We start from the raw sequence: 50266 nt of genomic DNA, 5'->3' as shown, positions 1-50266 counted from the left end.
AAAATATCGAGTTCGCACATCTTGTTGTCTGGTTATTGATTTTTGGCGAAACCATTTGATCATACGACAAGATGTGTATCTACCTTAACTTGATGATTTTTATCAAAATCATTAGGGGATTCCTCAGAACGTTGCTTGCTGCACGCAAGCAAACCAAAGACTTTATGCCTATCCAAGATATGGCTACTGGCTTGTTTAAATCCACCTTGGATGGCGCCAATAATACCCTGACTGAGCGTATTAAACAGAATGAACGGCGGCATCAATTAAGGCTGAGCGAGCGTGAAGAACTGGATATTTTAGGGCTTGCCAAACGTCAATCCGGTCAGTTTGAGCAATTTACGCCGTTTTCGCGTGTGGTCGCAGAACCTTGGTTATCCTCTTTGAGCCCTGAACAACTCAATACCCTTCAATCTGATTATCAGCCATTTGTAAAAGCAGGCCTAGCCACAACCGTTAAGGGTAATGAGGATAGGTATCAGGCTTTCCCGTATGATGGCGAATACTTGTTTGCCAGCCGTATTGATCAAGAAAAAGGCCTAGATAAAGATTCAAAAAAGGCGCTGCTTGACTGTTTATCGACTATTGGCAAAGAGTCAGGCTCGCCAATGACCTACGGTGTGTTGCTTAAAGCGGATGGCGACCGCATGGGCGAGCTATTATCAAAGGCGAATCAAACAAAGGATTCAATCGCGATTTCAAAAGCGTTGCATCAATTTGCCACCGAAGTGCGCTGTGTGGTGCGTAAACAGGGCGGTCATGCCATTTATACTGGCGGTGATGATATTCTCGCTTTTGTTCCTCTTAATACCTCCTTGGTTTGTGCAAAAATGCTTGCTGAATTGTTTGCAAATAAAATGTCGGCTGTGAATGCTGAACTGAATCTAGTCGTTGAAACGCCACCCACATTATCCGTTGGTCTTGCCATTGGTCATTTCGTCCAGCCCATGCGACAACTGCGTCAACGTGCTATTCAAGCGGAAAAATTGGCGAAAGGAAATGGTCTTGCTAATCCCCGTAACGCATTAGCGATTCAGTTGGGGATTCGCTCTGGTTATGAGATTTCATGGCGCTGCCGCTGGGATGACAAACCAACGTTGGATGCTTTGCAAGCATTTGTGGCTGGCTTTAGAAAAGGCTTGCTGCCGACTCGCATAATGCAAGAGGTGTTGGCCATGTCCCAAGCCCTCAAGTGGACGAATTGTAAAGACGTTGAGAGTGAGGTTGGGGTTGGCATTCGCTTGAGTGAAATGGAGCGTATGCTCGCACGAGCCTCCTTTGCACACTCCTATTCAAAAGAGCAACTCGAACAAACTGATGAAGAGGACGAGCCGTCAGAAGGTAATAGCAAACGCACATTTAAAGACCAATTGGCATCGTTAAAGCAACAATTACGTGAGCAGGCGCAGGCTCAGTCATTAGATGAGCTCGCAAATATGCTGCGTATTGCACGTTGGCTGGCCGCGAAAACAGTGGCTGATTTAGGCAAGGAAGAAATCTCATGAACTACTTTGTATTAAGCCCTCGCGATCCATTGATTATTCGCTCTAGCCGTCCGTTTGAGGCAATCTCAGATTCCGAAGCGGCAAAATTTCCGCCTCCTTCGACTATTGCCGGGGCACTGCGGAATCTGTATGGACGCACAATTGGCATTGACTTCACGAATAACGATAAGCTGAAAGCACTACTTGAGGTGCCAGTGACTGGTCCATTAGCAGTGAAAACCCCAATTGACCAATCAACCGCTAACCTTGAACAAAAACATATTTTGGTACCGAAACCTGCGGATGCGCAGTATTTTTCGGTTGACGGTAATAATACAATTGTTGGGCTGCAACCTGCGCAGCCGAATGAAGACGAAGGGTGCGATCTACCAAATGGTTTACTCCCGCTATTTTTGTCACAAGATATTCAAGGTAAACCTGTTAGTGGCCCGAAATGGTGGGCGTTGGAAGACTTGCTGGCATGGCGAAGAGGCGAAAAAATCGTATTTTCAGATGTGAAAGCGAATGGTTGGACACCGACCGAACCCGATATTCGCACCCATATTGAGCGTGATAACATCACCTTAAATTCGCTAGAAGGGCAAATATTTCAAACCACGGGCCTCACCATGTGGCAGCAGCCAAGCGCAAATGAGGCCTTTCCTTGTGAGCAAGTGAGTATTTTGGCTGGGATTAATGGCAAGGTATCGCTCACGGCAATGAACTTAGGCGGCGAGCGCCGCTTAGCCGAGGTTTCAACGTGTGACTTATGGCCTGAACATCCACAAGACTTTGCCAAAGGCATCATCAACGCGGGCGGATTAACTCTGACATTTCTTACCCCAACGATTTTTAACGCGGGCTGGCGTCCGGCTTGGATCGATGAAAATACCCTAACGGGTACGCCGCCAGGGTGTGAAACATTGCAGTTAACACTCAAAGCTGCCGCGTTAGAACGCTGGCAACCGCAATCTGGCTGGGATCTCGCCAGTAATAAACCCCGCGCCAGCGAGCGCATGATCCCCGCAGGGGCAACCTATTGGTTTGAAATAATTCAAGAAAACGTGACAGAGCAAGATATACAACGACTGTGGATGGCGCACTTGTGCGATGACAAACAGCACAACTTAAATGGCTTTGGACTCACTCTTCCCATGGCGTACTCATGGAACGAACAATAGAATTCAGTAAGGATAATGACATGTCTTTTAAACACTATCACCTTGTGACACAAACCAATTTGCACTGTGGCTCTGGCCAATCCGTTGGGATTGTCGATCAGCCGATTATTCGCGAACGTGCGACCAACCTGCCGATAGTCCCAGGTGCGACCATTCGAGGTGTATTACGGGCGCATTTATCTACTGATGGTAAAGAGTCAGCGTTGATAAAGTCGTTATTTGGTCCAAACAGTAAGGACGGTTCGGAAAGTTTTGTAGGAGCTATGTCTATTACTGATGCGCATCTGTTACTACTGCCTGTGCGCAGTTTGTATGGCATTGTGGCCTATATTACTTGCCCCTTTATTTTACGACGCTATAAAAAAGAGCTTAAGTTACCTATTGAACTGCCTGCTACAGACACAGCAAAAGCACGTTATGCTAATGAAAACAAAAACGTCGCCTCAGATAAGGTGGTGTTTGAAGAGCTGGATATTGAGGCTGTGAAGTGTGACAAGGCGCAACAATGGGCCAAGCAGTTATCAGAAATCATCTATGACAAAGATGAAACGGCTAAAACCGATTTCCAACAACATTTTGTCATTGTGCCCGATGATGTGTTTGCCTATTTAGCTGAAACTGCCACTGAAATTCGCACCCGTATTCGTATAAACCTAGAAACCGGTGTGGTAGACGGTGGCGCATTATGGACAGAAGAAAGCCTGCCTGCCGAGAGCGTTTTGTGGGGCCGTTATAGCTTGAATGAACGTGCCCAAGGTTATTCGGTAGAACACGCCGACGAGTTCAATAAACAGGCAAATTCCGTTCTATTGCAAATGGGTGGCAATGCAGGGGTAGGAAATGGCTTAGTGCAATTGATTATGCAGGAGGCAAAAAAATGATATTAAGAAACCAAGTCATTGCCCAATCAGCCTATTCCTCAGTGGTTGCCATTAAAGGCCCAGAAAATGAGAAAAAAGAGCGAGAAGAGTTGCTTAAAAATTACGCCACCATTGCTCATAAACTGCCTACCATGATTTTGCAAAATGGCTTAGCCCAAGCTACTGGTTTTTTGTTGGCAAAGTCAGCAAAAGAGGAGTCAGTAAAAGAAAAGGCCCATACAGAAATGCTCAAGCACTTACTAGCAGCGTTTCAAGAAATTGATGGGGACTTCAAACATGTGCAAAACAACGAAAAATTTCATAAAACAATCATTGAATCTAATCTCACGCAGATTATGCGCTATACCCGTGAAGCACTGGAAATTGCAGGCTGGCTGCGCCGTTATGTTCAAGGAATCTTAAAAATAGGGCCAGATGGCAATCCTTTGGAAGAGTGTGTGAAAAAACAGGAGGTACAGCGATGACCTGTTTAGTTCGTAATGACATAAAAGTTGCTTTTAGCCAAAGGGAAAATGTAAATCCGAGTCTTTTACTGCAAAAAGGCCAGCTTGACGCTAATCAGAAGACAGCGCATTTAGAAGAAATCGTAAAACTGCCCGCTTCATCTGAGTACAAAAGCGCCTTTAACCGCTGGTTTGACCTCATCCAAGACGAAAATCGCTTTAGCCAAACCGCCATGACGCTAGAAAACCGCTTATTAATTGGCTTAACGGGCAATGCTACATTAGAAACCGGCTGTAGCTTAAGCCGTAACTACGGCATGCCGTATATTCCGGGTTCGAGTGTGAAAGGCGTTGTTAGAGCGTGGGCAAATCAACATTTGGCAGGGCATAGCGATGAATTCGAACAACTGTTTGGTACCGCCGATAGTGAGCAGCTTTATCGAGTATCGGGCTTAGTCACTTTTCATGATGCGTGGTGGATACCTGCAGAGGGGGCTAAACCTTTTGTGCTCGATGTAGTCACCACACATCATCAAGCCTATTACAACGGCAATCAGGCGGAACCATCTGATAAAGACAGCCCGATCCCGAATCATTTATTGGCCGTGAAAGGCAGTTTTTTATTTGTGCTCGAAGGTGAGCCAGAACATATCAAGCTCTGCCAGAGCATGTTGATCAAAGCATTAGAGAGCAATGGTATCGGTGCCAAGACAGCGGCGGGTTATGGGTATTGCAAAGATAACACTGAACTTTTAGAGAGGCTAATTGATGACTCATTAAAACGGCCTAATTTAAGCTCAAAGATTCGTGCTCAAAGAGAAGCACAGAAACAGAAAGCTGTTGAAGAGGAGTGGTCCAAAGGTATTAGTCAGCTGACAGAAAATCAGCTTATACAGATGTTTAGTAAGGATTTGAAGAAGACACAAGAGCGTGATGATTTGCAAGACTTAATAGAAAAGGTAAAGCAACACCATTGCGAGGTTATTGAGTCATGGAAAAATGAAACCAAGAATAGCTCTAAAAATCGTTATAAAGCCTATCAATTTTTAAAAGGGGAGCAAGAATGAGTTATTTAAAACGAACTTGGCCTTTTTGGCTAGTTGTGTTTCTTTTACCTTTAGTGGCTATTTTTATTTCTGGAAAGTATGGGAATCATATTGTCATTCAGTCGATTAATGATGGAGTTAACTATTATTTCAATGGTGAATTTATACGGACATTAGTGATTTCCATATCGACCAGTTTGATTGCGGCAGGGATTGTTTACCTCTTTATTGACAAAAAATTACGTGAATTGTTGGCACATGATGAAGTGATTACGGTTATTTTGAGGACGGATAAGGGAACAGAAAAAAAATGTCCGCCAATGAGTCGTAAAGATTTCTGTCGTCAAGAAGTTCTTGGGTATCTTGGTATGTTGGGGGGGCCAGAGCGTTTTACACTGAATTCCATGAAGAAACCAGAATTTGGTAGGCGTATCTTAGAAATCCAGCAGGGCAAGGGTAATGATGAACTCGTAATAACGTGTACTGAAGATGAGTTTAAACAGTTTACCTCTGATTATCGTGAGAGTGATGATATCACGGTCATTTTACGATCTGAGACTGGCAAAGATATAAAATGTTCGCCAATGCCAAGAAAAGATTTCAGTCGTGCCGAAGTGCTCGGTTACATTGGAATGCGCAGTGGTGCGCAACGCTTTGAAATTGCCAGTTTGAAAACACCAAAATTTGGCGAAAATATTTTGAAAACAATTAAGAGTAAAGGCTCGCAATCCTTTATTGTGGATTGTACTGATGCAGAAATGGAGCAGTTTGGCACTGAATGCGAGAACGGTTCTAACACCTAGAATCACGGAGTAGCTATGGATTCATATATTGACATACATTTGCGACCTGATGCGGAGATGAATGAAGCTGAATTGGGCAGTAAAGTGTATACGAAGTTTCACAAAGCATTGGTTAAGTTAAATACCAATAAAATTGCAATTAGCTTTCCAGAAGCAAACCTAAAGCTTGGGCAGTTGTTTCGTGTGCATGGTTCGGTAAGCTTATTGAATGATCTACAAAGTTTATGCTGGTTAGGGCCTCTCGTCGGTTATTGCCAAATCAGTGAAGTGTTAAGCGTTCCTGAGCAAGTTCAATACCGGGTGATCTCAGCTAAGCGGCGTAATTTAAGTGCTGCGAAGCTGCGCCGTTTAATTGCACGAGGGAGTATCAATAAAGAAGGTGAGCAGCGCTATAAAGAGAAGATGCTGAGCCAGAGTATTAAAGCACCTTATCTTGACTTACAGAGTGGCTCTACAGGGCAAAAGTATCGTAAATTCTTTGAGTTTGGTGAAATGCGGTCAATACCAATATCTGGAAAGTTTGATTCCTATGGATTAAGTCAGTCAGCTACCGTTCCTTGGTTTTAATGTTGTCGAGGGAAGCTTTCGTTAAATTTATTTTTACTACGTAAAAAAGGCATTTTTACCCTTTATTTTTGCTCTTTAAAAATAAGCTTTAAATACAATGAGTTACAATAGGCGCTTTTTAATAAGGTAAAAATGCAATTTTTATCCTAACTAACTGTTGTAACTTATTTTTATTGATTTATTCTATAGTTCACTGCCGCACAGGCAGCTTAGAAAATTTGACGTCCTTTTTTTGGGGGCCGATGATTGTTCACTGCCGCACAGGCAGCTTAGAAATGTCTTGGGGTCATGGGCTTCCAACGTCAAAAGTTCACTGCCGCACAGGCAGCTTAGAAACTCACGAAGCGCAGGAACGACTTCGAACCAAAGTTCACTGCCGCACAGGCAGCTTAGAAATGTTTTGGGGTCGTGGGCTTCCAACGTCAAAAGTTCACTGCCGCACAGGCAGCTTAGAAAGTGGCTATCGGCTTCGAAGTCGATATTCACGGGTTCACTGCCGCACAGGCAGCTTAGAAATAGAGCGACCGCTTCGTTAGTAAGACCTTTGAGTTCACTGCCGCACAGGCAGCTTAGAAAAACAGAACCACCGCCCGAACTAAGCCTCTCCAGTGAAGCCAGCAAAGAAAAGTAACTTCACCAGCAGAGGTAAAAATAACAATGGGGAGCATCACGCTCCCCATTCTTTTTTGCTTCTATACACCAGTTTGAAGGTATATGTTATCGATAAAAAAACACTCTTGACCTTGGTAGAGCCAACTTCATATAAGACTCGAATAGTATGACCATTCACAGACTCCAATCAGAGATAAAAAGGCTGCCTGCTTAAGTAAAGCATCATACTTTTTCCCAAAAAAATCCCGGTAAGTCATCATTTAATACAAACCATTTTTTGAATATCTACTAAGTGTTGTACTCGATTCGTCGTGGTGAAAGCGTTACAACATCACAAATAGCAAGCAGATTGGATCTTTCTGATAGTTGGGCAAGCACACTTCTGAAAGAATTAAACCGCAAATTGTTTCTTAGTCGGCGAGGCTGTACTCGGCAGTGCGGAGGTGTTGAGTTCGTGTATTCGCTTCATTCATCCCTATATCATTAGGGTAAAAGGTACTTTCCAGCCCCAATCCCATGCAAACGAGGGCAACCCACGGGAAATGAAAATTTTTTGGTGATCTAAGTCACCACCGCCAAGGTTGATGTTAGGGCATGTATTTGAATATTTGATACGATACGTGATGCGTAACGATGCATTAATTTATGGTCTATAGGGTAGTCCCACCGAGAAAATGATGAGTGCGACTAATCTGATTTAGAAAAAGGCGTAGAACGGTTCTGCATCTCAAGTCAAATACCATTAATTATGATTACACTCTTTGAATATAGGCTCTTAAAATGGCGAATATAGGTTTTTGTTCCATTGGTCCGACAAAACTATCCTCTAAGAGCAGGAGGGGTATTGAGGAAATTAGAAGTATCATTGAACAAGGTAATCTATTCGCTACTGCTTTAGCTTCTATTCCTATTTATCAGATATTTATGACGCCCTCTGTTACGAAAAGTGCCTTCGAAACGGGAGTGACCATTCGTGAGTATGATTGGGAGTTATTTGCTGACGCATTAGGTGCTGCTCCCAAACTAGTCCGTAGTCAGATTTATCGAGTGGCAGAGCCTTTAACATGGTATACGTCTGGTAAGGAGCAAGAATTTTGGAGATGTGTCAGTGATTCAGCGTTATAAATATTTCATAGTTTTATTGGTTATATTTTTGTTTGGGTGCAATTCATCAGTTCAGCAGCTAAGCCAAGACTGGGAATCAGTCTACAACCATTGTACTGACCTAGAGCTTGGTAACGAGGCAGACTTTGTGACTACATCTTGGTTTGATGAACTTGATCTTGAAACTCAAAAGCAGGTCGCTTTGTACGTTTACCAAACCAATTTTTACGCTTGCCACTCTCAGAAAACTGTTGATTTCAGATCACAGTTAGAAAAGCTTGGGGCGAAAGAAAAGTTAAAATACTATCAAGGTATAGGTGTATTTGATACACCAAACACAAGCTTGGTTCAGGGGGTGGATAAAGAGGTCTTGAATAAGTTAATTGAAGCGCAACCTCAAAACCTAAACTTACGACATATTGGGATTCAATTAGGTTTCCGTAATTAGAACGATAATAGAAAGTTAGCGATACTATTCACGCCTTTGATATTGAAGTTTGTGTTTAATCGGTCTTAAATGATCCCTCAAAAACTTACTGTATAATACCACCTTAATGCCACCCTAATTACACCCACAAAATACTCAGGTATTATAAGTGCATGTAATTTATAGTTAAAATAGCTTTTTATGGCATTTAAAACGGCGAAACCCCGATGTTGGTAGCATCGGGGTTTCTAATTTTTTAGATGATTTGGATGGTAAGGCCAAAAAATCTTATTTATGCAAAAGGGTGGATTTTATCCAATTAATTCCTTGGTAGGGAATTAGATACGGATGAAGTCCATGTGCTCAACTTTTGGCTTGAACACGTGACGCTGAACGTCTTGAGGCTTAACTTTAACTTCAGCACCATCGATAACTAGAGTAATTGCTTCGTAGAACTCTGGCTTATCCATTTGGTTGATGACGTCATCGTGTTTTAGTGCGATAGATACTGGCGCAGCTTCACCACCGTAAACGATAGCAGGAAATAGACCAGCGTGACGTAGGCGGCGGCTCGCACCTTTACCTAGTTCAGTACGCACTACTGCATTGAATTTCATAGTATTTACTCTCAAATTAGTAAAAAAATAATCAGTGTGACAGCATCAATGCGACCTTGTGCTGTCGTAGCGTTTTGTTAGCGATAAATAATCATTCCCAAAACGAGCGCGGATACTAACATTCTACGTTAGGATGAGCAATAAAAATGATGCGTTATACTCGACAATCACCTGTGTGACTAATTGCTGAGTTCATCAGCAAAAATTTTATCTCTTAGCGTCCAAAATCGGCCGTTTTTTCGTGCGATGACGAATTGTGGTGGTCGAAAACGGTGTTGATGATCGACAACTTTATTTGGCGATGCGGCTTCAAAGGTTCGATGTTTATCGGCCAGATGAGGGCGTACAAAACGCTGCTTGAAAATAGCTTTTTGTTTTGGGGTTGTGAGTGACCAAAATTCGTGCACTTGAGCGTTATTTTCACCGAGGTAAGTAACGCGAAGGTGGTTTTTTCCTTTGCTGTCTTTATGAATGCTGAATGTCATGGAGAGGCATTCAAATACTAATGCATCTTTTAAGTTTAATGCCTCTTTAAGTTTTTTATCAGGATCCACTAAAGTCGCTTGGCATTCGTGACAAATTCGCGCCGCGATATCGTTATCAGCGCCACATTCGTTACAATATTTGGCTCGGAAACGATAACCACAATGTTCACGCTCTGCGGTCTCTTTATCTTCAAAATAGCCTTGGCAGCGTCGTCCATAGTGTTCGAGAAGAAAACCGTTAGCGTCCAGTTTCCCCCAAAAGTTATTATTAAAGCCACAGGCAGGGCAAGGAATAGTAATGATTTCACTATTGGAGTCGGGTTTCGGGTCGCCGACTTCAGGCTGATACAGGTCGTACTGGTTACCTGCATAATCGAGTACCAAACATTCGGTTTTTCCCGGAGCGAGACGTAAACCTCGACCAACGATTTGCTGATATAAGCTCACCGACTCGGTGGGCCTTAAAATAGCAATTAAATCGACATGTGGGGCATCAAAGCCGGTGGTCAATACTGAAACGTTGACTAAGAATCGGATCTCTTGCTGTTTGAAACTGTGGATGATTCGATCACGCTCTTGTGATGAAGTATCGCCAATGACTAAGGCGGATTGTTGTTCAGGCAGTAAACTGAGGATCTCTTGGGCGTGACGAACGGTTGCAGCAAAAATCATCACGCCTTTCTTGTTCTCCGCTAACTGAATAATTTGTTGAACAATTTGCGGTGTCGCACGCTTTGATTGCTCGATAACCAGATCGAGTTCAGATTCTTTATATCGTCCAGTACTCGTTGGGCTTAGCTGAGAAAAATCGTAACTAAGAATGGGCGCATCAATGAGTCTTGCTGGCGTCAAGAACCCTTCATCCAATAAATAATGAATGGGTAACTCAAAGATGCAGTCTTTGAAAAAACGGGTCTCTTCACTGCGTACTAAACCACGAGTGTGGTATTGGTAGATCCATCCCATGCCCAGCCGATAAGGAGTCGCCGTTAGGCCGAGTACTTTCATATTAGGATTAAGTGCTAATAGGTGACTGATCACTTTTTGATAGCTACTGTCTTTATCATCGGGTACTCGATGGCACTCATCAATGACGAGTAATGAATATTGCTGTTGAAAAGCGGATAAATTTCGTACCACAGATTGCACTGATGCAAAAACGACAGAGTGATCGTTTTCTTTTCGTCCCAGCCCAGCAGAAAATATTCCGCCAGTCAGTCCATACCCTTCATATTTAGCGTGGTTTTGTTCTACCAGTTCTTTAACGTGAGCAAGGACCAATACTCGTCCTTTGGCTAAACGTGCTAATTCAGCAATCACTAAGCTTTTCCCAGCACCGGTAGGCAGAACAATCACCGCAGGCGTGCTGTGTTGGCGAAAATAATGGATGACCGCTTTGACGGAATCGGCTTGGTAAGGTCGTAAGGTATACATAAAGGCAAGGATTAATTATGTGAAATAGTTCAACTATTTTGAGTGAGGCTTGTATAATACCTGACTTCAAGCAGATGAGGTATTCATGCGTTTAGATAAATTTTTGTGTGATGCGCTCGGTACCACACGTAAAGAGTCGACTCAACTTTTAAAAAGTGGCGATGTAACGGTCGATGGTATCGTTCGTAAAAGTGGTTCATGTCAAGCCACGGAATTGTCGCAAGTGGAGTGGCAAGGCCGAGCGCTGACGTTAAGTGGCCCTCGTTATATTATGCTGCATAAACCACAAGGTTATGTATGCTCTCATGAAGATAGCTTCAATCAAACGGCCTTTGTGTTACTCGATGAAGCCAATCAACGTGATTTGCATTTTGCCGGCAGGCTAGATGTTGATACGACGGGATTAGTGTTAATTACCGATGATGGGCAATGGTCACATCGGGTCACTTCTCCTAAACACCATTGTGAAAAAACCTATCGTGTTTGGCTCGCGGATCCGATTACCGACGAGTATACTGAACAGTTTGCTAAGGGGATTGAGTTACGCGGTGAGCGAGCTTTAACTCGACCTGCTCAGCTTGAAGTGATTGATCAAAAACAGGTTTTATTGACTATTCACGAAGGTAAATACCATCAAGTGAAACGCATGTTTGCTGCTCTAGGCAATAAGGTGGTCGGGTTACATCGTGAACGGGTAGGGGATATTGTATTAGATCCTTCTCTTGAACCGGGAGAATCTCGCTATTTGACCGAGTCCGAAATCGCTTCTGTCTGGAACTGAACCACTTTTCTGCTCTGCATTTCTGATGAGCAAACGTGTACTCGAGACCTTCTATTTTGCTGAGTGTAGACATATGCTGCAGATCAGCAACGTCAATAGGGTGGATACAGAAACCTTATTGACAAGGATTCAATCCTATTTATTGATAAAACGAACGGAGACTTATGACTTCCAATAATGCCCCTGCTAAATATGATGCTACTAGCCTTGGCTTCTTGCTGTTTATTGTGCTGGGTGCTATCGGCGCATTAACCCCGCTGGCTATCGACATGTATTTGCCTGCGATGCCCGCTATCGCCAGAGATTTAGGGACGACTGCTGGCTCAGTACAATTAACGTTAACGGCTTATACAGCGGGTTTTGCCATCGGGCAATTATTACACGGTCCATTAGCGGACAGCTATGGACGTCGCCCCGTGATGTTGTTAGGGATATTTTTATTTGCGGTTGCGTCCGTGTTTAGTGCCACAACGCATGGAATTGAAGCATTAACTTATATTCGTGCTGCTCAAGGGTTTGCTGGTGCGGCGGCTGCAGTCGTGATTCAGGCGGTGGTGCGCGATATGTTTGATCGGGAAGATTTTGCTCGCGCGATGTCTTTTGTCACTCTGGTGGTCACACTCGCGCCATTAGTCGCCCCATTGATTGGTGGACACTTAGCCGTTTGGTTTGGTTGGCGATCCATTTTCTGGGTGTTAGCAATGTTTGCTGTGGTCGTCATGGCGATGGTTGTTTGGAAAGTGCCAGAGACACTCGCGGTAGAAAATCGTCAGCCATTGCGTTTCATGAGCACGATGAAAAACTATGCCCAACTGTGTCGTAATGGGCAGGCTATGGGGCTGATTTTTGCGGGAGCTTTTTCATTCTCTGGGATGTTTGCTTTTTTGACAGCAGGCTCTTTTGTTTATATTGATATTTTTGGTGTAACTCCAAACCAGTTTGGTTATCTGTTTGCACTCAATATTATTGCGATGATCGCGATGACCAGTATCAATGGTCGATTTGTACGACGCGTTGGTTCTCATGCCATGTTACGCTTTGGTTTGTTCATTCAGTTATTGGCCGGTGTCGGTCTATTTGTCGGCTGGACTCTCGATTGGGGTTTATGGGGAACCGTTCCTTTTGTTGTATTATTTATTGGTACTATTTCAACCATTGGTAGTAATGCAATGGGGCTATTGTTGAGTGGGTATTCTCGAATCGCGGGTACGGCTTCCTCTTTGGCGGGGACATTGCGTTTTGGCACTGGCTCATTGATTGGTGCCGTCGTTGCCTCAATGCCAAGTGATGTCACTTGGCCAATGATTTTAGTGATGGCGGCATGCTCGGTTTTGTCGGCTGGTTTTTATTGGACGTTGGGAAGAAACGCATAGTGTCGAGTTATCATTTAGAAATTCAGAAAGTTGTTAATAGTGCTTTGCAAGAATTAGCACAAGAACATGCCGCAGGAAAATTAGCGGATGCTCCAGTAGCAAACAACCACTTTTTAGTACATTGGGTCTCGAAGGCGTTAAAAAGCCAACGTTTTCAACGTTGTGTTGGCGATGACTTAACCGCTTGGCAAAAAGCCGGACGTTCGAAGGGAAATCAGTCGGGGTTATTGCTCCAATTTCGACGTATTTCCGCGTTTTATGCACGGTTCTTTAATGATCATGCTGATAACGATTTGACCGATAAGAAAATTGAAGCCTTTTTGGATGAGATGGAACAAGCAGGTTGGGAGGTCTCGACTTCTGAGCCGCTGGTTGGCTGTGGAAAAATACAAATTTTTACCGATGGTCAGAACTCTTTAGCGCTGTGTTCGGTTCAATGTGATGCCTGTTTTGACGGTGAAATGCTGGTTAAACCGATGAGCTGGTTTGTGCGTGGTTTTCATGCTGAATTTGTTGAAAAAGCTTCTGCCGCAGGGTTTATGGTTCATAAACGTACGGATTATAAATCGAATGTTAAATACCACGGAGAATATCTGATTTTTCCGGGAAATCAGGGAACACAATTAGCGGAAATTCCCCTTTCATTTCAAGTGGCCTAATTGTGCGCTTTTTAGCCTAAACGAAAGCGACGGCTAGGCCGTCGCTTTGCAAAGCATAAAATCTGCTTTAATTATCTGACACCAATCACTGCTCTATCTCGGTTCATTGAGACCAACCAGCTGCGACTTTATTGACTAAAGTGGATTCGTTCTAAACTTTCTACACGTCGTAAATCTCGTTCGGAGAATGAGTTGCGCCGCAGTTCGTCCAGTTGGGCGTGCTGTTGCTCAGGGTGAGCGGCTAGGCGCTTAACGATAGTTTTCCTCTGCTCAAGATAATATTGCCATTGCTGTTCAAACTGCTGCCTTGACTGGCCAAGGTGATTAAGACGCTGAATGGTTTCTTCATCCACTAACTCCTTCAAAGCCAGATAGTGATCTTGTGGGTCTTGTTTGTCCAGTGTAAGGACTGCGGTTAATAAACGGTGGTTATGTTCATTACGTTGAATGTAGTCCGGTTGTTGTTTTATCTGTTCATCCCATAAGCGTTGTGCTTTTTGTTGTGAATAGATTTCAAACAGTTTTTTCTTATCAATCGCAAGCTGACGGATGCGGTTTTCTTCTATAAATAAAGATTGTTGTTCGCTAGAAAAATGAACATCTTGTAGATGAACGATTTTGTCATGCAGACGCTGCCAATCGGCGGCCAATCCGTTTAATGATGAAAAGCTTAACTTATCCAGAGCCTGTTGGTAGGCGGTTAATTGATGAAATAGCGGCGCATCAATACTGATGTTTTCGTCAATATAATCGGTAAATTGCTGTTGTAATAAGTTAAGATCAACCTGCTCCATCTCCGACACCAGATAATTCAGCAAATCGCGAGGGGAGGAAAGATCGACTTCGCTTTTCAGTACCATCGGTGGTTGTTTATCCGCGGGTTTATTATTATCACGGAACAGTGATAGTGACAGCGTCACTGTCAGTGCTCCGAGTAATAAAATAAAGGTCATTCGTTTATAGCGCATGACTACAGTCCAAGTTGTTGTAAACGATTGGCATGTTGGCGATAAAGAGTAACAGGTGAAATTTCAAAAAGATGGCGAATGCCTAACAGTCCATTAACTTCATCGAGATGATTCATTTTATAGTGAGTACCAATCACTTGACCAAGATGGCTACTACAGACGGAGACGAGGCCATCATTGGGCTCATCAAAAGCGAGGCTTAGAATACCTATAGGGATGTCAGTTGGATCCAGCAAATTAGTGATCGCTGATGAGCCTGTCCAAGAAAAATAGTGGACCCCATTACTGGCGACGGCTTCACCCTGTCCACAATAGGTTGTTGGTACACCCTCTGGATAATGGCGATTAAAAGCCAGTGAGCCTTCGGTGGTTAAAGTATCGAGTGCGGCTAAGGCATCTTGTTCTAAACCTTTGCCACCGGAGAGTAAGTTGATCAACGCAACAAAGCTATCGGTTATTTTGACCGCTAAGGCTTCAGAAATGGAGTCTTCCGGCACGGTATTTCTCACGATATCAGCAACTCGTGAACCCCAATTAACGCCACCAACACTGGTGACAGAGGCAACCAGATCCGGGCGAACTGAGGCAACATAGCGAGCGGTTGGGCTGCCTTGGCTATGACCAATAAGATTGACTTTCTCTTTGCCAGTCAAGGCTAAGATGGTTTCAACTTGCGCCAGTAGTTGCTCGCCTCGTACTTCTGAGCGGTTAGCGGCAGCCACTTGCGCGGTAAATACGGTAGCGCCATCTTTGCTTAGTGCATGGGGAATACCGTAGAAATAGTCTATTTTGGCGATGCTATCAAAGCCGAAAATGCCATGGACGAGTACTAATGGGTAGCGAGTTTCGGTATAACCACTATTGGCTAATGTCGCTGGGGCATGAAGGGAAAATAGTCCAATACAGAGTATACCTATCCATCGATATATGACGTTCACATTGATATCCTTATGTTATTTGTTTTTTAGTTGGCATTGATTTTATCAATGTAAAATAGTTTCAATTTCTCACTCTGTCGAGGGTTTTCGCTGTGATTGTGACGCTGATAACTCGTCATTTTCTGAGTGGTTCTCATGAGCTTATTTGGTCGCTTTTTTAACGATCGCACGAACCATGCCTTTAAAAATAAATAGATGCGCAGGCATCATGACAAACCAATAGAGAAGACCGAGAAAACCTTGTGGATGCCACCAAGCGGTAATGGTCAATTCACGTTGCTGACCAAGATCTTTAATTGCAAACTCTAAGCGGCCTAATCCTGGTCCTTTCATACCAAACAATAAAGATAAAAAGCGTGGCGGTTGACAGCGAATGACCTTCCATGAATCAATAAAATCACCGACTTGCAACTCGGTTCCTTGTGGGGTGCGTCGAATCGGCTTTCCTCCACCAAAGAATACATCGAGCCATTCACGGGTTCGCCATAATGGATTAGCAAAAAAATAGCCTTGGTGGCGCTGCCCCATGGTTTTGACCACGGCCCATAACTGTTCTGAACTGGCATCGGTGGTTATCGTAGCGCCAGTGTGCTTCGGGTAAAATCCAAATCCCGGTTGCCAGCGCTGCATAGCGCCGGGATCAAATCCCCAGACGTTACTGCGTACAAAAGTGCCTTCTTGTTCGATGGTGGATTTCACCGCATCGTAGAAATGGATCATCGTTTGTGGATAGCGCTGCTCAATAGCCTCGTTATTCGCAATAAAATCATGGGCAAGGCCATCTAATAGGGCTCGTCCAATGCTTGAAGGCACCGAGGTGACTAAACCAAGCCAGTATGAAGCCATTCTCGGAGTGAGTAAGCTGGTAGACCAAAGCCGAAAAGGTTTATTGGCTAATTGACAAATAATCTCAAACTGTTGGCGGTAGGTGAGGGTATCGGGGCCACCAGCTTCAAATTGTTGATGCTGAGTGGGCGTTTCTTGAGCAAGAGCCAGCAGATAATGATTAAGATTGCTTAACGCAATCGGATTGGCTTTTGAATCAACCCATCGTGGTGTGATCAGAATGGGTAAGTTATAAACAAAATCACGCATGATCTCGAAAGCCGCCGATCCCGGGCCAATAATGACTCCTGCTCTTAATTCGGTAATGGGGACGTGACTTTGCCGTAAAATTTCGCCGGTTTTTTGTCGAGCGGCTAAATGGTCAGAATGGCCGGATAGGGGTTGCAAGGCACTAAGATAAATGACGTGTTTTACTTGGCTCTGTTGTAAAGCATCGCGCATATTCGTGGCCAGCGATAATTCGTAGTTAATGAAATCGTCGCCTTGAGCCATGCCGTGCACCAAAAAATAGACTAAATCTGCTTGTTTGACCCAGTGGCAAGTTTGTTGTGGGTCGGCTAAATCAAGATAAATAATGGTTAAATTGTCGTGCTTAGGAGTACGGTCAGTAAAATAATCGACCTGCCGAGCCGCCGCAGTGACCTGATAACCTTGTGCCAGCAATAAAGGGATAAGTTGGGAGCCGACATAACCTGAAGCACCTAATACTAATACTTTTTTCATTTTTATTCCTTTGGATAGGTTAAGGCTTGAGCGTATAATCCTCGACCATATTGCTAAACCTTTCTTACTCGACGTTGTAGCGATACCACTTGGTGCATTGTGTTTACTCAGACGGTGAGCCATGATGGTGATTGATACGACTGAGTTTGCCTTTTTTGATCCATGTTTGCCATTGAGGTGCTCCGTTGTCCGTTGTTTCACAAGTGATATATTACACCAAAGGTGACTTTCTTCGTCGCCTGATAGCGATTGCTTTACCGATTACTTTGCAAAGCATCATGTTTTCAAGCCGTGGCTTAGTGGATGTGTTGATGCTGGGGCAACTGGGTGAAGCAGAAATAGCGGCGGTTGGTGTAGCAGCAAGAGCGACGTTTGTGACCACGATTATGCTCGTGGGAGTCACGACAGGAGGTGCGCTGTTAACTGCTCAGTATTGGGGCGCGGCGAATAAACAAGGAGTGAGAGAAAGTACGGCTTTGACTTGGTTGGTTTCGATGCTGTTTGCGGTATTGACGGTGGGTTTATTTTTGTTTTTCCCACAGCAAATTATGGCATTGACCACCGATTCGGATTTGGTTAACCAGTTGGGCAGTCAATATCTGATTATTACCTCTTTTAGCATGTTAGCGGTTGCCTGTGTCAGTAGCATGGCCGTTGGCCTACGTGCGATGCATAAGCCTGGCATTAGTACCTTTTTCAGTGGTATTGGTATTTTGGCCAACGTATTTTTGAATTGGGTACTGATTTTCGGCAAATTAGGTTTTCCCGCTCTCGGTATTCAAGGGGCAGCGATAGCAACCTTACTCAGCGGTTTTCTTGAAGTTGGCTGTTTGTATGGTTACCTATATTGGAAAAATCATCTATTAGCTTTTGGATTACGTGATGTAAAAGCGGTCATGGTTTGGCAGACCATTGAACGATTTTTGCGTCTATCACTACCAACAACGTTTAACTTTTTGGCATGGGCCGGAGGGTTATTTGTTTATCACGCCATCATGGGTCAAAGTGGAGTGCAAGGTCTGGCTGCTTTATCGGTCATGACGCCTGTCGAATCCATCTCTTTGAGTTTTTTGATTGGGATGTCCAATGCAGCCGCGGTACTTATTGGTAACCAGTTGGGTGCGAAGCAATATTATGCGGTCTATTATCAAGCGATTGGCGTCACGGTGCTCAGTTTACTGTCAGGTATACTGGTGGCGATGGTCTTATTTATTGTGCAGATCCCTATCTTAAATGCTTTTAGTGCCTTGACCGAAGAAACTCGTCTGTTGGCAGAAAAATTCATTGTTATTTTAAGCCTTGGTATTATCTTGCGCTCCGTTCCGATGACGGTGATTGTGGGGGTGCTTCGTGCTGGTGGCGACGTCAAATTTTGCCTTGGCCAAGATGTAGTGGCGCAGTGGATTATTGGGATTCCTCTCGCGGCGATTGCCGCTATTTATTTTAACGTCAAACCTGAATGGATTTATTTGTTATTTCTAGTTGAGGAAGTGATTAAATGGGCGGGGTCATTATGGCGAATGATCAGTAAAAAATGGATGCGAAATTTGATCGGAAACTAGACACATAACAACAAGTTGGTGCAATTGTATTCATATTATGTGATCTGTAGCCAAAATACTTCCTACCTGAAGGGATTTAGTGTAGATTCTCAATCCTATTTTAAGCAACGGTGTGAGCGGTTTAATGTTACAGCTGATAGACCTGAGCAAGGGTTTTGTGGATGGTGATGAGTTCCACCCTGTGTTACAAGGTGCAGAGTTGACGTTAAATCAAGGAGATCAGTTGGCATTAATGGGTGAGAGTGGCTCTGGAAAAAGCACCTTGCTTAATTTGATCGCTGGTTTAGATAGTGTCGACTCGGGAGAGATTTGGTTTCCCGGCTTTGCTATGCATAATACATCGGAGCATAAACGTACCGCTTTTCGTCGTAATAATATTGGTCACATTTTCCAACAGTTTAATCTGTTGCCGACCTTAAATGTCGCCGACAATATTCGCTTCTGTCGTCAGCTCAAAGGGCTACCCGAAGATCAAGAGTTGCTAAGACAAATTCTCTCATCATTAGATTTAATGCCATTATTGGGGCGTTATCCTGAAGAGGTGTCGGGTGGGCAACAGCAACGTGCAGCCATTGCTCGTGCTTTGTATATGGAACCAAAAATTCTTTTAGCGGACGAGCCAACCGGTAGCCTTGATGAACGCAATGCTGAAGCGGTGATGCGTTTACTGACTTCATTAACTCGACAGTTAAAATGTACCTTATTGTTGGTCACTCACAGTGAAAAAGTAGCGCAGCACATGGAAGGTTGCATTCGCCTACAAGGAGGAAGGTTGCATGTTATTGCCCGTAGTTAAAGCGTTACTTGGGCATTATCGGCGCTATCCGTTACAAATATTCCTCGTTTGGCTGGGATTAACACTCAGCGTTTCTCTATTAGTTGGCGTTACTGCTATTAATCATCATGCAAAACAAAGTTATCAGCATGGTGAAAAGCTGTTTACTCATCCTCTTCCTTATCGCATTCGTCCTAAACACATTGCTAACAAAATTCCTCAAGGCTTTTATGTTCAGTTACGTCGGGAAGGCTTTCATCAATGTGTACCTATCGACCATTATCGCTTAACCACAGCAACCGGGACAGAATTCACTCTTTTAGGGATTGATCCGGTGGCGATGTTACCTCTTAATAATCGTCAACCATTCAATGAAATTAGTACGTTAGCCTTATTTAAACCACCACATCCGATTTTAGTCAGCGATGGTTTTGCAACGTTACAAGGTTGGAGCAATGGAGACTACATTCCATTACAGGATGGTAGTTTGCTCGGTCCGCTATTAATTGATACTAATGGCTTGATCAATGGCACACGAGTCGTTGCTGACTTGTCATTGGTGCGCAGCATCCGCCAAAGTTCCGGTTTATCGGTGATTGCATGCGGTGATATGCCGAAAGAGAAATTGCAGACATTAACCGATAGTTTGCCTAATGGCATGGCGTTGGTACGTACAACGCGCAGTGAGTTAGAGTCACTAACACGAGCTTTTCATATGAATTTAACGGCGTTAGGGATGCTCTCTTTTATCGTCGGTATGTTTATTTTTTATCAAGCCATGTCGTTATCATTGATTCAACGTCAACCACTTGTTGGCACCTTAAGGCAAACGGGAGTGTCGGGCTGGCAATTAGCACAAGCATTATCGATTGAATTGTTTGGTTTGATTTTAATCAGTTGGGCTTGTGGTAATGTCTTAGGTTTGGTACTGGCTAATCAATTATTACCTTCAGTGTCTGCTAGCTTAAGTAATCTGTATGACGCGAATGTTGGTCTTTCTGTTGGGTGGGACTGGCGCTGGAGTAGCTATAGTTTATTGATGGCGACTTGCGCCGCTTTAGCGTCTTGTGCTTGGCCGTTAATTCGTTTGCTCAAGTCTCAACCTATCCGTTTAACCACGCGTTTATCCATGGTTCGTTTTGCTGGTGCAGAATTTACTTTGCAAGGATTCGTTGCTTGTGGCTTGCTTGTTTCAGCGATTGCGATTTATCAGGCGCCGAAAAGTCAAACCTCTGGGTTTGTGATCATCACTTTAATGCTATTGAGTGCCGCGTTGTTAACGCCTTATTTTATTTGGAAACTATTTATCAGCTTTTCTTATACTTTACGGGGAGTAAAAGCACGCTGGTTTTTTGCTGATGCAGCAGCGAGTATGAGTTATCGAGGGGTGGCGACGATGGCGTTCATGCTAGCGATGACGGCGAATATTGGTGTAGAAACCATGGTGGGTAGTTTTAGAGATACCACGGATAAGTGGTTGAATCAGCGATTAGCTGCAGACATTTATCTCTATCCAACTAATAGTGCTGCGGTACGAATGACACAGTGGTTAACTCAGCAACCGGAAGTGCAAGAGGTGTGGCATCGTTGGGAAAAAGATCTCGCCAGTGATAAAGGCATGCTGCAAATTGTTAGTACAGGTGCTTCTGAGGGGGAGCGGCAATCATTAACGATTAAAGTAGGGGTTCCGGATTATTGGTATCTTCTTCATCAATCTCGCAGTGTAATGATCAGTGAATCGATGGCGTTACGGCTTGGCATTCGGCCGGGTGATTATCTCGATTTATCGATGCCTTTAGGGCAACATTGGCTAGTGGTCGGCGTGTATTACGATTATGGTAATCCTTACCATCAAGTCATGATGTCTCACCAAAGTTGGTTGCACGGCTTCATGAGCAGTGGCAACGTCTCTTTGGCGGTGACGCTACACTCTGAAAAGGCGACGGAAGGCGAGGCATTACTAAAGCGTTTAAACAATGTCTTTCGTCTTAATTCTGAACGTGTGTTTGATAACAGCTCTATTCATCATCAAGCCATGAAGGTGTTTGATCGTACTTTTGCCATTGCCGATAGTTTGAGTAGTATTACGCTGTTTATTGCGGTGTGCGGGATTTTCTTTGCAACCTTAGCGGGTGAAGTTTCCCGTCAGCGGCATATCTCCCTTCTGCGTTGTTTAGGCGTATCCGGAAAAGAATTAGTGGTGATTGGTGCATTACAGCTATTGGTGTTTGGAATAATAGCGTTGTTGATCGCTTTACCGCTCGGTTTAGCATTGGCAACCTTAGTGATTGATGTGGTGATCCGTTACTCATTTGGATGGAGTATTGAACTGCAAATGATGCCAGCGGCTTATGCAAAAACGGCTATGTTATCGATGTTGGCGTTGATTATTTCTGGAGCGCTTCCCGTGATGCGTTTGGTTCGTCAGTCTGCGATTAAATCATTAAGAGACGCATTATGAGTAATACTATGAATCACAAGCGATGGCTGATAGTGGTTGTTTTGGTCGCACTTGGTTCATTGATTGGATTCCTTGTCAGTCATTTTTTGACCTCATCGACTGACCGTTTGTCATCAGTGACTCATTTCATCGATGAGCAACAGGCTTTTGCTTTTCCCTCTGCCGATAATCCCGTGCGTTTGCCACAAGATTTCGCTTTGCATCCCCAGTATCAACATGAATGGTGGCATGTTTTTGCTAATGTACAAGATGAACAGGGACAAGAGTACGGGATAGTATGGAATTTCTTTAAGTTGGCGAACGATTCCGAGCAAGGAGTAGGGTGGCAAAATTCACAGCTATTTTTATCGCACGTTGTGGTGGCTAATGCTTATCAAGTTTGGAAGGAGCAGCGTATTGCTCGTGGAGGTATTGGTCAAGCTGATGTAACGACTCCGCCATTCCGTATGTGGATCGATAATTGGCACTGGCGATCACTCAGTGCTGGACCATTACCGAGTCAGTTAGATATTGCAACCGATACCTTCGAGTTATCCATGCATATGGCACCGAAAGGCCCTTATATTCTACCAGGTCAACAAGGGTATCAGCGCCGACAGAATCATGATTCAGCACTCGCTTCTTACTCGGTGTATGCTCCATTTGTGTCGATTCAAGGGACATTACGCTTAACACCGAATACACAATCGATCGCTGTTCGTGGTCAGGCTTGGATCAGTAAAGAGTGGGGTAGCCGGTTAATAGACCAAGAGCAACAAGGTTTAGACTGGTTTGTACTGTATCTTGATCCGCAGCGTACCTTAAGTATCACTCGACATCGTTATCCGAATCAAAGACCTCACATTTATGGCACCTTGGCGACGAAAGAAGGAAAAGTGACTCATTTAACCGAACAAGAGATCAAGATGATACCACTTCCTTCACGTAAGCTTGCTAATGGAAAAACGTTACCTTTACAGTGGCAGGTTGTGATTGATCAAGAAAATATTGATATCACCGTGAGCCCACTGAACGCGAATCTTTGGTTGGATTTTACTCAGCCTTATTGGCAAGGCGCTATCCATTCTCAAGGCTCACATTCGGCTCGTGGATTTATGCAGTTAACCGGATATTAGCTTGGTTATCAGTGGCGCATTGTTATTGACAGCTTGATGAGTTATTTCATGCCCAGAGTGTCATCCTTTGGTTAGCCAGTCTTCTAGTTCTTTCTCCATCTTCTAGTTTTGCCTTGTATTGGTCGCTATAAGGCTATCTGTTCATTTCATGGCGCCTTGACTTTTACGATATTCGGAAATTCTTGGTTTTATGTTAATTCTGTTATTTCAATTTCATGATAAATAAGTGTTTTTATTTTATAGCTAATGGATTGTTTCTTATTAAACATATTTTATTACACTCTTTATGAATGAATTAACAACGGAAATTACGTTACTTTTGTCTTTATAGATCGGATTTTCCGATGTGTAATTTCACTAGAAGCGATTTTTCAACCGAGCAGTGAGTGGGTAGACTCAATCTTATCTTCTTGTACCTGATTTAGTTGGTTTAGTGTCACTAGGTGCATTTCATCGTTGATTCTTATCATCACAAAGGACGATATCCCCATGATACGCATGATTCGTAGTTTCTTTAAAACAGAAGCCGCGGGTGGAGTGTTATTAGTTATGGCTGCGATTGCGGCTATGTTGATCGCCAATTCACCTGTTAATGAGCTTTATCAGCATGCTTTGCATGCTTATGTCTTCGGTATGTCTCTCTCTCATTGGGTCAATGATGGGCTCATGGCGATTTTCTTTTTATTAATTGGCCTGGAAGTAAAACGCGAATTAATTGAAGGATCGCTAAAATCAAAAGAGCAGGCTTTATTCCCAGCCATTGCTGCTCTAGGAGGAATGTTAGCTCCAGCTCTGGTTTATACTTGGTTTAACTCTGCCGATCCTACTGCAAGCCAAGGTTGGGCGATTCCCGCGGCAACTGATATTGCTTTTGCTTTGGGGATCATGGCGTTACTGGGTAATCGAGTGCCTGTCAGCTTGAAAGCTTTTTTATTAGCGTTAGCGATTATTGATGACTTAGGGGTGATTATTATCATTGCCCTGTTCTATACCAGCGAATTGTCGAGTTTAGCATTAGGATTGGGCCTACTGACGGCGGGAGGTTTATACTTGCTCAATCGTTACAACGTCACCTCATTGCCGCCATACTTGATACTGGGTGCGATATTATGGTTCGCCGTTCTACAATCGGGTATTCATGCGACTCTTGCTGGGGTAATGATTGGTTTTGCGATTCCTTTACGGGGTAAACAAGCCGGATCTTCATCACCATTAAAGCACTTGGAACATCGATTACATCCATGGTCAACGTTCGCTATTTTGCCATTGTTTGCTTTTGTAAATGCGGGGATTTCGCTAGAAGGAATATCGTTAGCGGGATTAACATCAACGCTGCCTGTTGGTGTGGCGTTAGGGCTTTTCGTCGGTAAACCGCTGGGCATCTTTACCTTTAGCTGGATCTCCGTCAAATTAGGGATGACAAAGTTACCCGAAGGCATTGATACTCGCCATATTTTTGCTGTCTCGGTGTTATGTGGTATTGGCTTTACGATGTCGATCTTTATCTCATCGTTAGCGTTCGGTCACGCTCATCTTATTTTGGATAATTATGCCCGTTTAGGTATCTTGATTGGCTCAACGGCGGCGGCACTGGCTGGGTATATTATGTTACGTGCTACGCTTCCGAAAAAAGTATTGCTTGATGAGCCTATTTTGATTGAGGAGATAAAAGCGAAGTACTAATCACTGAGCTTTTTGCCAGTCTAATCGATGGATTAAACATAGTGTGATTGGATAGTGACTTAATGTTTCAAGAGATTGCTATCCTATGGTATTCGAGCCTTATTTAAGGAGATACTAGGGCTTGTTGATGATTCAATCGTAGTTATCGGTGAGAGCAGTAACGTTAGCTCTAGCTGCTGATCGGTCTCGATTCATCGGCTCTATTTTGCTTTGTGTCTGCACTTGATGATTGACATAAAAACCGTTTGAAACGGTCAATATACACTCAGAAAGCATAAAACTTTGTTTTTATGCTTTCTTGTTTTAGGGAGAGTAAGCTACTCTTCATGTAAGTTATTTATATTAAAGTATTAACCTTGTAGGGGAATACATAATGCTGTTCGCCATCGCCGTTCAGCTTTATTTTTAGTGTGGTTGTCATTTAATCACTTGCATTAGGGAAACGAACCCTTGTTGTCTACAGCAGGATTTCGACGTTTGGAGGTCATTAGATGCTATTAGCATTAATGTCAGGTTTTATTGTTGCTTTTTTTGTACCTTGGCTGTACCGCCAATTAGGTGATCGTGCAGTATGGTGGGTTGCTCTGCTTCCTGCTTTACTGTTTGTGTATTTCTTAGGCTTTGTCCCACAGGTCACGGCTGGGCATAGTTTATTATTCTATTACGATTGGATTCCGTCATTAGGCATTTCACTGGATATTCGGCTTGATGGACTGAGTTTATTATTCGCGTTACTGATCAGCGGTATCGGTACTTTAGTCGTCGTTTACGCGGGTAGTTACCTGTCAGGTCACGCGGATCAACGTAAACTGGTGATGTATCTTTGTGCATTCATGGGGGCGATGCTTGGTGTCGTGTTAGCTAATAACATCATGGCGATGTTTGTTTTCTGGGAACTAACCAGCATCACGTCATATATGTTGATTGGTTTTCATCATGATCAAGAGAAATCACGTAAATCTGCACTACAAGGGCTATTTGTTACCGTGGGCGGTGGCCTTGCATTAATGGCGGGAGTGATACTACTCGGTCAGATTGCTGGTACTTATCAGTTGGATCAAATTGTCCGTCAAGGGGCGGAAATCCAGCAACATAGCCTATTTCTACCGATGATGTTACTGGTGCTGGCGGGCGCATTCACGAAATCTGCCCAGGTGCCGTTTCATTTTTGGTTACCAAACGCTATGGCGGCTCCTACACCTGTAAGCTCGTTTTTGCATTCCGCAACGATGGTAAAAGCTGGTATCTATTTGATGGCTCGTTTACAGCCCGTCATGGCCGGAGACAGTACATGGATGATGTTGCTTGTTAGCGTCGGTGGATTGACGATGTTAGTTGGCTCTGTGATGGCGGTAACGAGTACCGATCTCAAACGTATTTTAGCTTATACCACGGTTGCTTCTTTAGGCACCTTAACCTTGTTAATCGGGATTGGTACGGAAGCGGCGTTAATTGCCGCCATGGTGTTTTTATTGGCCCATGCACTGTACAAGGGCGCTTTGTTTATGGCCGCAGGTACGGTTGACCATGAGACAGGAACTAAAGACATTCGTCAGTTGAGTGGTTTACGGCGCAGCATGCCACAGACGGCGATTTTTATGTCGCTGGCGGCGTTAGCTTTAGCGGGTATTCCACCGGTTTTCGGTTTTATTGCTAAAGAAGCGATGTTAGAAGGATTACTAACCAGTCCATGGCAAAGCGCACTACTGTTTGTGGGGGTAGTCTCTTCTATCTGTTTAGCGGCTTGTGCTGGATTAGTGGCGATTAAACCGTTTTGGGGACCAGTGATCACAACCCCTAAAGAGGCTCATGAAGCTCCTTTTGCCATGCGGGTCGGTTTTTCACTCCTCGCCAGTTTGGGTTTAATCTTTGGTTTGATTCCATCATTAGTATCACCACTCATTACGGTTGCGGCCTCGGCAGTCTCAGGGCAGGGGATTGACCCTATTTCTCTCGCATTATGGCATGGATTTAATTTGCCTTTATTGCTCAGTGCCGTCGCATTAGCAGGAGGCTATTTACTCTTTAAATGTTGGAGCCGTTTAGCGCCTACAGCCGGTTTAGCTAAGCCTTTACTTAACTATGGCCCAGAAAAAGGCTACGAACTCTTTATGCAAGGGTTGGTTATTTTTTCTAAGTGGTTAACGGGACGTGTGCAAAATGGTTATCTCTCCAATTACATTTTAACCATCTTTATTACCACCATTGTATTAGTTGGCTACACCATTGCCACGCGCGTTGGTTGGTACGGGACGTTAGATTTTTCTGGGGTGGAGATTTATGAAATTCTGATCTCGGGCATTATTATTGCGGTGGTCAGTTATGCCTGTATCACTTCACAACGTTTAGGTGCCGTTGCAGCGATTGGTGCATTAGGTTTTAGTATGGCGTTGATCTACGTCTTCTTTAGTGCGCCTGATTTGGCGATCACTCAGATACTGATTGAAACGCTAACGGTCATCATGTTGGTCTTTGTATTGTTCAAATTGCCGCGTTTTCAACGTTTATCAAGTTCCGATGTACGTTGGCGTGATGCGCTTGTCGCGATCGTCTTTGGCGGCATGATGACATTGTTAGTGATGACCGTGACTCAATTTGCCGAACCCGATAGGATCAGTGATTACCTAATTGAAAACAGTTATGTGATCGCAAAAGGACGCAATATTGTTAACGTGATACTGGTTGATTTCCGAGCGCTAGATACCTTGGGTGAACTGTTTGTCCTTGCCTTAGCTGCTATAGGGGTAACGGCGATGATCAAGTTGGAGAAAAATAAACCATGAAAACGGATAGCGCGTTAATTCTACAAGTCGCGGCACGGTTTCTATTACCCATGCTGTTGCTGTTTTCGATCTTTTTATTGCTGCGTGGGCATAATGAACCCGGTGGGGGATTTATCGCTGGTCTCGTTGCATCCAGTGCTTTTGCTTTGCATCTGTTTGCTTTTACTCCAGTCCAGACTCGACGTCTGATCGGTGTTGATAGTTCACAACTGATGGGCGTTGGACTAATGATTGCCATGTTTAGTGGCGTGATTGGTGTGATTTTATCTGGCAGTGAATTTTTAACCAGCGTCTGGTGGACGGTTTATCTACCAGGTGTCGGTGAATTGAAACTGAGTACGCCATTGTTATTTGATATTGGGGTTTATCTGGTCGTGATTGGTATGGTGACGACGTTATTACTGACCCTTGCTGAAGTGGAGGATTAATTCATATGACCACTTTATTTGCTTTCGTCATTGGTGGCCTTTATGCAGCGGCACTATTTATGATGTTACGTCGCAGTATTGTTAAGCTCGTGATTGGTTTAATGATTTTATCTAACGCCGCTAATTTACTGATTTTTACTGGCGGCGGATTAGTACGGGGAGCTCCTCCGTTGATCCCAACGGGGATGACGGTTCCGTTTGCTGACATTGCCGATCCACTGCCACAAGCTTTGATCTTAACGGCAATTGTGATCAGTTTTGGCGTACTGGCTTTTGCTGTAGTACTGATACATCGTGCCTATAAAGTTATTGGTGCGGATGACATGAACAAAATGAAGACGACAGATACTCAATTATGATGTTATTAATGCCTATTCTTATTCCTATGTTTGCAGCGGCATTATCGATGGTCATTTGGCGTCATCGAAAGCTGCAACGTTGGGTTAGTGTGCTTTCCAACTCCACACTGTTGATTGCTACGTTGATTTTATTCCATGACGTTTACGTCAATGGAATTCAAGTCACGTATTTGGGGGGATGGCAAGCACCGTTTGGTATCTCCATGGTCGCCGATTTACTGGCGGTGACGCTGGTGACCTCTTCTGCTTTTGTTGCGTTATGCGTTTCCATTTATGCTTTGGCAACGATGAGCGAAGAGCACGAAGCGTTTGGTTTTTATCCTCTATTGCATTTGATGTTAGCGGGGGTTATCGGGGCTTTCTTAACTGGCGATATTTTTAACCTCTATGTTTGGTTCGAGATCATGCTGGTTGCGTCATTTGGTTTGTTGATCCTTGGTGGTGAGCGAGCTCAAATGGAAGGGGCACTGAAGTATGTAACCTTAAACTTATTGTCATCTGCGTTATTTTTATCGGCTATCGGTTTGTTGTACGCTTATGCGGGTACATTAAATATGGCCGATTTAGCGCAGAAGCTAGCGGCTTCAGAGAACCCACAGATTGTTACGTTAATCTCGCTGCTCTTTTTGGTGGCGTTCGGGATTAAAGCGGCAGCGTTTCCATTGTTTTTCTGGTTGCCAGCGTCTTATCACACACCACCAGTAGCGATTTCTGCGATTTTTGCTGGCTTATTAACTAAAGTCGGTGTCTATTCGCTCTATCGTGTTTTTAGCTTAATTTTTATCTCCGATGTGGAATTTACTCACCAGACGATTTTGTTATGGATGGGGATCTTCTCCATGGTGGTTGGTGTGTTAGGAGCGGCGGCGCAATTTGAGGTTCGACGTATCCTCGCTTTTCACAGTGTGAGTCAGATTGGCTATATGCTGTTGGGGTTAGCGTTATTCACGCCGTTAGCTATCGCAGGTGGTATTTTGTACGTTGTCCATCATATGATCGTGAAAACCAATTTATTTTTGATCAGTGGTGTGATGTATCGTCGTCATGGTAGTTATCAACTGGATAAGCTAGGTGGGTTGTACCGTAGTGCGCCTTTATTAGCTTTCTTGTTTGCTATCAGCGCGGCATCGTTAGCTGGGCTTCCACCATTCTCTGGTTTTATTGCTAAATATGTGGTGATAACTGGAGGGATTGGCATTAACCATTGGATTGCGGTAGGTTCTGCATTAGCGGTTGGCCTTCTAACACTTTATTCAATGATTAAAATTTGGGCAGAGGCTTTTTGGAAGACGTTGCCTGATGATGCGCAAACGAATTCACCGATGAGCGATAGCGAACGTTTTTGTATGTATGTTCCAATCATCCTTATGGTGTTAATGAGTGTGAGCATCGGTTTATGTGCAGAATGGTTCATTCAGCTGATGAATGCTACCGCTGAGCAGGTGATGAATCCACAAGTTTATATTGATGCGGTACTTGGAGGTCAGTCATGAAAGCCTTTGGATGGAATATGCTACTTGCCTTGGTATGGCTCATTTTATCGGGTACCTATACCATCTCTAACTTATTTGCTGGAATGCTAATGAGTTATGTGATTTTGGCTTATTTGCTACGAGATAGCCCCACTTTTAAAGCCTATTTTAAAAAATTACCGAAAGTGATCAGTTTTGGACTGTTTTTCATTTGGGACTTAATTAAGGCTAATGGGCGAGTGGCTTATGATGTATTAACGCCAACGCATTTAATGAAACCAGCAGTGATTGCGATTCCTCTCGATTTGCGAGACGAAGGAGCGATCACCATGTTTGCGACATTAATTACCGTAACACCGGGATCTTTGGCATTGGATGTGGCTACTGATAGAAGCGTGCTGTATGTCCATTTAATGTACTTCGAGAATGAAGCTCGTCAGATTGAAGAGTTCAAGCGTCTTGAAGCTCGTGTGATTGATTTACTGGGGTAACAGACTATGTTGAATATTGTTTATACCTTTTGCTTTGCCATGCTGGCTATTAGCTTGGTTTTGGCAACGGTACGTTTATTAAAAGGCCCGTCCTTGCCTGATAGGGTGGTGGCTTTAGAGTTAATGGCATCCTTAACAGTAGGTTTAGTCGTGCTTTATAGCATTCGCTATCAACAACCTTATTTTATTGATGTGGCGATTGTACTGGCCTTAACGTCGTTTATGGCTGCAGTCGGTTTTTCCCGTTATTTAGAAAAACGAGGACACAGAGACGATGACTGATTTAATTATTGCGATACTCATTCTTACCGGCTCATTTTTAATGTTGCTTGCAGGGATCGGTATTAACCGTATGCCCGATTTATTGACTCGTATGCATGCAACGACTAAAGCTGGGGCATTGGGTGTTGGCTTGATGGTGGTTGCGTTTGCTGTGGTTAACTGGGGAGACATGGCCTTTGTGGTCCGAGCCCTCGCTGTAGTGGTATTTGTTATCTTGACGGCACCGATTGCTGCTCATGTTTTAGCTCGCGCGAGTTATTTTGTTGGCGTACCACAGTGGGATGGGGTTGTGAAGGACGTAATTAAAGAGCGTTACGATCTTGAAACTCACGAACTGGCCAGTCGTCATTTACCTATCAAAGAAACCGTGTCTGCAGAGCAAGACAAAGACGATAAACGTCAAGAGTAACGGATTCCGTCCATTCTTTATCCCTCTTAATAATCAACCTCTAGCGTACTGATGATGCGTTAGAGGTTTTTTATAACCCATAACTCGATTGTATCCACTATGTTGTGACTATTTGGCGGAATAATGGAATAAAAACCATTGCGAACGCGGTCAATTTTATGTTACCGTCCGCCTCAATCTCGGACTGTGTTTTCTGGGGGATACGCGTGGTGAACATTCAAGCTGATTGCGGCACCACGTAGGGTAGGTATCAGTAAGCCTTTTGCTGATAGACGGGATACTCTTGCTGTGGAAACAGCATGTGAATGGGAAACCCAACATTGAACTCACTTAACTTACACACATTAATCATCAGCTTTGTGCTTCCTCTATGCCCTGTTTATCAAGACAGTAGCATAACCGAACCTTGATTCTCTGTTTTAGTGATTTGCCATTTACGTTAATGGTCCGTATTCCGAATGTGTCTTACGACAGCATCGGAAATTTTGCTATTTGTCATTTTTCCTCGTACGACGATGAACAATGGACAGAATTTTAACCATTTCAAGGGGACGAAGATGAGTACAGCCTTTGAAGTCGATAACACTATCGCAACCTGTTTTTCCAACCAAGTACCTATACTAGATGGTCTTTATGATCTGACGCCTGATCAAGTGTTGCTTGATCAAGCCGAACATGAATCTGCAGTACGTTCTTATCCACGTCGCTTACCGATTGCGATTAAACAAGCTTTTGGCTGTTTAGTGGAAGATACTCGTGGACAGCTTTTCCTCGATTGTTTAGCTGGCGCAGGAACCCTTGCGTTAGGTTATAACCATCCTGAAATCAATCAAGCGTTGAAAGACCAGCTAGACTCTGGCTTGCCTTATCAAACCTTGGATATAGCGACTACGGCAAAAACCCATTTTATTAAAACAGTGAAAGGATTTTTACCGGCGGAACTTGCTGAACAATGTGTTATTCAATTTTGTGGTCCTTCTGGTGCAGATGCCGTCGAAGCCGCGATTAAATTGGCTAAGCAAACGACTGGCCGCAATACCATGTTTGCGTTTCGTGGCGCTTACCACGGCATGACCAATGGTACGATGGGCATGATGGGTAATCTCAATACCAAAGCACGTCGTACTGGTTTAATGTCCGATGTGCATTTTATGCCTTTCCCATACAGTTTACGTTGTCCGTTTGGTCTCGGTGGTGATGAAGGTGCCAAAGCCAGTATTCGTTACATCGAGCGACTATTAAATGACGATGAAGCTGGGATCATGAAACCCGCTGCGATCATTGTGGAGCCAGTACAAGGCGAAGGTGGGGTTATCCCTGCGCCAGCGTTTTGGCTACGTGAATTGCGCCGTATCTGTGATGAACATGGTATTTTACTGATTTTTGATGAGATTCAGTGTGGCGTAGGTAAATCGGGTTATCACTTCGCGTTTGAAGAATCAGGCATTATTCCTGATGTACTTTGTTTATCAAAAGCGATTGGTGGTGGTTTACCCATGTCGATTTTGGTCATCAATAAACAGCACGATACATGGCGTCCAGGTGAACATACGGGTACTTTCCGTGGCAACCAATTAGCGATGATTTCCGGTGCTAAAGCATTAGAAATTATTGCCCGCGATAATTTGGTTGAACATGCCAATATTGCTGGCCAATACCTACGTATGGGATTGGAAAATATTCAACGCCGTGTGAATTGCATTGCCGAAGTGCGTGGTAAAGGCCTCATGCTGGGCTTAGAGATTCAAGACCCAAGTGGTGAGCTGAACAAATTTGGTGAGCCTAAATCGGCACCACAATTAACTTTAGCCATTCAACGTGCGGCATTAGAACGCGGATTAATTGTTGAGAAAGGTGGACGTGATGGTTCGGTCATTCGCTTCTTGCCACCGTTGATCATCTCTTTCGAGCAAATTGATTTTGCTCTGCGAGTCCTAGAAGAGGCGATTTTGGCGGCTGGTGGTTGCTTGAAAGATCCTGAAGCTGCGAATGACCAGTGGAAAAAGCACTTTATCCATACTGGACATTTAGGTAGTCAAGAATTTGCTCAAGTAATGAATCACACCACAGCGGCAATGAAAGCGGTGTTTGAGCAAGTTAATGCACCTTATTCAGGTTTAGAGCCAAAACTGCTTGAAAATGCGATTAACGCGGTTGATCTGGATAATAAAAATGCCTCTTTGCGCGATGTTATTTCGGACACCGCAGAGCTGATCGCTAAAAACTCGATCATTGTTCAACATCCAGACTGTATTGCTCACTTGCATACTCCGCCGTTAATGCCATCGGTGGTGGCTGAGGCGATCATCGCGTCACTCAATCAATCAATGGATTCTTGGGATCAGTCCTCGGCGGCAACATTTGTTGAGCAGAAAGTCGTTGATTGGATGTGTGAAAAATACCAGTTAGGCGCTCAAGCGGACGGTATTTTCACCAGTGGCGGCACGCAAAGCAACCAAATGGGCTTGATGTTAGCTCGTGATTGGATTGCCGATAAATTAAGTGGCCATTCAATTCAAAAGCTTGGCCTACCTGACTATGCCGATAAGCTGCGGATTGTGTGTTCGAAAAAATCACATTTCACGGTGCAAAAGTCCGCTTCTTGGATGGGTCTTGGCGAAAAAGCTATTCTTGCTGTGGATGCACTGCCGAATGGTACGATGGACGTCACGCAGCTAGACACTGTGATTAATCAAGCGAAAGCGGAAGGTTTAATACCTTTTGCTATTGTCGGCACCGCTGGCACAACTGATCATGGTGCGATTGATGATTTAGTGGCGATTGCTGATGCAGCTCAACAACATGATATGTGGCTGCATGTTGATAGTGCTTATGGCGGTGCGCTGATTTTGAGCAGCCATAAACAGCGTTTAAGTGGTATCGAACGCGCTCACTCTATTAGTGTCGATTTCCATAAGCTGTTTTTCCAAACCATTAGCTGTGGTGCTTTGCTACTGAAAGACAAGCATAACTTTAAGTATCTGCTTCATCATGCGGATTATTTAAACCGTGAACATGATACTTTACCGAATTTGGTCGACAAATCGATAGCAACAACCAAGCGTTTTGATGCTTTAAAAGTATTTATGACCATGCAAAACGTGGGACCACAGCAAATGGGTGCCATGTATGATCATTTACTTGAGCAAACTCAACAAGTGGCTCAGTTAGTTCGTCAGCATGACGCTTTTGAACTGTTAGCTGAACCTTGTTTATCTACCGTGTTATTCCGCGCGGTAAACACACAAGCGTCTGATTTAGATGAACTGAATAAAACCGTTCGTCTGCAGGCCTTGGTACGCGGTGTCGCTGTACTTGGCGAAACCATAGTGGATGGCAAAACGGCTTTGAAATTCACAATCTTGAACCCATGCTTAAAGATTTCAGATTTTGAATCTTTACTGGCTAAAATTGAAACTCTAGCGGTTGAGCTAGCGAAATAAAGGTAACGGATACTATGTCAATTCTACAGATTGGTGCGGGCGGTGTTGGTTGGGTAGTTGCTCATAAAGCAGCACAAAACAATGACGTACTGGGTGATATTACCATTGCTTCTCGTTCTATCGGGAAGTGTGAGAAGATCATTGAATCCATTAAAGGTAAAAATAACCTTAAAGATTCGACTAAGAAGCTAGAAGCTCGCGCAGTGGATGCTGATGATGTTGCAGCTTTGGTCGCCTTGATCAATGAGGTGAAGCCAGATTTAGTCATTAACGCTGGTCCTCCTTGGGTTAACGTCACAATTATGGAAGCTTGCTACCAAGCGAAAGTCTCTTATTTGGATACTTCAGTGGCTGTTGACTTATGCACCGAAGGGCAGCAAGTACCAGAAGCTTATGATCCACAATGGGCGTTTCGTGAGAAGTTTAAACAAGCAGGCATTACCGGTATTTTGAGTGCTGGTTTTGATCCAGGTGTGGTTAGTGTGTTTGCGGCTTATGCTGCTAAACATTTATTCGATGAAATTGATACCATCGACGTGTTAGATATTAACGCAGGCGATCACGGTAAAAAATTCGCGACTAACTTTGACCCAGAAACTAACTTGCTGGAAATTCAGGGCGACTCTTTCTATTGGGAAGATGGCCAGTGGAAAAGCGTTCCTTGCCATACTCGTATGCTGGAGTTCGATTTTCCTAATTGCGGTAACTTTAAAGTCTATTCAATGTCACATGATGAGATCCGTTCGCTGCAAGAATTTATTCCAGCAAAACGGATTGAATTCTGGATGGGCTTTGGCGACCGTTATCTGAATTACTTTAACGTAATGAAAGATATTGGTTTATTGAACCCAGAGCCACTAACTTTGCATGATGGGACCGTAGTGAAACCACTGCAAGTATTGAAAGCCATGTTACCCGATCCAACGTCACTCGCACCGGGCTACACGGGATTAACTTGCATTGGTACTTGGGTACAAGGCAAAAAAGACGGTAAAGAGCGCAGTGTCTTTATCTATAATAACGCTGATCACCAAGTGGCTTACAAGGATGTTGAGCATCAAGCGATTGCTTACACGACGGGTGTACCTGCGATTACCGCTGCGCTACAGTTTTTCCGTGGTGAGTGGGCACAAGCTGGTGTGTTCAATATGGAGCAGCTAAACCCAGATCCGTTCTTAGAAACCATGCCATCGATTGGTTTGGATTGGGATGTGATAGAGCTAGAACCGGGTCAACCAGAGATTAAAATTCTCAAGTAATTAGCACGATAGTTTTGGGATTATTGGGTAAATCACCCAGTTCCAAGACTGGATAACACGATGCTCAGTTCAGAGATGTAAACATGCAGTGTGTTTAAAACAGCGGTTACTTGGTAGCGGCTGTTTTTTCCTTTTTAGGATATTTCCAGTGGTTTAAGCCATTGGATATGAACAGGAATAAAATCAAATGCAAAAGAGTGAATTAAACACCCCTTACTTCATGATCGATGAAGCGAAGTTGATCGCTAATTTGGAAATCGCTAAGCGTTTAAAAGAGCGCTCAGGGGTTAAATTGGTGCTGGCATTGAAATGCTTCTCGACTTGGGGTGTGTTTGACATTATTAAGCCTTATCTTGATGGCACTACCAGCTCAGGGCCATTTGAAGTCAAGCTAGGTTATGAGAAGTTTGGCGGTGAAACACACGCTTACAGTGTTGGTTACAGTGAGCAGGATGTAAAAGAAGTCGCTGATATTTGCGATAAGATGATCTTTAACTCTCAATCTCAGCTGGCCGCTTATCGCCATTTGGTAGAAGGTAAGGCATCGCTAGGTTTACGGTTGAATCCGGGAGTGAGTTATGCGGGGCAAGACTTAGCCAACCCTGCTCGTAAATTTTCTCGTCTCGGTGTGCAGTTTGATAAGCTAGATAGCAGCGTTTTCGACACTATCAATGGTGTGATGTTTCACATGAACTGTGAGAACAAGGATGTAGACGCATTTATTGCGTTGCTTGATGCTATTTCTGAAAAGTTTGGTGTTTATCTTGATAAACTCGACTGGGTAAGTCTTGGTGGTGGCGTATTCTTTACTTGGCCGGGCTATGATGTGGATAAACTCGCCGATGCGCTGAAAGCGTTTGCTGATAAGCACAAGGTGCAGTTGTACCTTGAACCGGGCGAAGCGATCATTACCCAAACGACCGATTTAGTCGTTACCGTTGTTGATATCGTGGATAATGAGATGCAAACCGCGATTGTTGATTCGGCGACAGAAGCGCATCGTCTTGATACTTTGATTTATCGCGAACCAGCATCGGTGCTTGAAGCCAATGAACAGGGTGAACATGAGTATGTGATTGGTTCTTGCTCTTGTCTTGCTGGTGATCAGTTCTGTGTTGCCAAGTTTGCTGAGCCATTACAGATAGGTCAAAAGCTGCATATTATGGATAGCGCCGGTTATACCATGGTGAAGCTGAACTGGTTTAATGGCCTAAAAATGCCATCAGTGTATTGCGAGCGTCGTGATGGACAAATCATTAAGTTAAATGAGTTTGGTTATCAAGACTTTAAACGTTCTTTATCTCAGTGGTCGGTTTAATCGCTGATTACTTAGTACTAAAAATGAGCATTGAAAAAGTAGGGAGGCTTCTGGCCCCCCTCTATTCTCTGTGTGATTTTTAAGATTCTAACATTACCCGAGTATCTTCACTGAGTGCTTCCAGCTCTTTGATGACATCTTCAATTCTAATTTCGGCCGGTAAGCGGATAGCCATGGTTGAACTAAATAGGCTTGAGCTCACGCCACCGCCGGTTGCTAAAAACACTCGCTGACAATCCATATCAAGAATATTGATCCCTTGCCCATCAAGTAAATGGGTGATTTCATTGACGATCCCAAACCGATCATTCGCATCTAAGCGGACATGATAAATTTGCTCTTCTTGGTTTGTTTGTGCTTCACAATCAATAATTTGTACCAGCAATTCAGAGTGAGACTGAAAGGCGGACTTCACTATGTCCGCGTTGTTTTGCGGTACTTCAATTTTAATTACTGCAGCAACTTGATTGTCAATAAAGTTAACTTTACTGATTAACCATTTACCTTCATTTTCATGAGTGATCGCCGCTAATTGTTTGATCGTTGCGGCGGTGGCTGTGCCAACAAAGTTTACGATAAAAGTACTGTTCATTATGACCTCCTAGCATAGCCTGAGCGCTTATGATTAGTGTAGGAGGTTCTGATGAATAAAAATTGAGGTGGGTCAATATTTGCAAAAAGGACATCGATCAAGGTCTGATAATTCTATTTATTACTGCACAGTTATTCGGTCAGGTGGCCTTTAGCGAAAAAATCACCCGGAACATTACCTTAAAAAGAAATTTTAAAATCAACACCATAGAACTGACGGTCGTATTTCGCACCGGAATCGAGAGCAAATTTAGCGGCATTGCTGTCGCCAAACCAAGGTGTACTTTGGAAAGTCACTTCAGCGCTACCTCCCCAAGCATCGCTAACCCAGCTGTGAATATGCCCTACAGGATTTAATAGGAAGAGGCTGACGCTACCTAAACGTTGAGAGCCAAATACTTCACCACCATTGGCGACAATATCTTGCTCTTTTTCAAACATCAGTTCGCCGACCACGGCTCCAAAGAAGGGGGTAATAAACAGATCTTGCCAAGAGGGCACTTCCGCAAAGGCTTCAACGCCATATTCCCAAAAGAAGCTCGACATCGTGGCCGAATACAGAAAAGACTCAAATTCATTAAATCCAGCATGTCTTGCTGCGGTATAGTAAACACCACCAAAATAAGGGTGCATAATATAATTCAGAAAATGCTCATCGCGATCCCATGTTGGCCCAGAAGTGACATTGTCTTTCCACTTTCGGCCTAAACCACTCAGATTACGATCCTCTTCATCCCATTTAGTGATTGATTCAGGAAGCAGAGTCATCAATCCTACCGTCGCAACGCTGAGTCCTAATATGGTGTATGTTTGACCTCTTAAATATGCCCAGTCTCGAGTATCTGAAATCGTTAAATAACGAGGCAAAGAAGGATCTTCAGCTTTGAGTGTCGGTTGTTGCTGTAATGGTGTAACAAAAGTGAGTTGCGAAGGAACTACGGCTTCTGGCTGATGACAAACGACTTGTAGACAGTCGACATTATAAGATAACTCTATATGTTGGGGCATTTGATAGTACGCCGCATTGGCATAAGAAGTGCAAGATAATAGCAATGCAAGACTATATTTTTTAGGCACAAAACGCTCCAATCATTAAATAACTAATTGTTGATAGGGTAAAGCGGTTAAGTTTTCAGCTCGCTCAACACACTCAATGGCTATAAAAAGGTAATTATCCATGAAAATGCTCGTGATGAAAATGATCAATAGGTTTATTCATCGAACGACTAATGATTTGCGTGCATTTTCAGCGTTCAAGTATAGCTTGGTTCGGATTAAAGCATCTAACCAAGTATATCTAATGCTATCGGTTGGTTATACTGATAGCCATAATGAAAAATAAGTACTCAAATAAGGTCAAACTATGCTCAAGATAGCAATGTTAAGTACTGGAGAAGAGGTATTGCATGGTGACATCGTCGATACCAATGCAGCTTGGTTATCACAGCTATTTTTTGAAAATGGTTTTAGTCTCACTAAGCGTTCGACGGTAGGGGATAGCCAGTCTGCTTTAGTCGAAGAGTTATTGATGCTGAGCTTCAATAATCAGATCGTTATTGTGAATGGTGGGTTAGGTCCAACCAGCGATGATCTCAGTGCAGCGGCAGCAGCGCAAGCCGCAGAACAAAGCTTAGTCCTATTTCCAGAATGGGTTGAAGTCTTACAACGTTTTTTTGCTCAGCGCAAAAAAACTATGCCAGACAGTAATCTTAAACAGGCGATGCTGCCAGAGAAAGCGATTCTGATTGATAATCCAATTGGTACCGCTTGTGGATTTAAATTGTCTATCAATGATTGTTGGTTTTACTTTACTCCCGGAGTGCCAAGCGAATTTAAGTTAATGGTGCAGCAAAAGATTTTGCCTGACTTAAAACAGCAATTTCCGCAACACATCGGTTTTGAGTGCAGCAAACTGTATACTTTTGGTAGCTCGGAGTCTGGGCTTTCCGATAAGCTTGAAAAGTTACAACTTCCACAAGGCTATCAACTTGGCTATCGCTCGTATCTGCCATTTATTGAAATTAAACTTTTTGGTCCAGCGAATGATTTAGCAACCCGCGTTAGAGTATTACAACTGATTCATTCACATATTGAAGCTTATGTGGTGAGTGTTGATGAACCGATGCTTACGCATATTGGTCATCTGCTAAGAGATAAAAAACTGTCATTATCGATAGCTGAGCAAGCAACTAAAGGATGGCTTTCCTATTGGTTACTCAGTGATGAACAGATTGCTCGCTTAAGTGGCCACAGTTGGATATTGAGCTATAGAGCAGAAGCTGGATTAAGTGAACAAGAGCCTCTTGCTGCGGTATTTGCGTTGGCGGGAGCGACAAAAGAGAAGTGTGCTACAGATCTGGCGTTAGTGAGTGGCCCCCTGCAAGACGATACGTTTTGTGTGGCTTTATCGACTCCTCATGGGGAGTGGGCTCAACAATTGACATTTAATCGTACTTATTCTGCAGGCGATCAAAAACAGCTGATCGCAACCATTGCGGGGGATATGCTACGCCGCTATTTGTCGGCGAAGCCGATATTTGCTCACTATAGCAGCGTCACGAACCTGAAAGAGCTGCATTTACCAGCCAGCATGCTCAATAAATGATCTTTTCGATCAGATAAGGCTGTGATTTGCCAACTTATTACTAGAGATGTTTTAGATAAGCCGCAGTATGCTTAATTAGTCTAAATAGTAACCGTTTGATTTACTGGTCCTTGCCTATTTTGCTGAAAAAATGATCGACCCAACGAGTGAATTTGTCTGTAGACTAACAACTCGCTCGATTCATTTCGGCAGGAGGCTGGTATGTTCCATCAATCTAAAATTCTCGTTTGGTATAAAGTCGCAAGTCAAAAAGTGATCTTAGGTGAGGCGTTAATTCACCAACATCAAGATGTGGTTTCACTTTGGCTACATACCCCAATAGAAGAGCCGAATAGAGAGGATTGCTCACCTGATCACTATGGTTATCAATTGTCTCTATTTGATGATGGGGGAAGGGAGATTGCGCAAAAAACCGTATCAGGAAGTACCGTTGATCGGTTGTTATTTGGTATTAAAGCCAGCGCATAACGCTTGCTGGCTTAGGATAAGCAAGAGAAATTAAGCGCGCTTGGCTTTTGGGCGATAATTCACCCCAACCAGCTCAAGTGCGCTTTTAGCTTTGCAGATACAAGGTAGAATTTCATTACCTTGCGTATAAGCCATCGCAAAACCAACATATTCCACTTCACCAGAAACGAGGGTACAGCGGCACGCGCCACAGTGCCCGTCTCGGCAGTTATATTCAGGCTCTAACCTCGCTTGTTCCATGCTTTCTAGCAGCGTATTAGAAGAATTAGACTCAATGGTTACGGTATTGTTGATTTTGATACTGGCCATTACAGTTGGAAATCCTCAAAGTCATCAGCATTAACTTCATTGTCAATTTGACCGACTAAGTAGGAGCTTATCTCCGCTTCTTGTGGCGCCACTTGAACATTATCAGAAGATAGCCACGCATTAATCCAAGGGATCGGATTACTGGTTGCTTTTGGATAAGCGGGTTCTAAACCAACAGCTTGCATGCGGATATTAGTAATGTATTCAACATATTGGCATAATATGTCGCGGTTTAAACCAATCATTGAACCATCTTTAAACAAATACGCTGCCCACTCTTTTTCTTGTTCAGCGGCTTCTTTGAACAAATCAAAACATTGCTGCTTACATTCTTCAGCGATTTGCAAGAAGGTGAAATCATCCAATCCGTTACGCAGAAGATTAATCATATGCTGTGTACCGGTCAGGTGTAAGGCTTCATCACGAGCAATCAATTTAATGATTTTCGCATTCCCTTCCATCAGCTCACGTTCGGCAAACGCAAATGAACAGGCAAAACTAACATAAAAACGAATCGCTTCTAACGCGTTAACCGACATCAAGCAGAGATAAAGCTTTTTCTTTAGATCAATCAGGCTAACGTTAATGGTTTCACCATTAAGCTGGTGTTTGCCTTCACCAAAACGATGATAGTCATTGGTCGCTTGGATTAAGTCATCGTAGTAATGGGCGATGTCTTTTGCGCGTTTAAGGATATGCTCATTTTCAACAATATCATCAAATACAACCGCAGGATCATTGATGATATTACGGATGATGTGCGTGTAAGAGCGAGAGTGAATCGTTTCAGAAAATGACCACGTTTCAATCCATGTTTCAAGCTCAGGTAATGAAACTAACGGAAGGAGAGCAACGTTTGGGCTGCGTCCTTGAATAGAATCGAGCAGAGTTTGATATTTTAAATTAGAGATAAAAATATGTTTTTCGTGATCGGGTAATTTACCGTAGTCGATTCGGTCGCTGGATACATCGACTTCTTCTGGTCGCCAGAAAAAACTTAATTGTTTTTCGATCAGTTTTTCGAAAATTTCATATTTTTGCTGGTCATAACGAGCAACGTTGACTGGTTGACCAAGAAACATAGGTTCTTTTAATTGGTCATTTTTTTTCTGAGTAAAAGTGCTGTAAGCCATAATGGTTTCATCCGTTTAGCCTCTTACGGTGTAAGAGGCATACAAATTATCAGTGAAATAACATGCCAAAAAGTTGTTTAGATTTTGCATCCGCCGCCAGCGCAATCATCGTCTTGTGATTGTACGGCATCTTTTTGATCATCTTTAGCGCCATCACGCGTGTTATGGTAGTAAAGAGTTTTCACGCCATACTTATACGCAGTGAGCAGATCTTGGAGCAATTTTTTCATCGGCACTTTACCAGAATCGTACTGGCTTGGATCGTAATTGGTGTTTGCTGAAATCGCCTGATCAACGAACTTCTGCATAATACCGACTAAATGTAGGTAGCCATCATTAGAGCCAATATTCCATAACAACTCATAATTTTCTTTAAGCTTGGTAAACTCAGGAACGACTTGTTTAAGAATGCCATCTTTAGATGCTTTAACCGAGACATAGCCGCGTGGTGGCTCAATACCATTGGTCGCGTTGGAGATTTGCGATGATGTTTCAGATGGCATTAAAGCAGTCAGGGTTGAGTTACGTAAGCCAAACTCCATGATCTCATTGCGCAAACCATCCCAATCGTAATGCAATGGTTCATCACATAACGTATCAAGATCTTTTTTGTACGTATCAATTGGTAGCAGACCTTTAGCGTAGTTGGTCTCGTTGAAGGCAGGGCAGCGGCCTTGCTCTTTCGCTAACAATACTGAAGCCTTGAGCAAATAATATTGCATTGCTTCAAAGGTACGATGCGTTAAACCATTCGCACTGCCATCTGAATATTTCACGCCATGTTTTGCCAAGTAGTAAGCGTAGTTAATCACGCCCACCCCTAATGTACGACGGTTCATGGTCGACTTGCGAGCTGCCGGCAGTGGATAATCTTGATAATCCAACAGGGCATCCAATGCACGTACCACTAATTCAGCTAGCTCTTCGAAATCATCCAGTTTTTCTATTGCGCCGAGGTTAAAAGCTGACAACGTACAGAGCGCGATCTCACCGCTATCGTCTTCTACATTCGTCAGAGGTTTGGTCGGTAGTGCAATTTCTAAACAGAGATTCGATTGACGCACAGGGGCAACGCTGGCATCAAATGGACTGTGAGTATTGCAGTGGTCAACGTTTTGTATGTAGATACGACCAGTTGATGCTCGTTCTTGCATGAGTAGTGAGAAGATTTCTAATGCTTTCACGGTACGTTTTTTGATACTAGGATCATTTTCATAGCTAACGTACAGACGCTCAAATTCCTCTTGATCTTGGAAGAAAGCATCGTATAACCCAGGTACATCAGACGGTGAGAAGAGCGTAATATTGCCACCTTCCACTAAACGTTTGTACATCAGTTTATTAAGCTGAACGCCATAGTCCATATGACGAACACGGTTTTCCTCGACCCCACGGTTATTTTTCAGAACCAATAAGGATTCGGCTTCACCATGCCACAAAGGATAAAATACCGTTGCTGCACCACCACGAACGCCACCTTGTGAACAGCACTTCACTGCCGTTTGGAAGTATTTATAAAATGGAATACAACCCGTATGGAAGGCTTCACCACCACGAATTTCAGAACCTAATGCGCGAATGCGTCCAGCATTAATGCCGATCCCCGCGCGTTGTGATACGTAACGGACAATCGAACTTGCCGTCGCATTTATCGAGTCGAGGCTATCACCACATTCAATCAATACACATGAGCTGAATTGGCGAGTTGGAGTACGCACACCGGACATGATCGGTGTTGGGAGTGAAATTTTAAAGGTCGACGTCGCATCGTAAAAACGTTTCACAAAATCAAGACGTGTGGCTTTGGGATATTTGGCGAATAAACAAGCGGCAACGAGAAGGTACAAAAACTGTGCACTTTCGTAAATTTGTCCAGTGACTCGGTTTTGTACGAAGTATTTGCCTTCCAACTGTTTGACGGCAGCGTAAGAAAAATCTAAATCACGTCGATGGTCGATAAACGTATCCATTTGTGCAAATTCTTCGGCGCTATAATCTTCAAGTAAGTGGCTATCATACTTACCTTTTGCGACCATTGCAGAGACGTGATCATAGAGCGCAGGTGGTTCATATTGACCATAGGCTTTTTTACGTAGATGGAATACCGCGAGCCTAGCGGCAAGATACTGGTAATCTGGCGTCTCTTCAGAAATCAAATCAGCGGAAGATTTGATGATTGTTTCATGGATATCAGAGGTGGTGATCCCATCATAAAACTGGATGTGAGCGCGCAGTTCTACTTGTGAAACGGAGACATTATCCAGACCTTCGGCGGCCCATTCGATTACGCGATGAATTTTATCTAAATCGATATTTTCTTTGCGTCCATCACGCTTGGTGACAGTAAGTTGTTGGTTCATTCTGCTTTATTTCCCTAACAAAACTGATAAAAGCCGTGTTTTGGTGTAATTATTGTAAATCAAACGTTGGCTTTGTGATAAAAATCGCCCTACAGCCAGTGGTGAGAAACACTATATATAGGGGTGTATCAGTGTTCGGGTTACAAGATAGTGCTATCTAATCATTAATGCAAGTTACAGAACTTGCACATATTGTGGATAACCTGAGAAATAAAAAAATTCAGTTAGTAGCTACTTACCGACAATCAAAGGGTAGATTTAATGGTAAAAAATCTGCCTTTGCAGATTGCTTTTTTACTAACCAAGCTTAAAAAAAAATGACTTGATCTTTCAGTAATTTTTTCAGTAAAGATTGAGACCCGAGTCAAAGGTTTACTAAGGTCTCGTCAAGCACCGATTGACACGATAAATGTACTGGTCATGGTGTCAAAGATAGAGCGGTTATTTTAGAGTAGTTTGGTATGAATGATGTAATTCACATCCACATTCTTCCCTAAACGATAACTGTCATTGAGTGGGTTATAATGCAAACCGGTTATGCCTTGTTCTTGTAACGCGGTTTGATCGATCATACGTAACAGCTCGGAAGGACGAATAAATTTGCTGTGGTCGTGAGTTCCTTTCGGTACAATCTTAAGCAGTTGTTCCGCACCAACAATCGCAAATAGGTAAGATTTTATATTGCGGTTTAAGGTAGAGAAAAACACATGGCCGCCGGGTTTCACCAAACGAGCACAAGCTTTGACTACTGAGAGAGGATCGGGTACGTGTTCGAGCATTTCCATACAGGTCACCACATCATAATGGTGAGGATATTGTTGGGCGTGATCTTCGACGGTACTTTGTAGATAAGTCAACGTTGTCCCAGTTTCAAGTGCGTGTAAACGAGCAACTTCCAATGGTTCTTTGCCCATATCAAGGCCAGTTACATGCGCTCCTTCTCGAGCCATACTCTCAGCTAAGATCCCCCCACCACAGCCGACATCTAATACCGTCTTTCCAAATAAACCATTAGCGTTATCCAACACGTAGTTAAGACGCAGCGGATTAATTTGATGTAATGGCTTAAATTCGCCGTTTAAATCCCACCAACGTGATGCCATATCGGCAAATTTTTGGATTTCATTTGGATCGACATTTTGTGCTTTGGTCATACTTCTGATTGCCTATGTTTCCCACACCAATAAGTGACCATTATAACCCTATGAATCATCCACACCAGCCGTTATCTCGGATTCAGATATACTTGATGGAAAAGTAATCACTTATCAGTCGGATATGAGAGGAATGTGTGATTTCTCGGCAGTTGATACTTAACCACGGTCACAACCTGATAAAAGGGCAGGGAAAGTGATGCCGAAGTGGGCCAACTTGTGTTATATTTTTCAACCTTATAAGTATCAATATTATTCGACCAACAAAACAGTTAAACCAAGGCTCGTTGCCGAGCAAAACTGAGTGTGGTTTGAATAATCCGATCAAACTATAGAGGGATAATGGCTCTATGAGCGATCTAGCTAAAGAGATCACACCCGTAAACATTGAAGATGAGCTACGAAGTTCATACTTAGACTATGCGATGTCGGTCATCGTTGGTCGTGCTCTTCCAGATGTGCGTGATGGTCTAAAACCAGTGCATCGTCGCGTGTTGTTCGCGATGAGTGTTTTGGGTAACGATTGGAATAAACCCTACAAAAAATCGGCTCGTGTGGTAGGGGACGTTATCGGTAAATATCACCCTCATGGTGATAGTGCGGTTTACGATACGATTGTACGTATGGCGCAGCCTTTTTCTCTGCGTTATATGTTGGTCGATGGCCAAGGTAACTTTGGTTCGATTGACGGTGACTCAGCGGCAGCAATGCGATATACCGAAGTTCGGATGTCGAAAATTGCTCACGAGCTTTTGGCTGATTTAGATAAAGAAACGGTTGATTTTGTACCTAACTATGATGGTACAGAGCAAATTCCGGCAGTAATGCCGACTAAAATTCCTAACTTATTAGTCAATGGTTCGTCTGGTATTGCGGTTGGTATGGCAACCAATATCCCGCCGCATAACTTGACTGAAGTCATCAATGGCTGTTTGGCTTACATTAGTAATGAAGATATTACTATCGATGAGCTGATGGAGCACATCCCTGGTCCCGATTTCCCAACTGCTGCTTTGATCAGCGGTCGCAAAGGCATTATTGACGCCTACAAAACAGGGCGCGGCAAAGTCTACATGCGTTCAAAAGCGGAAATTGAAACTGAGAAAAACGGTAAAGAGACAATCATCGTCAGTGAAATTCCTTATCAAGTGAATAAAGCGCGTTTGATTGAGAAAATTGCCGATTTAGTAAAAGAGAAAAAAGTCGAAGGCATTAGCGCATTACGTGATGAGTCTGATAAAGACGGTATGCGTATTGTGATTGAGTGCCGTCGTGATGCTGTGGCAGAAGTGGTATTAAATAATCTTTATGCCAATACTCAATTGCAAACGACATTCGGTATTAACATGGTGGCGCTTGATAACGGTCAACCAAAACTATTCAACTTAAAAGAGATGTTGAAATGTTTTGTTAACCACCGCCGTGAAGTTGTCACTCGCCGGACCATTTTTGAATTACGTAAAGCGCGTGAAAGAGCCCATATTCTTGAAGGTTTATCACTCGCGTTGGCCAATATCGATGAGATTATTGATCTTATTCGTAAAGCTCCAACACCAGCAGAAGCTAAAATTGGCTTAATTTCTCGTGGTTGGGATTTAGGCCATGTTGCGGCTATGCTTGAACGCGCTGGTACTGATGCCGCGCGTCCGGAGTGGTTAGAGCCACAATACGGTATTCGTGATGGTCAGTATTTCTTAACTGAGCAGCAAGCTCAGGCGATTCTTGACTTGCGTCTACACCGATTAACTGGTTTAGAGCACGGCAAAATCCTCGATGAATACAAAGCATTATTGGATGAAATTGCTGAGCTAATCCATATTTTATCGAATACAGAACGCTTGATGGAAGTGATCCGTGAAGAGTTAGAAATGGCTCGCGATAACTTTGGTGATGCACGCCGTACCGAAATTACAGCAGCTAGCCATGACATCGATATGGAAGAGCTGATTGCTCGTGAAGATGTTGTTGTTACTTTGTCACATGAAGGCTATGTGAAGTATCAGTTATTAACGGATTACGAAGCACAGCGCCGTGGTGGTAAAGGTAAGAGCGCGACTCGAATGAAAGATGAAGATTATATTGAGCGTTTATTGGTAGCCAATACGCACGATAATATCTTATGTTTCTCAACTCGTGGTAAGACCTACCGTTTGAAAGTCTATCAATTACCATTGGCTAGCCGTACCGCACGTGGTAAACCGATTGTTAACTTGCTACCACTTGAAGAAAACGAGCGTATTACTGCTATCCTACCAGTAACGGAATTCAGTGAAGATAAATTTATCTTTATGGCGACCGGTGATGGTACGGTTAAGAAGACGTCATTAGATCAATTCTCTAATGTTCGCGCTAATGGTTTGATCGCTGTTAACCTGCGTGATGACGACTCATTGATTGGTGTTGAAATTACCGACGGTGAAAGCGATATCATGTTGTTCTCAAAATCAGGTAAGGTGGTTCGTTTTAACGAGAAACCGATCATTGATGATGAAGGTAACGTTAAAGGTGGTGTTCGTCCTATGGGACGTACTGCATCTGGTGTTCGTGGTATGAAGCTGGTTGAAGGCGATCAAGTCGTGTCTTTAATTGTGCCAAAAACCGATGGTGACATCTTAACCGTGACTGAAAATGGTTACGGTAAACGAACTCAGCTTTCTGAATATCCAGCGAAGAGCCGTGCAACACAAGGTGTTGTTTCGATCAAAGTTTCAGAACGCAATGGTAAAGTTGTCGGAGCCGTGCAAGCCGATGAAGGCGATGAATTCATGATGATCACCAATGCGGCTACCTTGGTTCGTACTCGCGTTGCTGAAGTGAGTCAAGTTGGCCGTAATACCCAAGGTGTTACGCTGATCCGCACTTCAGAAGGTGAGAAAGTGGTTGGCCTGCAGCGTATTGAAGAGCTTGATGAGGCGGATTTGCCACAAGATGATGAGGTTTCTTCTGAAGCTCAGCCATCGGTGGAGTCAACCTCAACGACGATCGAGACTGATTCAACGGACAGTAATACGGATCCTACAGAATAAGTTGTTATACCGACACCGCTACTAATAATAAGAAGTGGTGAATGCAACGAATAAAAGACCGAGACACAATGCTCGGTCTTTTTTATGCTTAAACAAGTAAAAAATATTAAGATCAAAATACGATCATTAAAACGATTGGATATAATTCATGGATCATTGAGTATCATGATTTTGTTCTACTTTGAAACCTGTTGATCATTTTTATTATATAAAGAGTATCTTGATCTCCTGAAGATTAAGAACTGCTATTAGCTTATATAAAATAAATAGTGTGATTATTATTGCAATTTTAAAATATCCTTGCTAGATATTAACAGGAAGTGATATTATTTTTAGAGTAAATTATAATCAAATCACCATAGGATATTCGCAGTGGACTACGCCATAATCTCGCAATTAAAAAAAGATTTTTATGCGCAAATTAGCGCGTTTCAGTCTTATGCATTACCTCAGCAAACCACAACATTATCATTGTTAACCGAAGAAGAATTAAAACAGCTAGAGCAAATTTGGGTTGAATTAGCCGTTTGGAAACGCTCGCAAAGCCATTAATTCAGAAACGGTGACACTGACGAATTCATTGCGCCTGATGCTATCAATTATTTTTTGATTGAACAGAGCATCATTTACCTGTTTTATCATTTAGCTATTCTTTCTCTGCTCATTTTTTCTTACTACTTAATTGCTGATGCTTTTTCCGCTTGATTGACGTAGTAGAGTCTGGATAAGCTCGCTGACTCTGTATGCTGCTATGTTGACCATAAGCCTCGCCATGTAAGCACTTCACTCTTTTGTTGCGATCTCAACAAATTGTTATAATATAACAATTTGGATTTATTGTGATCTTTTCGTTGAAAAATGGGGTATTAGTCTCCATAGTAAAAATCACCAGATAAGAGTAACCTTATGCATACCATAACTAGCGTGCAGCCAGAACGAATTCAAGTGAGTAAAGATATGGCGGAAGTGAGAGCCAGAGTCGACTTCAAAGTTGGCTTGAAAAGTAATATTGATGCTGAGATTCTTTCATTCCGAGGTTTACAGTCGGATAAAGAACACGTAGCCGTTATCTTTCAAGCGGCAGATAAAACACAATCTATTCCATTAGTCAGAATGCACTCTGAGTGTTTAACCGGAGATGTTTTTCATTCATCACGGTGTGATTGCGGGGAGCAGCTCGAAGAGACCATCACTAAGATGGGCGAGCATGGCGGTATTATTCTCTATTTACGCCAGGAAGGCCGAGGTATTGGCTTATATAACAAGATTGATGCCTATCGCTTACAAAGCCAAGGTATGGATACGTATCAAGCCAATAATCATCTTGGTTTTGGTGATGATTTGCGCGATTTTACTGAAGCAGCGCAAATGCTAAAAGCACTCGGAGTGACTAAAATTCGTTTAGTAA

Annotated in this window: 43 protein-coding genes and 1 CRISPR repeat array (1 of these 44 only partly in view); of the genes, 32 read left to right on the top strand and 11 right to left on the bottom strand. The window is 43.3% G+C overall.

Annotated elements, in window-relative coordinates:
• The first annotated feature begins 131 nt into the window (after positions 1-131).
• The 9 genes from cas10 (at position 132) to AACS00_RS07845 (ending at position 8569) form a co-directional block, all read left to right on the top strand.
• The gene (gene cas10 / locus AACS00_RS07885) at positions 132-1505 is read left to right on the top strand and encodes a type III-B CRISPR-associated protein Cas10/Cmr2 (RefSeq protein ID WP_219968402.1); all 1374 of its coding nucleotides are present in this window, start codon (positions 132-134) and stop codon (positions 1503-1505) included.
• Positions 1502-2665 carry a type III-B CRISPR module-associated protein Cmr3 gene (locus AACS00_RS07880; RefSeq protein ID WP_110167035.1) on the top strand — a complete coding sequence of 388 codons (1164 nt, stop codon included), beginning with the start codon at positions 1502-1504 and terminating at the stop codon, positions 2663-2665. Before cas10 ends, AACS00_RS07880 begins: the two co-directional genes overlap by 4 nt.
• A 20-nt stretch (positions 2666-2685) precedes the next feature.
• Positions 2686-3546 (top strand): type III-B CRISPR module RAMP protein Cmr4, encoded by an 861-nt coding sequence (cmr4, locus tag AACS00_RS07875; RefSeq protein ID WP_110167034.1) that lies wholly within the window; start codon positions 2686-2688, stop codon positions 3544-3546.
• Positions 3543-4010, top strand: a complete 468-nt coding sequence (gene cmr5, locus AACS00_RS07870) for a type III-B CRISPR module-associated protein Cmr5 (protein WP_110167033.1) — start codon at positions 3543-3545, stop codon at positions 4008-4010. Before cmr4 ends, cmr5 begins: the two co-directional genes overlap by 4 nt.
• Positions 4007-5056 (top strand): type III-B CRISPR module RAMP protein Cmr6, encoded by a 1050-nt coding sequence (cmr6, locus tag AACS00_RS07865; RefSeq protein ID WP_110167032.1) that lies wholly within the window; start codon positions 4007-4009, stop codon positions 5054-5056. Before cmr5 ends, cmr6 begins: the two co-directional genes overlap by 4 nt.
• On the top strand, positions 5053-5838 hold the full coding sequence (locus AACS00_RS07860; RefSeq protein ID WP_181397500.1) for a hypothetical protein: 786 nt from the start codon (positions 5053-5055) through the stop codon (positions 5836-5838). Before cmr6 ends, AACS00_RS07860 begins: the two co-directional genes overlap by 4 nt.
• Before the next feature lie 15 nt (positions 5839-5853).
• Positions 5854-6405: a type I-F CRISPR-associated endoribonuclease Cas6/Csy4 gene (gene cas6f, locus AACS00_RS07855; protein ID WP_110167031.1), complete on the top strand. Its 552-nt coding sequence runs from the start codon at positions 5854-5856 to the stop codon at positions 6403-6405.
• A gap of 188 nt (positions 6406-6593) precedes the next feature.
• Positions 6594-6981: a CRISPR direct-repeat array (repeat unit 28 nt; unit sequence GTTCACTGCCGCACAGGCAGCTTAGAAA).
• 816 nt (positions 6982-7797) lie between these two features.
• Positions 7798-8142 carry a hypothetical protein gene (locus AACS00_RS07850; RefSeq protein WP_110167030.1) on the top strand — a complete coding sequence of 115 codons (345 nt, stop codon included), beginning with the start codon at positions 7798-7800 and terminating at the stop codon, positions 8140-8142.
• The gene (locus AACS00_RS07845) at positions 8126-8569 is read left to right on the top strand and encodes a hypothetical protein (RefSeq protein ID WP_110167029.1); all 444 of its coding nucleotides are present in this window, start codon (positions 8126-8128) and stop codon (positions 8567-8569) included. The genes AACS00_RS07850 and AACS00_RS07845 overlap by 17 nt, the downstream gene beginning before the upstream one ends.
• 317 nt (positions 8570-8886) lie before the next feature.
• Here the strand turns inward: AACS00_RS07845 and rplY are convergent, their stop codons facing one another.
• Entirely contained in the window at positions 8887-9165 is a 279-nt protein-coding gene (gene rplY / locus AACS00_RS07840; RefSeq protein ID WP_072669462.1) for a 50S ribosomal protein L25, read from the bottom strand.
• Positions 9166-9344: 179 nt separating this feature from the next.
• Positions 9345-11084, bottom strand: coding sequence for a DEAD/DEAH box helicase (locus AACS00_RS07835; RefSeq protein WP_110167028.1), 1740 nt, complete (start codon positions 11082-11084; stop codon positions 9345-9347).
• An 85-nt stretch (positions 11085-11169) separates the two neighbouring features.
• Here AACS00_RS07835 and rsuA point away from each other — a divergent pair, with 85 nt between their 5' ends.
• The 3 genes from rsuA (at position 11170) to AACS00_RS07820 (ending at position 13897) form a co-directional block, all read left to right on the top strand.
• Positions 11170-11865 carry a 16S rRNA pseudouridine(516) synthase RsuA gene (rsuA, locus tag AACS00_RS07830; RefSeq protein WP_110167027.1) on the top strand — a complete coding sequence of 232 codons (696 nt, stop codon included), beginning with the start codon at positions 11170-11172 and terminating at the stop codon, positions 11863-11865.
• A gap of 164 nt (positions 11866-12029) precedes the next feature.
• Positions 12030-13238 (top strand): Bcr/CflA family multidrug efflux MFS transporter, encoded by a 1209-nt coding sequence (locus AACS00_RS07825; protein WP_110167026.1) that lies wholly within the window; start codon positions 12030-12032, stop codon positions 13236-13238.
• The gene (locus AACS00_RS07820; RefSeq protein ID WP_181397499.1) at positions 13238-13897 is read left to right on the top strand and encodes a DUF2913 family protein; all 660 of its coding nucleotides are present in this window, start codon (positions 13238-13240) and stop codon (positions 13895-13897) included. Before AACS00_RS07825 ends, AACS00_RS07820 begins: the two co-directional genes overlap by 1 nt.
• 128 nt (positions 13898-14025) lie before the next feature.
• Here AACS00_RS07820 and AACS00_RS07815 read toward each other — a convergent pair whose 3' ends face one another.
• The 3 genes from AACS00_RS07815 to AACS00_RS07805 form a co-directional block, all read right to left on the bottom strand.
• Positions 14026-14865, bottom strand: a complete 840-nt coding sequence (locus AACS00_RS07815) for a lipase secretion chaperone (RefSeq protein WP_110167024.1) — start codon at positions 14863-14865, stop codon at positions 14026-14028.
• A gap of 2 nt (positions 14866-14867) precedes the next feature.
• Complete coding sequence (locus AACS00_RS07810; protein WP_167363654.1) at positions 14868-15782, bottom strand: lipase family alpha/beta hydrolase; 915 nt, start codon at positions 15780-15782, stop codon at positions 14868-14870.
• A 162-nt stretch (positions 15783-15944) separates the two neighbouring features.
• Entirely contained in the window at positions 15945-17372 is a 1428-nt protein-coding gene (locus tag AACS00_RS07805; protein WP_110167023.1) for a DUF2867 domain-containing protein, read from the bottom strand.
• A 185-nt stretch (positions 17373-17557) separates the two neighbouring features.
• Between AACS00_RS07805 and AACS00_RS07800 the strand changes: the two genes are divergently transcribed.
• From AACS00_RS07800 to nspC, 15 genes are all read left to right on the top strand, one after another.
• Entirely contained in the window at positions 17558-18934 is a 1377-nt protein-coding gene (locus AACS00_RS07800) for an MATE family efflux transporter (RefSeq protein ID WP_110167022.1), read from the top strand.
• Positions 18935-19058: 124 nt separating this feature from the next.
• Positions 19059-19730 carry an ABC transporter ATP-binding protein gene (locus AACS00_RS07795; RefSeq protein WP_110167021.1) on the top strand — a complete coding sequence of 224 codons (672 nt, stop codon included), beginning with the start codon at positions 19059-19061 and terminating at the stop codon, positions 19728-19730.
• On the top strand, positions 19711-22170 hold the full coding sequence (locus AACS00_RS07790; RefSeq protein WP_110167020.1) for an ABC transporter permease: 2460 nt from the start codon (positions 19711-19713) through the stop codon (positions 22168-22170). The genes AACS00_RS07795 and AACS00_RS07790 overlap by 20 nt, the downstream gene beginning before the upstream one ends.
• An 8-nt stretch (positions 22171-22178) precedes the next feature.
• A complete protein-coding gene (locus AACS00_RS07785) occupies positions 22179-23285 on the top strand; it encodes a lipocalin-like domain-containing protein (protein ID WP_258306844.1) in 1107 nt (368 codons plus the stop codon).
• A 489-nt stretch (positions 23286-23774) separates the two neighbouring features.
• The gene (gene nhaA / locus AACS00_RS07780; RefSeq protein ID WP_110167018.1) at positions 23775-24968 is read left to right on the top strand and encodes a Na+/H+ antiporter NhaA; all 1194 of its coding nucleotides are present in this window, start codon (positions 23775-23777) and stop codon (positions 24966-24968) included.
• A gap of 491 nt (positions 24969-25459) precedes the next feature.
• Positions 25460-27751, top strand: coding sequence for a putative monovalent cation/H+ antiporter subunit A (locus AACS00_RS07775; protein ID WP_110167017.1), 2292 nt, complete (start codon positions 25460-25462; stop codon positions 27749-27751).
• Positions 27748-28179, top strand: coding sequence for a Na+/H+ antiporter subunit B (locus tag AACS00_RS07770; protein WP_040904350.1), 432 nt, complete (start codon positions 27748-27750; stop codon positions 28177-28179). The genes AACS00_RS07775 and AACS00_RS07770 overlap by 4 nt, the downstream gene beginning before the upstream one ends.
• A gap of 5 nt (positions 28180-28184) precedes the next feature.
• A complete protein-coding gene (locus AACS00_RS07765; RefSeq protein ID WP_072669449.1) occupies positions 28185-28538 on the top strand; it encodes a Na+/H+ antiporter subunit C in 354 nt (117 codons plus the stop codon).
• A complete protein-coding gene (locus AACS00_RS07760; protein WP_110167016.1) occupies positions 28535-30031 on the top strand; it encodes a Na+/H+ antiporter subunit D in 1497 nt (498 codons plus the stop codon). The genes AACS00_RS07765 and AACS00_RS07760 overlap by 4 nt, the downstream gene beginning before the upstream one ends.
• A complete protein-coding gene (locus AACS00_RS07755) occupies positions 30028-30501 on the top strand; it encodes a Na+/H+ antiporter subunit E (RefSeq protein WP_040904346.1) in 474 nt (157 codons plus the stop codon). The genes AACS00_RS07760 and AACS00_RS07755 overlap by 4 nt, the downstream gene beginning before the upstream one ends.
• 6 nt (positions 30502-30507) lie before the next feature.
• Positions 30508-30783, top strand: coding sequence for a monovalent cation/H+ antiporter complex subunit F (locus AACS00_RS07750; RefSeq protein ID WP_110167015.1), 276 nt, complete (start codon positions 30508-30510; stop codon positions 30781-30783).
• Positions 30776-31192 carry a monovalent cation/H(+) antiporter subunit G gene (gene mnhG / locus AACS00_RS07745; protein WP_072669446.1) on the top strand — a complete coding sequence of 139 codons (417 nt, stop codon included), beginning with the start codon at positions 30776-30778 and terminating at the stop codon, positions 31190-31192. The genes AACS00_RS07750 and mnhG overlap by 8 nt, the downstream gene beginning before the upstream one ends.
• Positions 31193-31749: 557 nt before the next feature.
• Positions 31750-34635: a pyridoxal phosphate-dependent class III aminotransferase gene (locus AACS00_RS07740; protein ID WP_110167014.1), complete on the top strand. Its 2886-nt coding sequence runs from the start codon at positions 31750-31752 to the stop codon at positions 34633-34635.
• Positions 34636-34649: 14 nt separating this feature from the next.
• Entirely contained in the window at positions 34650-35894 is a 1245-nt protein-coding gene (locus AACS00_RS07735) for a carboxynorspermidine synthase (RefSeq protein WP_110167013.1), read from the top strand.
• Between the two features lie 187 nt (positions 35895-36081).
• Positions 36082-37212, top strand: a complete 1131-nt coding sequence (gene nspC, locus AACS00_RS07730) for a carboxynorspermidine decarboxylase (RefSeq protein WP_110167012.1) — start codon at positions 36082-36084, stop codon at positions 37210-37212.
• 79 nt (positions 37213-37291) lie between these two features.
• On the opposite strand, the gene AACS00_RS07725 is transcribed toward nspC, so the two are convergent.
• Both AACS00_RS07725 and AACS00_RS07720 read right to left on the bottom strand, forming a co-directional pair.
• On the bottom strand, positions 37292-37804 hold the full coding sequence (locus AACS00_RS07725) for a glycine cleavage system protein R (RefSeq protein ID WP_004395364.1): 513 nt from the start codon (positions 37802-37804) through the stop codon (positions 37292-37294).
• 179 nt (positions 37805-37983) lie between these two features.
• Complete coding sequence (locus tag AACS00_RS07720) at positions 37984-38880, bottom strand: DUF3943 domain-containing protein (protein WP_072669442.1); 897 nt, start codon at positions 38878-38880, stop codon at positions 37984-37986.
• 286 nt (positions 38881-39166) lie between these two features.
• Between AACS00_RS07720 and AACS00_RS07715 the strand changes: the two genes are divergently transcribed.
• Together AACS00_RS07715 and AACS00_RS07710 are read left to right on the top strand one after the other, a co-directional pair.
• Positions 39167-40408 (top strand): CinA family nicotinamide mononucleotide deamidase-related protein, encoded by a 1242-nt coding sequence (locus AACS00_RS07715; protein ID WP_110167011.1) that lies wholly within the window; start codon positions 39167-39169, stop codon positions 40406-40408.
• A 201-nt stretch (positions 40409-40609) separates the two neighbouring features.
• Complete coding sequence (locus tag AACS00_RS07710) at positions 40610-40876, top strand: 30S ribosomal protein S6 modification protein (protein WP_072669440.1); 267 nt, start codon at positions 40610-40612, stop codon at positions 40874-40876.
• 30 nt (positions 40877-40906) lie between these two features.
• Here the strand turns inward: AACS00_RS07710 and yfaE are convergent, their stop codons facing one another.
• From yfaE to ubiG, 4 genes are all read right to left on the bottom strand, one after another.
• Entirely contained in the window at positions 40907-41185 is a 279-nt protein-coding gene (gene yfaE, locus AACS00_RS07705; protein WP_110167010.1) for a class I ribonucleotide reductase maintenance protein YfaE, read from the bottom strand.
• Positions 41185-42318 carry a class Ia ribonucleoside-diphosphate reductase subunit beta gene (gene nrdB, locus AACS00_RS07700; RefSeq protein ID WP_072669438.1) on the bottom strand — a complete coding sequence of 378 codons (1134 nt, stop codon included), beginning with the start codon at positions 42316-42318 and terminating at the stop codon, positions 41185-41187. Before nrdB ends, yfaE begins: the two co-directional genes overlap by 1 nt.
• Before the next feature lie 77 nt (positions 42319-42395).
• A complete protein-coding gene (gene nrdA, locus AACS00_RS07695) occupies positions 42396-44678 on the bottom strand; it encodes a class 1a ribonucleoside-diphosphate reductase subunit alpha (protein ID WP_110167009.1) in 2283 nt (760 codons plus the stop codon).
• Positions 44679-45124: 446 nt separating this feature from the next.
• Positions 45125-45832: a bifunctional 2-polyprenyl-6-hydroxyphenol methylase/3-demethylubiquinol 3-O-methyltransferase UbiG gene (gene ubiG / locus AACS00_RS07690; protein WP_110167008.1), complete on the bottom strand. Its 708-nt coding sequence runs from the start codon at positions 45830-45832 to the stop codon at positions 45125-45127.
• Between the two features lie 350 nt (positions 45833-46182).
• On the opposite strand from ubiG, the gene gyrA reads away from it, so the two are divergent.
• The 3 genes from gyrA to AACS00_RS07675 form a co-directional block, all read left to right on the top strand.
• Positions 46183-48858, top strand: a complete 2676-nt coding sequence (gene gyrA, locus AACS00_RS07685; protein WP_110167007.1) for a DNA topoisomerase (ATP-hydrolyzing) subunit A — start codon at positions 46183-46185, stop codon at positions 48856-48858.
• 363 nt (positions 48859-49221) lie between these two features.
• On the top strand, positions 49222-49410 hold the full coding sequence (locus AACS00_RS07680) for a hypothetical protein (protein ID WP_375152947.1): 189 nt from the start codon (positions 49222-49224) through the stop codon (positions 49408-49410).
• Positions 49411-49764: 354 nt separating this feature from the next.
• Positions 49765-50266, top strand: the 5' portion of a protein-coding gene (locus AACS00_RS07675; RefSeq protein ID WP_072669433.1) for a GTP cyclohydrolase II. The gene runs 146 nt beyond the window's last position; 502 of the gene's 648 nt are visible here — the first part of the coding sequence; it begins with the start codon at positions 49765-49767; the stop codon falls past the right edge of the window.

It is taken from the genome of Vibrio sp. 11986-1-5 (genome assembly GCF_963878025.1).
Taxonomy (GTDB): Bacteria; Pseudomonadota; Gammaproteobacteria; order Enterobacterales; family Vibrionaceae; genus Vibrio; species Vibrio injensis.
This window is presented reverse-complemented; position numbering and strand designations above follow the sequence as displayed.

Excerpts from the sequence above, each read along its gene's own strand:
- AACS00_RS07880 (WP_110167035.1), top strand. The coding sequence starts at position 1,502 with ATGAACTACTTTGTATTAAGCCCTCGCGATCCATTGATTATTCGCTCT.
- cmr4 (WP_110167034.1), top strand. The coding sequence starts at position 2,686 with ATGTCTTTTAAACACTATCACCTTGTGACACAAACCAATTTGCACTGT.
- cmr5 (WP_110167033.1), top strand. The coding sequence starts at position 3,543 with ATGATATTAAGAAACCAAGTCATTGCCCAATCAGCCTATTCCTCAGTG.
- cmr6 (WP_110167032.1), top strand. The coding sequence starts at position 4,007 with ATGACCTGTTTAGTTCGTAATGACATAAAAGTTGCTTTTAGCCAAAGG.
- AACS00_RS07860 (WP_181397500.1), top strand. The coding sequence starts at position 5,053 with ATGAGTTATTTAAAACGAACTTGGCCTTTTTGGCTAGTTGTGTTTCTT.
- cas6f (WP_110167031.1), top strand. The coding sequence starts at position 5,854 with ATGGATTCATATATTGACATACATTTGCGACCTGATGCGGAGATGAAT.
- AACS00_RS07850 (WP_110167030.1), top strand. The coding sequence starts at position 7,798 with ATGGCGAATATAGGTTTTTGTTCCATTGGTCCGACAAAACTATCCTCT.
- rplY (WP_072669462.1), bottom strand. The coding sequence starts at position 9,165 with ATGAAATTCAATGCAGTAGTGCGTACTGAACTAGGTAAAGGTGCGAGC.
- AACS00_RS07835 (WP_110167028.1), bottom strand. The coding sequence starts at position 11,084 with ATGTATACCTTACGACCTTACCAAGCCGATTCCGTCAAAGCGGTCATC.
- rsuA (WP_110167027.1), top strand. The coding sequence starts at position 11,170 with ATGCGTTTAGATAAATTTTTGTGTGATGCGCTCGGTACCACACGTAAA.
- AACS00_RS07825 (WP_110167026.1), top strand. The coding sequence starts at position 12,030 with ATGACTTCCAATAATGCCCCTGCTAAATATGATGCTACTAGCCTTGGC.
- AACS00_RS07815 (WP_110167024.1), bottom strand. The coding sequence starts at position 14,865 with ATGCGCTATAAACGAATGACCTTTATTTTATTACTCGGAGCACTGACA.
- AACS00_RS07805 (WP_110167023.1), bottom strand. The coding sequence starts at position 17,372 with ATGAAAAAAGTATTAGTATTAGGTGCTTCAGGTTATGTCGGCTCCCAA.
- AACS00_RS07795 (WP_110167021.1), top strand. The coding sequence starts at position 19,059 with ATGTTACAGCTGATAGACCTGAGCAAGGGTTTTGTGGATGGTGATGAG.
- AACS00_RS07790 (WP_110167020.1), top strand. The coding sequence starts at position 19,711 with ATGTTATTGCCCGTAGTTAAAGCGTTACTTGGGCATTATCGGCGCTAT.
- AACS00_RS07785 (WP_258306844.1), top strand. The coding sequence starts at position 22,179 with ATGAATCACAAGCGATGGCTGATAGTGGTTGTTTTGGTCGCACTTGGT.
- nhaA (WP_110167018.1), top strand. The coding sequence starts at position 23,775 with ATGATACGCATGATTCGTAGTTTCTTTAAAACAGAAGCCGCGGGTGGA.
- AACS00_RS07775 (WP_110167017.1), top strand. The coding sequence starts at position 25,460 with ATGCTATTAGCATTAATGTCAGGTTTTATTGTTGCTTTTTTTGTACCT.
- AACS00_RS07770 (WP_040904350.1), top strand. The coding sequence starts at position 27,748 with ATGAAAACGGATAGCGCGTTAATTCTACAAGTCGCGGCACGGTTTCTA.
- AACS00_RS07765 (WP_072669449.1), top strand. The coding sequence starts at position 28,185 with ATGACCACTTTATTTGCTTTCGTCATTGGTGGCCTTTATGCAGCGGCA.
- AACS00_RS07760 (WP_110167016.1), top strand. The coding sequence starts at position 28,535 with ATGATGTTATTAATGCCTATTCTTATTCCTATGTTTGCAGCGGCATTA.
- AACS00_RS07755 (WP_040904346.1), top strand. The coding sequence starts at position 30,028 with ATGAAAGCCTTTGGATGGAATATGCTACTTGCCTTGGTATGGCTCATT.
- AACS00_RS07750 (WP_110167015.1), top strand. The coding sequence starts at position 30,508 with ATGTTGAATATTGTTTATACCTTTTGCTTTGCCATGCTGGCTATTAGC.
- mnhG (WP_072669446.1), top strand. The coding sequence starts at position 30,776 with ATGACTGATTTAATTATTGCGATACTCATTCTTACCGGCTCATTTTTA.
- AACS00_RS07740 (WP_110167014.1), top strand. The coding sequence starts at position 31,750 with ATGAGTACAGCCTTTGAAGTCGATAACACTATCGCAACCTGTTTTTCC.
- AACS00_RS07735 (WP_110167013.1), top strand. The coding sequence starts at position 34,650 with ATGTCAATTCTACAGATTGGTGCGGGCGGTGTTGGTTGGGTAGTTGCT.
- nspC (WP_110167012.1), top strand. The coding sequence starts at position 36,082 with ATGCAAAAGAGTGAATTAAACACCCCTTACTTCATGATCGATGAAGCG.
- AACS00_RS07725 (WP_004395364.1), bottom strand. The coding sequence starts at position 37,804 with ATGAACAGTACTTTTATCGTAAACTTTGTTGGCACAGCCACCGCCGCA.
- AACS00_RS07715 (WP_110167011.1), top strand. The coding sequence starts at position 39,167 with ATGCTCAAGATAGCAATGTTAAGTACTGGAGAAGAGGTATTGCATGGT.
- AACS00_RS07710 (WP_072669440.1), top strand. The coding sequence starts at position 40,610 with ATGTTCCATCAATCTAAAATTCTCGTTTGGTATAAAGTCGCAAGTCAA.
- yfaE (WP_110167010.1), bottom strand. The coding sequence starts at position 41,185 with ATGGCCAGTATCAAAATCAACAATACCGTAACCATTGAGTCTAATTCT.
- nrdB (WP_072669438.1), bottom strand. The coding sequence starts at position 42,318 with ATGGCTTACAGCACTTTTACTCAGAAAAAAAATGACCAATTAAAAGAA.
- nrdA (WP_110167009.1), bottom strand. The coding sequence starts at position 44,678 with ATGAACCAACAACTTACTGTCACCAAGCGTGATGGACGCAAAGAAAAT.
- ubiG (WP_110167008.1), bottom strand. The coding sequence starts at position 45,832 with ATGACCAAAGCACAAAATGTCGATCCAAATGAAATCCAAAAATTTGCC.
- gyrA (WP_110167007.1), top strand. The coding sequence starts at position 46,183 with ATGAGCGATCTAGCTAAAGAGATCACACCCGTAAACATTGAAGATGAG.